50 protein-coding genes and 1 pseudogene are annotated in these 45,285 nt (G+C 65.3%); 32 read left to right on the top strand and 19 right to left on the bottom strand.

The window, feature by feature from the left end; translation table 11 throughout:
* Positions 1-10: 10 nt before the first annotated feature.
* Genes AAG821_RS18340 through AAG821_RS18320 form a run of 5 tightly spaced genes read right to left on the bottom strand, consistent with a single transcriptional unit; the run spans position 11 to position 5,676 of the window.
* On the bottom strand, positions 11-1,840 hold the full coding sequence (locus AAG821_RS18340) for an extracellular solute-binding protein (RefSeq protein ID WP_341909778.1): 1,830 nt from the start codon (positions 1,838-1,840) through the stop codon (positions 11-13).
* The gene (locus AAG821_RS18335) at positions 1,837-2,442 is read right to left on the bottom strand and encodes a GNAT family protein (RefSeq protein ID WP_341909776.1); all 606 of its coding nucleotides are present in this window, start codon (positions 2,440-2,442) and stop codon (positions 1,837-1,839) included. The genes AAG821_RS18340 and AAG821_RS18335 overlap by 4 nt, the downstream gene beginning before the upstream one ends.
* Before the next feature lie 8 nt (positions 2,443-2,450).
* On the bottom strand, positions 2,451-4,280 hold the full coding sequence (locus AAG821_RS18330) for an extracellular solute-binding protein (protein WP_341909774.1): 1,830 nt from the start codon (positions 4,278-4,280) through the stop codon (positions 2,451-2,453).
* A gap of 18 nt (positions 4,281-4,298) precedes the next feature.
* Complete coding sequence (gene hisN, locus AAG821_RS18325; protein WP_341909772.1) at positions 4,299-5,099, bottom strand: histidinol-phosphatase; 801 nt, start codon at positions 5,097-5,099, stop codon at positions 4,299-4,301.
* 34 nt (positions 5,100-5,133) lie between these two features.
* Entirely contained in the window at positions 5,134-5,676 is a 543-nt protein-coding gene (locus AAG821_RS18320) for a cytochrome c family protein (RefSeq protein ID WP_341909771.1), read from the bottom strand.
* Positions 5,677-5,902: 226 nt separating this feature from the next.
* Between AAG821_RS18320 and AAG821_RS18315 the strand changes: the two genes are divergently transcribed.
* The 5 genes from AAG821_RS18315 (at position 5,903) to AAG821_RS18295 (ending at position 10,740) form a co-directional block, all read left to right on the top strand.
* Positions 5,903-6,670: a 3-deoxy-manno-octulosonate cytidylyltransferase gene (locus tag AAG821_RS18315; RefSeq protein ID WP_341909769.1), complete on the top strand. Its 768-nt coding sequence runs from the start codon at positions 5,903-5,905 to the stop codon at positions 6,668-6,670.
* Between the two features lie 29 nt (positions 6,671-6,699).
* Positions 6,700-7,572, top strand: a complete 873-nt coding sequence (locus tag AAG821_RS18310) for a prephenate dehydratase (protein ID WP_341909767.1) — start codon at positions 6,700-6,702, stop codon at positions 7,570-7,572.
* Positions 7,573-7,626: 54 nt separating this feature from the next.
* Positions 7,627-8,232: a LysE family translocator gene (locus AAG821_RS18305; protein ID WP_341909765.1), complete on the top strand. Its 606-nt coding sequence runs from the start codon at positions 7,627-7,629 to the stop codon at positions 8,230-8,232.
* 85 nt (positions 8,233-8,317) lie between these two features.
* Positions 8,318-9,697, top strand: coding sequence for an NAD(P)/FAD-dependent oxidoreductase (locus AAG821_RS18300; RefSeq protein ID WP_341909764.1), 1,380 nt, complete (start codon positions 8,318-8,320; stop codon positions 9,695-9,697).
* 89 nt (positions 9,698-9,786) lie between these two features.
* Positions 9,787-10,740, top strand: a complete 954-nt coding sequence (locus AAG821_RS18295; protein WP_341909763.1) for an aldo/keto reductase — start codon at positions 9,787-9,789, stop codon at positions 10,738-10,740.
* Here AAG821_RS18295 and AAG821_RS18290 read toward each other — a convergent pair.
* From AAG821_RS18290 to AAG821_RS18270, 5 genes are all read right to left on the bottom strand, one after another.
* The gene (locus tag AAG821_RS18290) at positions 10,737-12,041 is read right to left on the bottom strand and encodes an NAD(P)-binding domain-containing protein (RefSeq protein ID WP_341909761.1); all 1,305 of its coding nucleotides are present in this window, start codon (positions 12,039-12,041) and stop codon (positions 10,737-10,739) included. The genes AAG821_RS18295 and AAG821_RS18290 overlap by 4 nt on opposite strands.
* Complete coding sequence (locus AAG821_RS18285; RefSeq protein ID WP_341909759.1) at positions 12,038-13,006, bottom strand: NAD-dependent epimerase/dehydratase family protein; 969 nt, start codon at positions 13,004-13,006, stop codon at positions 12,038-12,040. Before AAG821_RS18285 ends, AAG821_RS18290 begins: the two co-directional genes overlap by 4 nt.
* A 157-nt stretch (positions 13,007-13,163) precedes the next feature.
* The gene (locus AAG821_RS18280) at positions 13,164-14,123 is read right to left on the bottom strand and encodes a tripartite tricarboxylate transporter substrate binding protein (RefSeq protein ID WP_341909757.1); all 960 of its coding nucleotides are present in this window, start codon (positions 14,121-14,123) and stop codon (positions 13,164-13,166) included.
* A 14-nt stretch (positions 14,124-14,137) separates the two neighbouring features.
* Positions 14,138-14,488: a hypothetical protein gene (locus tag AAG821_RS18275; protein ID WP_341909755.1), complete on the bottom strand. Its 351-nt coding sequence runs from the start codon at positions 14,486-14,488 to the stop codon at positions 14,138-14,140.
* Positions 14,485-15,864: an acyclic terpene utilization AtuA family protein gene (locus AAG821_RS18270; protein WP_341909753.1), complete on the bottom strand. Its 1,380-nt coding sequence runs from the start codon at positions 15,862-15,864 to the stop codon at positions 14,485-14,487. Before AAG821_RS18270 ends, AAG821_RS18275 begins: the two co-directional genes overlap by 4 nt.
* Before the next feature lie 86 nt (positions 15,865-15,950).
* On the opposite strand from AAG821_RS18270, the gene AAG821_RS18265 reads away from it, so the two are divergent.
* Positions 15,951-16,868, top strand: coding sequence for a LysR family transcriptional regulator (locus AAG821_RS18265; RefSeq protein WP_341909751.1), 918 nt, complete (start codon positions 15,951-15,953; stop codon positions 16,866-16,868).
* Here AAG821_RS18265 and AAG821_RS18260 read toward each other — a convergent pair.
* Entirely contained in the window at positions 16,865-17,080 is a 216-nt protein-coding gene (locus tag AAG821_RS18260; RefSeq protein ID WP_297689660.1) for a DUF465 domain-containing protein, read from the bottom strand. The genes AAG821_RS18265 and AAG821_RS18260 overlap by 4 nt on opposite strands.
* A gap of 52 nt (positions 17,081-17,132) precedes the next feature.
* Here AAG821_RS18260 and AAG821_RS18255 point away from each other — a divergent pair, with 52 nt between their 5' ends.
* Positions 17,133-17,705: a TIGR02444 family protein gene (locus AAG821_RS18255; RefSeq protein WP_341909746.1), complete on the top strand. Its 573-nt coding sequence runs from the start codon at positions 17,133-17,135 to the stop codon at positions 17,703-17,705.
* A 6-nt stretch (positions 17,706-17,711) separates the two neighbouring features.
* Here AAG821_RS18255 and AAG821_RS18250 read toward each other — a convergent pair whose 3' ends face one another.
* Positions 17,712-18,302 carry a UbiX family flavin prenyltransferase gene (locus AAG821_RS18250; protein ID WP_341909744.1) on the bottom strand — a complete coding sequence of 197 codons (591 nt, stop codon included), beginning with the start codon at positions 18,300-18,302 and terminating at the stop codon, positions 17,712-17,714.
* Between the two features lie 288 nt (positions 18,303-18,590).
* Here AAG821_RS18250 and AAG821_RS18245 point away from each other — a divergent pair, with 288 nt between their 5' ends.
* Positions 18,591-18,752, top strand: coding sequence for a YdcH family protein (locus AAG821_RS18245; RefSeq protein ID WP_341909742.1), 162 nt, complete (start codon positions 18,591-18,593; stop codon positions 18,750-18,752).
* A 69-nt stretch (positions 18,753-18,821) separates the two neighbouring features.
* On the opposite strand, the gene AAG821_RS18240 is transcribed toward AAG821_RS18245, so the two are convergent.
* Both AAG821_RS18240 and AAG821_RS18235 read right to left on the bottom strand, forming a co-directional pair.
* Positions 18,822-20,462, bottom strand: a complete 1,641-nt coding sequence (locus tag AAG821_RS18240; protein WP_341909740.1) for an acyl-CoA synthetase — start codon at positions 20,460-20,462, stop codon at positions 18,822-18,824.
* A gap of 114 nt (positions 20,463-20,576) precedes the next feature.
* Positions 20,577-21,350, bottom strand: coding sequence for a sulfite exporter TauE/SafE family protein (locus AAG821_RS18235; protein ID WP_341909738.1), 774 nt, complete (start codon positions 21,348-21,350; stop codon positions 20,577-20,579).
* 118 nt (positions 21,351-21,468) lie between these two features.
* Between AAG821_RS18235 and AAG821_RS18230 the strand changes: the two genes are divergently transcribed.
* From AAG821_RS18230 to AAG821_RS18210, 5 genes are all read left to right on the top strand, one after another.
* Positions 21,469-22,071 (top strand): hypothetical protein, encoded by a 603-nt coding sequence (locus tag AAG821_RS18230; RefSeq protein WP_341909736.1) that lies wholly within the window; start codon positions 21,469-21,471, stop codon positions 22,069-22,071.
* A gap of 26 nt (positions 22,072-22,097) precedes the next feature.
* The gene (locus AAG821_RS18225) at positions 22,098-22,433 is read left to right on the top strand and encodes a cell division protein ZapA (RefSeq protein WP_341909734.1); all 336 of its coding nucleotides are present in this window, start codon (positions 22,098-22,100) and stop codon (positions 22,431-22,433) included.
* A 198-nt stretch (positions 22,434-22,631) separates the two neighbouring features.
* Positions 22,632-23,243: a 5-formyltetrahydrofolate cyclo-ligase gene (locus AAG821_RS18220; protein ID WP_341909732.1), complete on the top strand. Its 612-nt coding sequence runs from the start codon at positions 22,632-22,634 to the stop codon at positions 23,241-23,243.
* Between the two features lie 7 nt (positions 23,244-23,250).
* A complete protein-coding gene (locus AAG821_RS18215) occupies positions 23,251-24,060 on the top strand; it encodes a TIGR00282 family metallophosphoesterase (RefSeq protein ID WP_341909730.1) in 810 nt (269 codons plus the stop codon).
* A 1-nt stretch (position 24,061) separates the two neighbouring features.
* Complete coding sequence (locus AAG821_RS18210; protein ID WP_341909728.1) at positions 24,062-24,658, top strand: uracil-DNA glycosylase family protein; 597 nt, start codon at positions 24,062-24,064, stop codon at positions 24,656-24,658.
* Here AAG821_RS18210 and AAG821_RS18205 read toward each other — a convergent pair.
* The 3 genes from AAG821_RS18205 to AAG821_RS18195 all read right to left on the bottom strand — a co-directional run bounded on the left by AAG821_RS18205 (position 24,621) and on the right by AAG821_RS18195 (position 26,348).
* Positions 24,621-25,109: a PAS domain-containing protein gene (locus AAG821_RS18205; protein WP_341909727.1), complete on the bottom strand. Its 489-nt coding sequence runs from the start codon at positions 25,107-25,109 to the stop codon at positions 24,621-24,623. The genes AAG821_RS18210 and AAG821_RS18205 overlap by 38 nt on opposite strands.
* 103 nt (positions 25,110-25,212) lie before the next feature.
* Positions 25,213-25,701: a PAS domain-containing protein gene (locus AAG821_RS18200; protein ID WP_341910081.1), complete on the bottom strand. Its 489-nt coding sequence runs from the start codon at positions 25,699-25,701 to the stop codon at positions 25,213-25,215.
* Between the two features lie 101 nt (positions 25,702-25,802).
* A complete protein-coding gene (locus AAG821_RS18195; protein ID WP_341909725.1) occupies positions 25,803-26,348 on the bottom strand; it encodes a hypothetical protein in 546 nt (181 codons plus the stop codon).
* A 326-nt stretch (positions 26,349-26,674) separates the two neighbouring features.
* Between AAG821_RS18195 and AAG821_RS18190 the strand changes: the two genes are divergently transcribed.
* The 16 genes from AAG821_RS18190 to AAG821_RS18115 all read left to right on the top strand — a co-directional run bounded on the left by AAG821_RS18190 (position 26,675) and on the right by AAG821_RS18115 (position 41,143).
* Positions 26,675-27,424, top strand: coding sequence for a YebC/PmpR family DNA-binding transcriptional regulator (locus AAG821_RS18190; protein WP_341909723.1), 750 nt, complete (start codon positions 26,675-26,677; stop codon positions 27,422-27,424).
* Positions 27,425-27,459: 35 nt separating this feature from the next.
* Entirely contained in the window at positions 27,460-27,969 is a 510-nt protein-coding gene (gene ruvC / locus AAG821_RS18185; RefSeq protein WP_341909720.1) for a crossover junction endodeoxyribonuclease RuvC, read from the top strand.
* On the top strand, positions 27,966-28,586 hold the full coding sequence (ruvA, locus tag AAG821_RS18180) for a Holliday junction branch migration protein RuvA (RefSeq protein ID WP_341909719.1): 621 nt from the start codon (positions 27,966-27,968) through the stop codon (positions 28,584-28,586). Before ruvC ends, ruvA begins: the two co-directional genes overlap by 4 nt.
* Positions 28,583-29,644: a Holliday junction branch migration DNA helicase RuvB gene (gene ruvB / locus AAG821_RS18175; protein ID WP_341909717.1), complete on the top strand. Its 1,062-nt coding sequence runs from the start codon at positions 28,583-28,585 to the stop codon at positions 29,642-29,644. Before ruvA ends, ruvB begins: the two co-directional genes overlap by 4 nt.
* On the top strand, positions 29,637-30,074 hold the full coding sequence (locus AAG821_RS18170) for a YbgC/FadM family acyl-CoA thioesterase (RefSeq protein ID WP_341909715.1): 438 nt from the start codon (positions 29,637-29,639) through the stop codon (positions 30,072-30,074). The genes ruvB and AAG821_RS18170 overlap by 8 nt, the downstream gene beginning before the upstream one ends.
* Before the next feature lie 32 nt (positions 30,075-30,106).
* Complete coding sequence (tolQ, locus tag AAG821_RS18165; RefSeq protein ID WP_341897804.1) at positions 30,107-30,841, top strand: protein TolQ; 735 nt, start codon at positions 30,107-30,109, stop codon at positions 30,839-30,841.
* A gap of 1 nt (position 30,842) precedes the next feature.
* Positions 30,843-31,295, top strand: a complete 453-nt coding sequence (gene tolR, locus AAG821_RS18160; RefSeq protein ID WP_341909713.1) for a protein TolR — start codon at positions 30,843-30,845, stop codon at positions 31,293-31,295.
* 19 nt (positions 31,296-31,314) lie between these two features.
* Positions 31,315-32,268 carry a hypothetical protein gene (locus AAG821_RS18155; RefSeq protein ID WP_341909711.1) on the top strand — a complete coding sequence of 318 codons (954 nt, stop codon included), beginning with the start codon at positions 31,315-31,317 and terminating at the stop codon, positions 32,266-32,268.
* A gap of 51 nt (positions 32,269-32,319) precedes the next feature.
* On the top strand, positions 32,320-33,651 hold the full coding sequence (gene tolB, locus AAG821_RS18150; protein ID WP_341910079.1) for a Tol-Pal system beta propeller repeat protein TolB: 1,332 nt from the start codon (positions 32,320-32,322) through the stop codon (positions 33,649-33,651).
* Between the two features lie 387 nt (positions 33,652-34,038).
* Positions 34,039-34,548: a peptidoglycan-associated lipoprotein Pal gene (pal, locus tag AAG821_RS18145; RefSeq protein WP_341909710.1), complete on the top strand. Its 510-nt coding sequence runs from the start codon at positions 34,039-34,041 to the stop codon at positions 34,546-34,548.
* A 214-nt stretch (positions 34,549-34,762) separates the two neighbouring features.
* Positions 34,763-35,302: a peptidoglycan-associated lipoprotein Pal gene (pal, locus tag AAG821_RS18140; protein WP_341909709.1), complete on the top strand. Its 540-nt coding sequence runs from the start codon at positions 34,763-34,765 to the stop codon at positions 35,300-35,302.
* A 156-nt stretch (positions 35,303-35,458) separates the two neighbouring features.
* Complete coding sequence (ybgF, locus tag AAG821_RS18135; RefSeq protein ID WP_341909707.1) at positions 35,459-36,523, top strand: tol-pal system protein YbgF; 1,065 nt, start codon at positions 35,459-35,461, stop codon at positions 36,521-36,523.
* A gap of 4 nt (positions 36,524-36,527) precedes the next feature.
* Positions 36,528-37,844, top strand: a complete 1,317-nt coding sequence (gene tilS / locus AAG821_RS18130; protein WP_341909704.1) for a tRNA lysidine(34) synthetase TilS — start codon at positions 36,528-36,530, stop codon at positions 37,842-37,844.
* Between the two features lie 178 nt (positions 37,845-38,022).
* Positions 38,023-39,960, top strand: a complete 1,938-nt coding sequence (gene ftsH / locus AAG821_RS18125; RefSeq protein ID WP_341909702.1) for an ATP-dependent zinc metalloprotease FtsH — start codon at positions 38,023-38,025, stop codon at positions 39,958-39,960.
* Between the two features lie 91 nt (positions 39,961-40,051).
* Complete coding sequence (locus tag AAG821_RS18120; protein ID WP_341909700.1) at positions 40,052-40,843, top strand: hypothetical protein; 792 nt, start codon at positions 40,052-40,054, stop codon at positions 40,841-40,843.
* A gap of 12 nt (positions 40,844-40,855) precedes the next feature.
* On the top strand, positions 40,856-41,143 hold the full coding sequence (locus tag AAG821_RS18115) for a barstar family protein (protein ID WP_341909698.1): 288 nt from the start codon (positions 40,856-40,858) through the stop codon (positions 41,141-41,143).
* Positions 41,144-41,238: 95 nt separating this feature from the next.
* On the opposite strand, the gene AAG821_RS18110 is transcribed toward AAG821_RS18115, so the two are convergent.
* Positions 41,239-41,904 carry a type 1 glutamine amidotransferase gene (locus AAG821_RS18110; RefSeq protein WP_341909696.1) on the bottom strand — a complete coding sequence of 222 codons (666 nt, stop codon included), beginning with the start codon at positions 41,902-41,904 and terminating at the stop codon, positions 41,239-41,241.
* 72 nt (positions 41,905-41,976) lie between these two features.
* On the opposite strand from AAG821_RS18110, the gene AAG821_RS18105 reads away from it, so the two are divergent.
* Entirely contained in the window at positions 41,977-42,708 is a 732-nt protein-coding gene (locus AAG821_RS18105; protein ID WP_341909694.1) for a hypothetical protein, read from the top strand.
* 3 nt (positions 42,709-42,711) lie between these two features.
* On the opposite strand, the gene AAG821_RS18100 is transcribed toward AAG821_RS18105, so the two are convergent.
* Positions 42,712-43,326, bottom strand: coding sequence for a LysE family translocator (locus AAG821_RS18100; RefSeq protein ID WP_341909692.1), 615 nt, complete (start codon positions 43,324-43,326; stop codon positions 42,712-42,714).
* 240 nt (positions 43,327-43,566) lie between these two features.
* Between AAG821_RS18100 and folP the strand changes: the two genes are divergently transcribed.
* Together folP and AAG821_RS18090 are read left to right on the top strand one after the other, a co-directional pair.
* Complete coding sequence (folP, locus tag AAG821_RS18095; protein WP_341909690.1) at positions 43,567-44,451, top strand: dihydropteroate synthase; 885 nt, start codon at positions 43,567-43,569, stop codon at positions 44,449-44,451.
* Positions 44,452-44,542: 91 nt separating this feature from the next.
* Positions 44,543-45,285: pseudogene (locus AAG821_RS18090) on the top strand (phosphoglucosamine mutase); the annotation flags it as partial.

Here is a 45,285-nt window from a genome sequence, read left to right as displayed (position 1 = left end):
GCTGAAGCGCCTAGCGCTGCCGCTGCAGATTGAGCGCCTTGTCTTTCGTGGGATCGACCCACCAGGTATCGGTCAGCCCCACATCGTAGGCCGGCTTCTGCGCCGGGCGGCCAAAGCGGTCCCAGTAGCCCAGCTTGACGGTGCCGCTGTACCAGTGCGGCACCACATACCAGCCCCACATCAGCACGCGGTCCAGCGCTCGCGTGGCGGCGCGCAGCTCGTCGCGATTGCGGGCCTTGACGATATGCTCGATCAGGTCGTCCACCACCGGATCGTTGACGCCGGAGAAATTGAAGCTGCCCACAGTGGCGGCCGAGCGCGAGGCCCAGTAATTGCGCTGTTCGATACCGGGCGTCAGCGGCTGCACGAAGCGCCGTGACATCACATCGTAATCGAAGTTGCGCATGCGGTTCTCGAAACTGGCGAGGTCGACCACGCGGATCGAGATGGTGATCCCGATGCGCTCCAGGTTGCGCGCAAACGGATTGATGATGCGCTGGAAGCTCGGCTCGTAGAGCATGAACTCCAGTTCGAATGGTTTGCCCTTGGCATCCACCAGCTTGCCGTCCCGGATCACCCAGCCGGCTGCGAGCAGCAGTTGCTGGGCCTGTTTCAGGTTGGCGCGGTTGTTGCCCGAACCATCGGTGCGCGGCGGCTGGAATTCGGTGGTGAACACCTCTGGTGGTACGCGGTCGCGGAACGGTTCCAGCAGGTCGCGCTCGGCGGCACTCGGCAGGCCGGTGGCGGCGAGGTCGGAATTCTCGAACATCGAGCGCGTGCGCTTGTAAAGGCCATAGAACAGCGTCTTGTTGGCCCATTCATAGTCATAGGCCAGATTGATCGCCTGGCGCACGCGGGCATCATTCAGATGCGGCTTGCGGCTGTTCAGGAACCAGGCCTGCACGCCCGATGGCGTCTCGTCCTTCAGCACTTCGCGCTTGACCCGGCCATCGTTGAAAGCCGGCTTGTTGGTATAGCTGGCGGCCCAGTGGCGGGCGGTGACCTCCTCGCGGAAATCGTATTCGCCGGCGAAGAAGGCCTCGAAGGCGATCTCGCGGTCGCGATAGTAATCGTCGCGATACCAGTCGAAGTTATAGCGCCCCTTGTTGACGGGCAGGTCCCTGGCCCACCAGTCCTTCACCCGCTCGAAGACCAGGCTGCGGCCGGCATCGATCCGCGAAATGCGATAGGGGCCGGAGCCGAGCACCGGCTCCATCGTCGGGGTGGTGAAATCGCGGTTCCTGAACCAGGCCTTCGACAGGATCGGCAGCTGCGCCACGGTCAGCGGCATGTCGCGGCGGCTTTCGGTATCGGCAAAGCGGAACACCACGCGCAGGCGGCTTTCGGCGGTGACGCTTTCGACATCGCGCAGGATCAGCTGATACAGCGGGTGCCCATCTTTCTGGGTCGCCTCGATGGTGAAGACCACATCCTCCGCCGTCACCGGCGAACCATCGCTGAAACGGGCCTTCGGATTGATGGTGAAGGCCGCCCAGCTGCGATCCGGTGCCAGTTCGGCGCTCTCGGCCAGATCGGCATAGACTGCATCGGGCTCGCCCTTGCCGCGCGCCATCAGGCTCTGGAAAGTAAGGCTCAGATTCTGTGCTGACACGCCCTTGAGGATCAGCGGGTTGAGATTGTCGAAGGTCTCCAATTGCCAGCTGCGCAGCTCGCCGCCCTTGGGCGCATTCGGATTGACGTAATCGAAATGGCTGAAGCCCGGCGGATGCTTGAGGTCGCCGAAGGCGGAGAGGCCATGGCGCGGTTGCGCCCGGGCATCAACAGGGATGGCGCTGCCGGCCAGCAGCAGGGTGGCGGTCAGGAGGGCCGCAAGCTTCACGCTGCCTGGCCCTCAGCCAGATTGAGGCGATGGCGCAGATGGGTTTTCACTGTCGGCCATTCATCGGGCAGGATACTGAACACCACGGTATCGCGCAGCGTGCCATTGCCGGCGATCTGGTGGTTGCGCAGGATGCCGTCCTGCTTGGCGCCCAGCTTTGCAATCGCCTCGCGGCTCTGCTGGTTGAAGAAATGTGTGCGGAATTCGACGGCGATGCAGTCCAGCGTCTCGAAGGCGTAGGCCAGCAGCATCAGCTTGCAGCGCGTGTTCAGCGCGGTGCGCTGCATGCTCTTGCGATACCAGGTCGAGCCGATCTCCACACGCCGGTTGGCGGCATCCACATTCATATAGGTGGTCATGCCGACCGGCTTGTCCTGGGCCTTGTCGATCACGGTGAAGGGCAGCATCGAGCCCTTGTCCTGCAGTCCCAGGCGGCGGTCGATCTCGGCGGTCATTTTTTCTGGCGTCGGGATCAGCGTGTACCACAGCTTCCACAACTCGCCGTCCTGCACGGCTTCCGCCAGCGCATCATGGTGATCGTGACTCAGGGGTACCAGGGCAACGGCGCTGTCCTGCAGGGTGACGGGCTTCAACCAGGTCATGCTAGTCCTTACTGCGGTTTGGCGCCGGCGAGTTTCGCCGCCTTGGCCGGATCAATCCACCAGGCCATGAAGTCGACGCCATTCTTCGGATTCTTCTCCGGCCGGCCGAATTTGTCCCAATAGGCAACGCGGTCAGCCGGCAGATGCCAGCCCGGCACCAGGTAATAACCCCAGGTCAGCGCACGATCCAGCGCGCGTGTCGCCGTGATCAGGCTGTCGCGCTCGGGCGCATAGATTACCGCGTCGATCAGCGTATCGACCGCCGGGCTCTTCAGGCCGATCCAGTTGCGGCTCGCCGGATTGTCGGCGGCCTGCGAGGAAAAGAAGCTGCGCTGTTCGTTACCGGGGGAATTCGACTGGCCCCAGCCGCCGAAGATCATGTCGAAGTCGAAGGCGCGCAGGCGCGAGACATACTGTGCACTGTCCACCGTGCGCATGGTCAGGGTGATGCCAAGGCGCTGCAGATTCTGCGCCAGCGGTCCGACCAGACGTTCATAGCTCGGATCGCCGAGCAGGAATTCGATCTGGAAGGCCTCGCCCCTGGCGTCTGTCAGCTTGCCGTTTTTGACCTCCCAGCCAGCCGCCTTCAGCAGGGTCGCCGCCTCGCGCAGGTTCTTGCGGTCCTGCCCGCTGCCGTCGGAAACCGGCGCCGCGAAAGCCGGGCCGAAAACTTCCTTGGGCAGCGAGGCGCGCAGCGGTTCCAGCAGTTTCAGTTCACCCGCGGTTGGCTCGCCGCGCGCGGCGAAATCGGAATTCTGGAAATAGCTGCTGCTGCGGGTATAGCCGCCGTAGAAGAAGGTCTTGTTGGTCCATTCATAGTCGAAGGCCAGGCTGATGGCGCGGCGCACGCGGGCATCGGTGAATTTCGCCTTGCGGATATTGAACACGAAACCGCTCAGGCCGGCTGGCCGCTGGTGCGGCAGTTCGGCCTTCTGCACCAGACCCTGGTTGGCAGCCGGGAAGTCGTAAGCCGTGTGCCAGTTGCGCGCGATATTCTCGCTGCGGAAGTCATACTGGCCGGATTTGAAGGCCTCCAGCGTCACCGTGGTGTCGCGATAAAGGTCATAGCGGATGCGGTCGAAGTTATAACGGCCCTTGTTGAGCGGCAGATCCCTGGCCCACCAGTCGGCGCGGCGTTCGTAGGCGATGAAGCGGTTGGCCTCAAAGCTGGCGATCTTGTAGGGGCCTGAGCCGGCCCAGGCTTCCAGCGTCGGCTTGTCGAAGCCGCGTTTTTCCCACAATGCTTTCTGTACCACCGGCAACTGGCCCATGATCTGCGGCAGCTCGCGGTTCTTCGGGCCGGAGAAGCTGAACTTCACCTTGCGCGGGTTCAGCACCTCGGCCTTCTGCACATTGGCGTAATACAGCTGCATCATCGGCTCGCCGTGCTTCTGGATCTGTTCGAAGCTCCAGGCCACATCCTCAGCGGTGATCGGCTTGCCATCGGCCCATTTGGCCTCGGCGCGCAGGTTGAAAATCACGAAGCTGAGGTCGTCGGGTACTTCCACGGTTTCGGCGATCAGGCCGTATTCGCTGGTGTCGTCGTCCATCGGCGAGGCCATCAGCGTTTCATAGATCAGGCCAAGACCCGGCGCCTCGTCGCCTTTCGGGATGAAGGGATTGAGGCTGTCGAAGCCGCCGACCGCATGCAGCTTGGCCTCGCCGCCCTTGGGCGCGTTCACATTGACATAGTCGAGCTGGGTGAAACCGGCCGGATATTTCGGCGCGCCGAGCAGCGAGAGCGCATGACTGGTCTTGGTCTGGGCCCAGGACGGCTGGAACGTGGCGGGTGTTGCAAGGGCGAGGGCGAGGAGGGCAGGCAGCAGCACAGATCGCATCAAATCGCTCCCGTAAAATCAGGCTCCGGACAGATACTCCATGGCGGCCCGGTGCAGCGCCGGATTTGCTGCGGCCAGGACGCGGGACCGGCCGCGCATCTCCAGCGGCCCGCCTTCCCAGTCGGTCACCACACCGCCCGCTCCGGCGATCACCGGTGTCAGTGCGGCATAGTCGTAGGGCTGCATCCGGCCATCCAGTGCCAGATCGGCGAACCCCGAGGCCAGCATACCATAACAGATGCAGTCGCCCGACATGCGATTGATGCGGCAGGCCTTTCGCAATGTCGTGAACGCCGCCAGCTCGGTCTCGCTGAAGCTGTCGACATAGGTGGTCATCACCACCGCATCCTTCAGCACCCGATCCGCATTGGTGCGTGCCGGCTTGCCATTGAATTCGGTCGGCCGGCCCATGGCGCCGATCCAGCGGTCGGCCATGATCGGCTGGTCGATCACGCCCAGCACCGGCCGGTTCTCGAAGGTCAGCGCGATCAGGGTGCCGAAGATCGGCAGGCCGGAGACAAAGCTCTTGGTGCCGTCGATGGGATCGAGAATCCATTGCCAGGCGGCATCGGTGCGCACCGGGCCGTATTCCTCGCCGAAGATGCCATGCTCGGGATAGCGCGCCTCGATCGCCCTGCGCATCGCCGCTTCGGCATTGCGGTCGGCAATCGTCACCGGCGAGGCATCGGCCTTGCTGACAACATCGATGGGCTGGCGGAAATGCGGCCGGATCTCGGCGCGGGCCAGGTCGGCCAGCTGATGCGCGAAAGCGACCAGCGCATCGCTCTGGGCAGCAAAAAGGGCCGGGATGTCGGTCATGACAGATCCCGGCCCTGGAATGACAGATGTCCGATCAATTCGGCAGCGGCTTCGGGCTGTCCGACAGGCTGCGCAGATAGGCGATCAGGTCGGCGCGCTCCTTGGCGCTCTTCGAACCCGCATAGGCCATCTTGGTGCCCGGGGCATAGGCCTTCGGATTCTTCAGGAAGGCATAGAGGCTGTCATAGGTCCATTCGCCGCCGGTCTTCTTCAGGCCGTCGGAATAGGCGAAGCCGGCCATATGGCCCTTCGGCGCCTGCACGATGTCATAGAGATTCGGGCCGACCTTGGAGGGGCCGCCCTTGTCCACGCTGTGGCAGGCGGCGCATTTGCCGAACGCCTTCTTGCCGCCATCGACGCTGGCGGCAGCCAGCAGGCCGGCGACCGGCGGATCGGCTTCTTCGGCGGCCGGGGCAGCGCCACCGGCGGCCGGGGCATCCGGCACATCGATCTTGTAGGCGGCTTCCGCGAGCTTCTTGGGATGGACCAGCATGTTGCCGACCTGGTTCACACCCATGATGATCAGCAGGGCGAACAGCGCGGCGCCGACCATTTTATTAATTTCAAAACTATCCATCGGGGAAGCTCCTGGAGGCGACGGAGGACAGTCCCGGCCAAGTACCCGAAACCGCCTGAAAATCGCCGCGACATTAGCGGCTTCCCCGACCCGTTCGCAACCCGTATATATCCCCCCGGGAAGGGCGCCCGGCCGCTCCGGCTGCGGCGAAGTGCCGCATGCAGGCGGGGTCGCTGCCCGGTCCCGGTCCTGCCGCCGATCTCACTGTTTTTTCAAGGCCTAAAGAATGCCAGAAACTATCATTGGCGCGACTCCGAAAACACCCATCGTGCTGATCCCGTCGCGGCTGGCCTCGACCCGCCTGCCGGACAAGCCGCTGGCCGATATCCACGGCCTGCCAATGATCGTGCATTGCCTGCGCCGGGCCGAGGAAGCCGGCTTTGCCCGTGTCGCCGTCGCCTGCGGCGATGCGGCCATCGCCGATGCGGTGAGGGCCGCCGGCGGCGAGGCGGTGATGACCGATCCGAACCACCCCTCGGGCTCCGACCGCATTTTCGAAGCGCTGCAAAAGCTCGACCCCGACGGCAGGCACGATGCCATCGTGAATTTCCAGGGCGACCTGCCGGCCATCGACCCGAAGATGGTGGCCGCCGCGCTCATCCCGCTGGCCGATCCCGCCATCGATATCGCCACGCTCGCCACCCCCATCGTCGATAGCCATGAGATCGACGATCCCAATGTGGTGAAGGCAGTGCTCAGCCTGGCGCCCGGCCAGACGGTCGGCCGCGCGCTGTATTTCAGCCGCCGCCCGGTGCCGGGCGGCACCGGGCCGCTGTGGCACCATATCGGCATCTATGCCTATCGCCGCGCGGCGCTCGAGCGCTTCGTGGCGCTGCAGCCCTCGCCGCTGGAGCAGCGCGAAAAGCTGGAGCAGCTGCGCGCGCTGGAGAATGGCATGAGCATCGCGGCTGCTGTCGTTGACACCCTGCCGCTCGGGGTCGATACTCCGGCCGATCTCGCCCGCATCCGCCAAGTCATGGCTGCGAAACGATAATTTCCACTTCCGTCTGTCCGGATCCCATCATGCCGTCAGCCAGCATCGCCACCGCCGCCACCGATCCCGCAATGGTCGTGGCCTTCCAGGGGGCGCCCGGTGCCTATTCGCATCTGGCCTGCCGCGAGGCGCTGCCGGCCATGGTGGCGCTGCCCTGCCCGAGTTTCGAGGATGCTTTCGCCGCCGTGCGCGAGGGCAGGGCGTCCTGCGGCCTGATCCCGATCGAGAATTCCACCGCCGGCCGCGTCGCCGATATCCATCAGCTGCTGCCCGAGGGCGGCCTGTTCATCACCGCCGAGCATTTCCTGCGCGTGCGACACCAGCTGCTGGCGCCCAAGTCGGCCTCGCTGAAGACGGTGAAGCGCGTCTACAGCCATGTGCAGGGCCTGTCGCAATGCCGCAAGGTGATCAAGGAACTCGGCCTCGAGGCCATCGTCGCCAGCGACACCGCCGGTTCGGCCAAGGATGTGGCCGAGCGCAACACTGTCGAGGAAGCCGCGATTGCCTCGTCGATTGCCGGCGAGCTGTATGGCCTGCAGGTGCTGCGCCCCGATATCGAGGACAACCACACCAACACCACGCGTTTCATCAAGCTGGAGCGCCAGCGCCGCGATCCCGATGTGGCAGCGCCGAACAGCCTGACCGCCATCATGTTCCGCGTCCGCAGCGTGCCGGCGGCGCTGTACAAGGCGCTCGGCGGTTTCGCCACCAATGGCGTCAACGTGGTGAAGCTGGAAAGCTATCTGTCCGATGGTTTCCAGGTCGCTGAATTCTATGCCGAGATCGAGGGCCATCCGGCGCAGGCCAGCGTCGATCTCGCCCTGCAGGAGCTGGAATATTTCAGCTCCTCGCTCAAGGTGATCGGCGTCTTCACCGCGCACGCTTTCCGCCGCCAGTCCTAACGCCGCTGCACAAATCTTCCAGACGCCTGCCGCCGCCGGTGCTGATCTGGCGGCATGACGCCTGAGCAGAGTCTGGCCTTCTTCCTGTTTTCCGTGGTCGCGGCCATCACCCCGGGACCGAGCAATGTGCTGCTGGTTGCCACCGGCGCACAGGCCGGCTTCTGGCGCGGGCTGCCCTGCCTGTTCGGCATCTCGGCCGGCATGGGGTCGATGATGTTTCTGGCTGCTTATGGCCTGGGCAGCATGGTGCTGGCGCATCCGCAGGTCCTGCAGGGCCTACGCATCATGGGCGCTGCCTTTCTGCTCTGGCTGGCGTGGAAGATCGCCACGGCGCCTGCCGGCGAGTCTGCTGCCGTGTCACCACCACCGCAGCCGGTGGGCTTTCTCGGTGCGGCGGCATTGCAATGGGTCAATCCGAAGGCCTGGCTGGTCAGTGCCGGCGCGGTGGCGACCTATCTGCCCGGCGGTGGCGACGACGCGATCCTGCGCTCGGCCGTTTTTGCGCTGGTCTTCGTCGCCGCCGCGCTGCCCAGCGGCCTGCTCTGGCTGGTCTTCGGCGCGGCCGCCCAGCGCCTGCTGCGCGATCCCCGGCGGCAGCGCATCTTCAATATCGCAATGGGCCTGGCGCTGGCCGGATCGGTGGCGATGATCCTGCGTTGATTGGCCTGCTGCGCTGACAATTTTGTGTTGCAGGTGCGGCAAAAAATCATCCTGCCGGCCAAGCTTCGCGGCATAATGCGGCGTCATGACACCGGGAACAACACGACGACAGGCCATCACCATGGCGGCGGCGGCAGCGCTGCTGCCGGCATGGTCGCGCGCCTCGGTGCCGCCGGGTGAAACCGAAGTCGTGATCATCGGCGCCGGCCTCGCCGGACTGGCGGCGGCGCGTCTGCTGCAGGAGCGCGGCCGCAGTGTCGTGGTGCTGGAAGCGCGCGACCGTGTCGGCGGCCGTTGCTGGACCGATACCGCGCGGCTGGGCTTCGCCGTCGATCTCGGCGCCGCGATGCTGCGCTCGGCCGACATCAATCCGCTGGTCGCCGAACTGCGCCGCCGCGATGTGCGGCTGCAGTCGGATGACGGCGATTTCTGGCTGTTCGACCAGGACCGCAGCGGCGAGGCGGCCCGCGATGCCGAGATGCATGACTATGATGCGCTCGGCTTTGCCTATGACAAGCTCGACGATGCCCTGCTTGATGCCCGCACCTTGCGCAGCGATGTGCCGCTGGCCAGCCGCGTCAAGCTCGACTCTGCCGGTCCCGGCGGGCGCTGGATTGACCTGGCCAAGGCGCTGGCCGGTCCGCTGCATGTCGGCGTGGAATTCTCCGCCGTCTCGGCGCTGGATGTGCCGCGGCTGGCCGGCACCGGCAACGATGTCTGGCTGCCCGGCTGCTTTGGCAGCTGGGTGGCGCAATCGGCCACCGGCCTGCCGGTGTTTCTCAACAACGCGGTGGTGCGGATTGACTGGAACGGCAGCGGCGTCACGGTCGCCACCGCCGAAGGCCAGGTGAAGGCGGAAGCCTGCATCGTCACCCTGCCGCTCGGCCTGCTGGCGGCCAAAGACGGCATCCTGTTCCAGCCCGGCCTGCCCGAACCGCAGCGCGAGGCACTCGGCCGCATGAGCATGGGCCTGATCGACCGGATCGCGCTGCAATACGAGGCCGGCACCTTCGAGGCCCCGGCCAATACCCAGGCGCTGCTGCGCATACAGGGCACGCGGGCGATGAGCCTGCGGCTGAATGCGCAAGGCCTGCCGCTGGTGATCGCCCAGGTCGGCGGCGACTATGCGCGTGACCTCGAAGGCCGCGGCGATGTCGCCATGATCGCCGCCGCGCGCAGCCAGGTGCGCGCCATGCTGGGCGAGGCGGTGGATCGCCGCTTCGTCAAGGGCATCGTCACGCAATGGGGCCGTGATCCCTGGAGCCGTGGCTCGGTCGCCACTGCCAGGCCGGGCTTTGCCTCGGCGCGGCGCAATGCCGGCCGCGCGCTCACCTCATCGGCCGGCCGCGCCCGCGTGCTGTTCGCCGGCGAGGCCTTCGCGCCGATCGACTGGATCGGCTCGGCCACCGGCGCCTGGCTGTCGGGGCGGATCGCGGCCACCGAAGCGCTGCGCGTGCTGGGCTAAAATAACCGGACCAATTTGGTTCGGTCTTGTCGGATCGCATGCCGGAGTCCGATACTGCGCCGGCCTTTTCCTCAGCAGAGCGTCCTCCCATGAAATTCCGCAATCTCGGCACCTCCGGCCTTCTGGTTTCTGAAGTCGGCCTCGGCTGCAACAATTTCGAAATGCGCCTCGATCTCGAAGCCTCGCGCAAGGTGATCCACAAGGCGCTCGATCTCGGCATCACGCTGTTCGACACCGCCGACATCTATGGCAACAAGGGCGGTTCCGAGACCCAGATGGGCAAGATCCTCGGCGCCCGGCGCAAGGACATCGTGCTGGCGACCAAATTCGCCATGCCGATGGACGATAGCGGCAAGAAGGTTGGCGCCTCGCGCGCCTATATCATGAAGGCGGTGGAAGACAGCCTGACCCGGCTGCAGACCGACTGGATCGATCTCTACCAGCAGCACCAGCCCGATCCGCGCACGCCAATCGACGAGACCCTGCGCGCACTGGACGACCTGATCACCCAGGGCAAGGTGCGCTATATCGGCAATTCCAATTTCAGCTCCTGGCAGCTTGCCGATGCCGACTGGACAGCGAAGCAGCTCGGCACGCATCGTTTCGTGTCGGCACAGGACGAGCTCAGTCTGGTGTTCCGCAAGGCCGAGATGGAACAGCTGCCGGCCTGCAGCCGCTTCGGCCTCGGCTTCCTGCCCTTCTTCCCGCTGGCCAGTGGACTGCTCACCGGCAAGCACAGAGCGGGGGCTGCCGCCGAAGGCTCGCGGCTCGCCAACACCCAGCGACTGGCCGACCGCTACATGACGCCGGCCAATCTCGCCACGCTGGAGCGCCTGCGCGGCTGGTGCGACAAGCGCGGCATCGGCATGACCGAGCTGGCCTTTGCCTGGCTGCTGGCTAAGCCGCAGGTTTCCAGCGTGATCGCCGGCGCCACCAAGCCGGAACAGCTGGAGCAGAATGTGCAGGCGGGTGAAACGGTGCTGTCGACGGCCGATCTCGCCGAGGTCAACGCGCTGCTCGATCCATTGCCGTTTGCGGCCTAATACCCGGCCCTGCCGCTGGCCATGTCGGCGCGCAGGTCGGTGGCATAGTCGCGGTAATCGACTTCCAGGGTGTAGCGCGCGCTGTCCACGTAGCGCCGCTTGACGCCGCGCCAGTGCTCGCGCACTTCCGACTGCATGGCCTCCTGCGACGGCAGGGCGATCTCGCCGGCCAGCACGCGGGCCAGCCAGCGTGACTGGATTTCCACCAGCGGGATGGTGGCGCCGATCGGCTGCACCAGGCCGACGAAATACAGGCCGGGCTGGTTGAGTGCGCGCATGCGCCGATACAGCTGCGGCGCCTCGTTGTCCTTCACCTGGAACAGCGCCGGATCGAGGAAGGGGAAGCTGGTCCTGTAGCCGGTGGCATAGATGATGGCGTCGAAATCCTCGGCGCTGCCATCGGCGAAGTGGACACGCGCGCCGTCCAGCCGGGCCACATTCGGTTTCACCCTGATCCAGCCGTGGCCGATATAGGGCAGCAGTTCCTGGCTGATGGTGGCATGCTCGCGCCACATCGGATGTTTTGGTGTCGGCATGCCATAGCGCCGCTGGTCACCCACGGTCAGGTACATCAGTTTGTTGACGATCATGCGCGCCAGTACGGTCGGCAGCTTCAGCTTGCGCGACAGGAAGGCACCCCAGCGGTCGGTCGGGATGCCGAGGATGTATTTCGGCATGATCCAGGCACCGCGCCGGGTGGAGATATGCACGCTGCGCGCCCGGCGGCACAGGTCGACGGCGATATCGACGGCTGAATTGCCGATGCCGACCACCAGCACGCGCTTGTCCTCGAATGGCGCCGCCGTCTTGTAGGCATGGGAATGGATCCGCGTGCCGCTGAAGTGGCCGGGGAAATCCGGCAGCCGCGTATCCCACAGATGGCCATTGGCAACGATCACGGCGCGGTAGGTCAGCGTCTCGCCGCTGTCCAGCGTCACGGTCCATTGTCCATCGGCTGCCGGTTCGACTTTTGTCACGCTGGTGCGGAAGCGGATATGCGGCCGGATGCCGAAATGGGTGGCGTAATCCTCCAGGTATTGCATCACCTGCCAGTGCGAGGGGAAATCCGGCAGGTCGTCGGGCGTCGGGAAATCGGGGTATTGCAGGTTCTTGCGGCTGGTATCGATATGCAGGCTGCGATAGGCCGCCGACACGCCGTTGTCGTTGTTGTAGCGCCAGTTGCCGCCGATATCCGAGCCTTTCTCGAAACAGTCGAAGTCCAGGCCCTTCTGCTTCAGCGCCTTGGCGGCGGCGATGCCCGACGATCCGGCGCCGATGATGCAGATCTTTCCCTCGGTCATGCCGCGTCCTTCAGATAGGCGTCGATGATCTCTGTCAGGCTGGCATCGGGCAGGATGCCGAGCTGCCGCGCACGGGCGGAGTCGAACTGTGCCGGCCAGCCATCGACAATGGCCTGCATGGCGGCATCGGGTTTCCAGCGCACCTTGCCCAGCTTGCGGTGGCTATAAGCCTGCAGGCTGTCCACCATCGCGGCGACGCTGACGCTCAGGGCCGGCAGGTTGAAGGCGCGGAACGGGCCCAGGCTGTTGCCTGGCAGGTCATGCAGGGTCAGCAGGCTGCGCACCACGGCCTGCACCGAAACCAGCGGCAGGCGGGTTTCCGGCCTGAACGGGCAATCGACATCCCGGCCGTTCAGCGGTTCACGCAGGATGGCGGCGACACGGTCGGAAACCGATGGTGCGGCGGGCGGGCGGATCACCACGATGGGCAGCCGCAGGCAGCGGCCATCCACTACGCCATGACGGCTGTGGTCGCTGATCAGCTGCTCGGCGATCACCTTATGGGCGCCGTAGGAGGTCTGTGGTGTTTGTGCCGTGCTGTCATCCACCACCGCCGGCAATGCACCGCCGAAGGTGGCAATCGAGCTGGCAAACACCAGGCGCGGCGCCACCGGTTGTGCGCGGCACAGCGCCAGCAGGCCGAGCAGGCTCAGCACATTGGTCTCGATGCCCAGCGCGATGTCGCGCTCGGCTTCGGTGGTCAGCGATGCGGCCAGATGGAACAGGCTGTCGGCGCCGCCGGCAAACAGTGTCTGCCGGAAATCCGCATCGCGCAGGTCGCCGGTCACGCAGCGGACACGGATGGCCCCGGCCGGCGGTGGATCGAAGGCGACCTGATCGGCCAGCACCAGCTCGGTAATCGCCATGGAGGAGTGCTGCGGTCCGGCCAGCCTGCCTTGCCCGATCAGGGCGGCGGTGAGGCGCTGGCCGATAAAGCCGGCCGCACCGGTGACAACAACGCGCATGCATCCTCCGTTTCTGGGCGGCCATTTAATCCGCCCCGGGAGCAGCGATGCAATTGCTTCCGCTTTCCGCGCGCGGCATGCCGTAACGGCAATCGCAAATGCAAAACGGGCAGGCCGATCAGGGCCTGCCCGTTCTGTCTTGCCTGTATGGCGCGGCTTATTCCGGCTCGATGCCGGCGGCCTTCACCGCCTTGGCCCATTTCTCGGTTTCCGAGACGACGAAATCGGCCAGCTGCTTGCGGCTGCTCGATTGCGGTTCGACGCCGGCGGCCAGCAGCCTGGCCTGCACGTCCTTGTCGGCCACGGCCGCGGCCATCGATTTCTGCAATGTGTCGGCAATCGCCGTATCGGTCTTGGCCGGCAGCCAGGCGGCGAACCAGGCGGTGATCTCATAGCCCGGCACGCCCTGGCTCGCGATGGTGGGCAGGCCCGGCGCCACCGGCGACGGCCCCTTGGTGGAGACACCCAGCGCCTTCACCTTGCCGGCGGCGACCTGCGGCAGGGTGGTGGAGACATCGGCGATCATCAGCGACAGCTGGCCGCCGATCAGGTCGGTCACCGCCTGCGGGTTGCTCTTGTAGGGCACGTGCAGGATGTCGGTGCCGGTCATGGTCTTGAACATCTCGACGCTGATGCGCGAGGAACTCGAGCCGGCGCCGAAGCTCAGCTTGTTCGGGTTGGCCTTGGCATAGGCGATCAGCTCGGCCACGCTGTTGACCGGGATCGACGGGTTGACCACCAGCGCCATCGGAATGGTGCCCAGCATGCTGACGGTCTCGAAATCCTTCACCGCGTCATAGGGCAGCTTTTTCAGCATGCTCTGGTTGGCCGCATGGGTGGTGTTGGTCGAGATCAGCAGCGTGTAGCCATCGGGGGCGGCCTGCGCCACCTTCTGTGCCGCGATCACGCCGTTGCCGCCGGCGGCATTTTCCACCACCACATTCTGCTTGAGGTCTTTGCCGACATAGTCGCCAACCACGCGGGCCACCGTATCGGTGGCGCTGCCGGCGGCAAACGGCACGATGAACTTGATCGGTTTGTTCGGATAACTTTGCCCCAAAGCGGGCAGGGCGATGGCCGTGGCGGCCAGCAGGACAAGTGATGACAGGATGCGCATGGTTTCCTCCGTTTTTATGCAGGCTGTTGAACAAGGGACAAAATAGCGGGCGGTAGTGCGACCGTCAGGGTCAGCAGCCGGAAGGACAGGGTCTTGCCATGGCCGTCGAGACCGAGGCTGGCATTGACGCCACCATCCAGCGCGTGATCGAGCGCGAAGTTGAAGGCCCAGAGCTTTGGCAGGTCGTAGCGCTGCACGGCGCCGACATCGCGGCCGGCAAACAGTTGGGCGACGCGGTCTGGCGTCACCTGCGCGGCGACGGTGTCGAAGAATTCCGGCCGGTAGCAGATCAGCGCGATGTTGAGCCGGTTGCCCTTGTCGCCCGAGCGGGCATGGGCGAGCTGATGGAGCAGGACTGCGCTCATGCCAGCAGCTCCATGCCGGGCTGCACCAGCTCGCGTTCGATCAGGCAGGACGCGCTGGCCAGCTGCGGCACCAGATGCCTGCGCACGCCGCCGCCGCCGGCCGGGCCGGCGACATACAGGGCCTCGACTTCCGCCAGCAGCTGCTGCACCGGCGCGGCATCCGCATGGCGGGCGGCAAAGCGTACGCGCACATCCTCGCTCTCCGCCGTGGCGGCGGCGAGATCGTGGCCGGCGCTGTCGCCAAAGCTGCTCACCACGCCGATGATATCGGCGCGGAGTGCGAGAGCGGGCTGCAGCCGTGCCATGCGCGCGCGGATGATATCGATGGCGAGCCGGGCGCGTGCGGTGGCATTCGGCCCGGCATAGGAAATCTCGGCCTCGCCGAACAGGCCGGCAGGGAAGCAGACCGTGGCCTTCAGCGTGGCGGGCCGGGCGCGGCCGCGCGCCCCGCGCAGGGCCACGCGATCCGGGCCGGCCTGCTCCACCTCCACCTGGGTGATGTCCAGCACCACATCGGGCGTCAGATAGGCGGCCGGATCGTGGATCTCGTAAAGCATCTGCTCCTTCACCGTGCGCAGATCCACCACGCCGCCGGTGCCGGCGGGCTTGGTGATGATGGCGCTGCCATCGGCACGCACCTCGGCGATGGGATAGCCGATCTCGACAAAGTCGCCTGCATGTCCGGAGGGCGCGTCCTTGAAGCCGGGATCGGCGAAATAGCCGCCGCTGACCTGCGGTCCGCATTCCAGCAGATGGCCGACCAGCGTGCCGGCGGCGAGCCGGTCCCAGTCGTCCCAGCGCCAGCCGAAGGCATGCACCAGCGGGCCCAGCACCAGGGCGGGATCGGCAACGCGCCCGGTCACCACGATATCGGCGCCGGCATCCAGCGCCTCGGCAATCGGCTGCGCGCCGAGATAGGCATTGGCGGCCACGATGCTGCCGCGACCCTGCAACAGTCTGCCATCGGTTTCGCGGGCCGCCAGATCGGCGGTGCTGAATCGCGCACTCAGGTCATCGCCGCTCACCACCGCGATCTTCGCCTGTGGAAAGCCCATGTCGGCGGCCATGGCGCGGATGCGGCGTGCGGCCGCCTGCGGATGGGCGGCGCCGAAATTGCTGACGATGCGGATCTTGTGGTGCAGGCAGAGCGCCAGCACCGGCTGCAGCAGGGCGACCAGGCTGGGGCTGTAGCCCGCCTGCGGATCGCGCTGCCGCTCCAGCTGTGCCAGCGCCAGCGTGCGCTCGGCCAGGGTCTCAAAGATCAGGAAGGAGGGCGCACCGGATGCCGCCAGTGCCTGCACCACCGGCAATGCTGCGCCCGCGCGGTCGCCGGCAAAGCCGGCCCCGGCGCCGATATGAACTGTTGTGACTGGCATTGCGCCCGACTCTGGTTTCCTCGGGCGACAGGCTGCCGGTTTCGATCTATAACTTCCAATATATAATACATATGGACTTATAATTCATGCCTATCAATCTCACCCTGCGCCAGCTCGAGATTTTCGCCACCACCTTGCGCGCACCCAGCTTCACCGAGGCTGCCGAAAAGCTGCGCATCTCGCAGCCGGCGCTCAGCGTGGCGATCCGCAAGATCGAGGCCGAGCTGGGGCTGATGCTGTTCGACCGCACCACGCGCAAGGTGACGCCCACGGCGGACGGCCGCCATCTCGGCGCCGTGGCAGACGACCTGCTGCGCGATTTCAAGGTGGCGATGCAGGGCGTGGCCTCGCGCAGCGACGGGCTGCATGGCCGGCTTACCATCGCGGTGCTGCCCTCGATTGCCGCCTCAATCCTGCCGCGCGCGCTGAAGGTGATGCAGGAAAAGTATCCGGGCATCGACGTGGCGATCCGCGACGTGATGCATGAGCGCGCGGTGGCGATGGTGGCCGATGGCCTGGCCGATTTCGCCGTCACCACGCGCATCGCGGAGACCGCGGCATTGTCCTATGACGAGATCGGCGCCGACCGCATCCACCTGGTCTGCCGCAACGATCATGTTCTGGCCAAGGGAAAGGGCGCGCTGCCGTGGAGCGCGCTGGAAGGCCATCCTTACGTGGCGATGGCGGGCTCCACCTCGGTGCGGCGGCTCGCCGATGCGGTGCTGCTACAGGCCGATTTTGCGCTGCAGCCGCGGTTTGAGGTCGAGCAGATCGCCTCCGCCATCGCACTGGTCTCGGCGGGGCTGGGCGTCACGGCGCTGCCGGCGCTGACCTTCTCTATGTTCTCCAGCGATCGCCTGACCATGCGGCCGCTGACCGGGCCCAGCCTCAGCCGCCAGATCGGCTTCCTGCAGCTGAAAGGCCGCCAGCTGTCGGCCCCGGCACAGGCACTGGTGGGTGAAATCCGCACGGCCTATGCCGGGATGCGGCCGAGCAAGGCCTAGGCGATGATATCGGGGATCAGCAGGTTCTCGATCCGGGTGATCTGATCCTTCAGCGCCAGCTTGCGCTTTTTCATGCGCTGGATCTGGATCAGGTTCAGGCTCGGCTGTTCGGCCAGGGCGGCAATCGCATCATCCAGATCGCGATGCTCGGCGCGCAGGTCGACCAGCTTGCGCTGCAATTCCTCGGTATCGATCGGACCGGGAAAATTCATGCTCTCACTCAAGCCTACCCTGGACGCCAAAAAGCCCGTTACCATAGCATGGATGACCGAGTCTGACAGTGGGCCGAAAACGGCCAATTCCGACAAAATTCCTGCCCGGCCGGACGAACCACCGGCGGCCGGCTTCTGGGCCTTTTCCTTAAGCCTGTACGATCGCCCGGGGGCGGCAGAAGCCTGTCTTGCCCTGCAGGACGGCTTCGGCGCCGATGTGAACCTGCTGCTGCTGGGGTTCTGGCGGGCGCGGCGCGGCTATCTGGGCTGGGCCGAGAGCGAACTCGACCGGGTCGAGGCTGCGGTGGCGCCGGTCAATGCCGTGCTGCAGCCGCTGCGCGCGGCCCGCCGGGCACTCAAGGCGCTGCGCGACGCCGAGCCGACGGCGGATGCTCTCTATGAAGACATCAAGGCGCTGGAGCTGAGGCTCGAGCAGGTCGCCCAGGTCTGGCTCTCGGCCGCCAGCCGCATCGGGCCGGGCCAACGCGGGCCGGCGCCGCCGCAGCGCGACGACGAGATCGATGCCGCCGCCGCGCATCTCGGCGCCTATCTGGAGCGGCTGGCCCCGGGCGACCAGCAGGCGCTGCAGCTGGGCGCGGACCTGTTGCGGATTGCGTTTACCTGAGGGCTTTCACGCTTTGGCGGGCTTGCCGGTCCAGCGCTTGACCAGGCCGGCATCGAGGCCAAAGAGGTCGAGCACGCGTCCCACCGTATGGCCGATCAGATCGTCCAGCGTCTGCGGCATCGCATAGAAGCCCGGCATCGGCGGCGCCACGATGGCGCCCATCTCGGTCACCGCCGTCATGTTGCGCAGATGACCCAGATGCAGCGGCGTTTCGCGTGGCACCAGCACCAGCCGGCGGCGTTCCTTCAGCGTCACATCGGCGGCGCGGCTGAGCAACGTGGTGGTGACGCCGGTGGCGATCTCGGCCAGCGTCTTCATCGAGCAGGGCACGATGGCCATGCCCAGTGTCTGGAACGAGCCCGACGACACCGCGGCGCCGATATCGGCCACCGCGTATGTGGTATGCGCCAGCGCCTTCACATCCTTGATGCTGTATTGCGTTTCATAGGCAATCGTCATTTCGGCGGCGCGGCTGAGCACCAGATGCGACTCGATACCGCTTTGCTGCAGTGCTTCCAATAAACGGATGCCGTAAATCACCCCCGAAGCGCCGGTGATGCCGACCACCAGGCGACGCTGGGCCGGTGGACGGATCATTGCAGGTGCCAATTTCCCCGCCGGTTTCGCAGCTTGGCTGCGTTTCCTGATGCGTCCTGCAGGCAGCACTGCTTTTGCAGCCACCCGTTTAGGTGCGGTTTTTCCGGCAGATTTCTGTATGCGGCGCATACGGCGACTCGCTTATTTGAAAAAAAGGTTGTTTGGGGCTGACAAAGGCGAAGGGCAGTGCTTAACTTCTATCAGGCGCGCACCGGTGCGGTCGCGCCATGTCAGGGCGACCGCAGTCGAACTGGTTGACGCGCTCCAAACCGGAAGGAGGAGCATGCGATGAATCATACGGCGCATCTCGACACTCTCATCGAAAAACATCATGCCCTGCAAGCGGCGATCGATGACGAGATCCACCGCCCGATGCCCGACACCACCCGTGTCACCCAGCTCAAGCGTGAAAAGCTGAAGCTGAAAGAAGAAATCTCCCGACAGTCCTAGCAGTTCGCCTGCGCCGGCCAGGGTTCGGGCCTTGATCAGCCCGGGACTATAATCAGCCCAGAGCCTTGATCAGCCCAGAGCCTTGGCCCGTTCGCGCAGCTCAAACTTCTGAATCTTGCCCGTCGAGGTTTTCGGCAGCTCGCTGAACACCACGGTCTTCGGCACCTTGAATCGCGCCAGCCGCTCCTTGCAGAAGGCGATGATCTCGTCGCTGCCTTTCTGGTCGGGCGTGACGGTGGCGCCATTGCGCAGGGTGACGAAGGCGCAGGGCGTCTCGCCCCAATGGCTGTCCGGCCGCGCCACCACGGCGGCCTCGACGATGTCGGGGTGCATGTAGAGCACGCCCTCCACCTCGATGGTCGAGATATTCTCACCGCCGGAAATGATGATGTCTTTCGAGCGGTCCTTGATCTGCATGTAGCCGCCGGGATGCAGCACGCCCAGATCGCCGGAATGGAACCAGCCGCCGGCAAAGGCTTCTTCCGTCGCCTTTGGATTCTTCAGATAGCCCTTCATCACGATATTGCCGCGGAACATGATCTCGCCCATGGTCTCGCCGTCTTCCGGCACGCGCTCCATGGTTTCGGGATTCAGCACGGTGACGTCTTCTTCCACGTGATAGCGCACGCCCTGGCGTGCCTTCACCGCAGCTTTCTCAGGCAGCGGCAGCGCATCCCATTCCGCATGCCAGTCGCAGACCACGGCCGGGCCGTAGACCTCGGTCAGGCCATAGACATGCGTCACGTCGAAGCCCATTTTTTCCATGGCGGCCAGCACCGCGGCCGGCGGCGCGGCGCCCGCAGTCATGCATTTCACGCCCGGCTGAAGTTTCGCCCGCACATCGTCGGGTGCGTTGATCAGCATGGTCAGCACGGTGGGCGCGCCGCAGAAATGCGTCACACCATGATTGAGGAAGCTGTCGAACACCAAAGCCGGGTCTACCTTGCGCAGGCAGACATGCACGCCGGCCAGCATGGTGATGGTCCAGGGGAAGCACCAGCCGTCGCAATGGAACATCGGCAGCGTCCACAGATAGCGCGGATGCTTGGGCAGGTTCCAGGTGACCGCGTTGCCCACGGCATTCAGATAGGCGCCGCGATGATGCGTCACCACGCCCTTGGGATTGCCCGTCGTCCCGGAGGTATAACCGAGTGAAATGGCATCCCATTCATCGGCCACGCCGCGCCAGGCCCAGTCGGGATCGCCGGTTTTCAGGAAATCCTCGTATTCCATGGCGCCGAACAGTTCGCCGGTGCTGCACAGATGATCGTCGATATCGATCACCAGCGGCTTGTTGCCGGAGATATGCACAGCCTGCTTCACCACCGCGCTGTATTCGCGGTCGGTGAACAGGATCTTGGCCTCGCCATGTTCCAGGATAAAGGCGATGGCGGCGGCATCCAGCCGGGTGTTGATCGCATTGATCACCGCGCCGGTGGCGGGAATGCCGAAATGCGCCTCCAGATGGGCCGGCGTGTTGGGGGCGATGATCGCCACGGTGTCGCCACGCTTGATGCCGCGCTTTTCCAGCGCCGAGGCCAGCCGGCGGCAGCGCTCATATAGTGCGCCATAGCTGTAGCGCAGCTTGCCATGGATCACCGCCAGATGGTCGGGAAACACGTCGGCGGTGCGGCGCAGGAAACTCAAGGGCGACAGGGCCTCGTAATTGGCCCGGTTCTTGTCGAGATCGCGGTCGTAAATCGTGCTCATCTGGCGTTTTCCCCTGCAGGCGCGCCAAGCTAGAGCATATTGCGCCCATTCAGCAACAGGGTGGCGGCAACCGCCGGAAATCGCCGGGCATCCTGCGATTTGGAATTGTTCGCCTTAAAACAGGGTCAGGCCGAAACCGTCGTAGAGCAGCTTGAGGCCGCACAGGAAGACGAAGATGTAAACGATACGGTAGAACAGCGCATCGCTCAGCTTGTGATGCAGGTACATGCCGAGATAGACGCCGCCGACCGCCACCGGCACCAGCACCGCGCCGGTGGCCAGGTTGCCGGGCGTGAACTGCCCGAGCCACCAGTAGGGAATCAGTTTCACATAATTGACCGAGGCGAAGAACACCACGGTGGTGGCGACGAAGGTGGTCTTGTCGAGCCGTTGCGGCAGCAGGTAGACCTGCAGCGGCGGCCCGCCGGCATGGGCGATGAAGCTGGTGAAGCCGGAACAGGCGCTCCAGAACACGCCCTTCAGCGTGTTGGGCTGGGTCGGTTCGGCGGTGCCGGGCTTCAGCCATTTCTGCAGGGCGAAGATCACCGCCACGGCGCCGACGATGATCTCGACGCCGCGATTGCTGACATAGCCGGCGGTCAGCGTGCCGATGACGATGCCGATCATCGCGCCCGGAATGATGATTTTCATGTTGCGGCGGTCCCATTTGCCGCGGAAACCCCATAGGCCGGCCAGATCCATGGCGCAAAGCACCGGCAGCATGATGGCGGCGGCCTGCAGCGGCGGCAGCACCAGGGCCAGCAGGGGCAGGGCGATCAGGCTGGTGCCGGGGCCGAAACCGCCCTTGCTGAGCCCGATGATCAGCACGGCGGGAAAGGCCGCGGCGTAGAACCACGGATCGGCGATCATCGGAAACGAGTCGGGCATGGCGGCTCTGCCTGGGAATCGGGCGGTTCGGTTGCGTGGGGCCGGCGTGGCGCTTATCTTCCATATCAAGTTCGCCAGCCAACCCCAATCGCCAGAAGGCATCATTCTGACAGGCCCCATGCAGACCGGAATTGCCGCAGCCGTTGCCGCCATGGACCAGGCGATCCGTCGCCTGGATGCCGCGCTGGCCCAGCGCGCCGGGGCGTTTCGCCGCCTGGCCGAGCAGCACGGGCTGCTGTCCGCCGAGGTGAAGACCCTGCGCGACGAGTTGCAGGCCGCGCGCGAGGAGGCCGGGCCCCTGCGCGAGCGGGCCGCGCTGGTCGATGCCCTGCGGGCCGAGTTGGCGCAGATGCAGCAGGATGATGCCGCCCGCCCGCCAGTCAGCGGCGACGCAGTCAACCACGATGCCGCCGGCAACGAGGCGCTCGCCCTCCGCGACAGCGAGATTGCCGCCCTGAAAGACGAATGCGACATGCTGCGGGGCCAGCTGGCCGCGGCGCTGGATGCGCAGGAGGCGCTGAAGCGTATGGCCGTGGCGCCGCCCGCGCCGGTGGTGGTTGCGGCTGATAACAGCGGCGACATGGCGGCCCTGAAGGCCGAACTGGCGGCGGCGCGTGCGGCGCAGACCGAGATGCAGGCCTTCCAGTCGGGCATCGCGGCAAAGCTTGAGGCCACCATGGCGCGACTGCGCCAGGCGCTCGACAGCCAGGCCCAGGTTTGAAGGTTGAACCAGAGACGGAGGCTGCAATGGCTATGGTAAAGGTCACCGTCAACAACCGGCTCTATGAGATCGGCTGCGATGATGGCGAGGAAGACCAGGTCCGCCGCCTGTCGCAGATGCTGGATGGCCGGGTACGCGAGCTGGCGGCGCTGGTCGGGCAGGTCGGCGAAGCGCGGCTGATGCTGATGACGGCATTGACCCTGGCCGACGACCTGGAGCAGGCCCAGCGCGATATTGCTGCTATGCGTCAGGAGGTTACGGCCTTCCAGCAGGAGCAGAAAACCACCGCGGACGGCACCGAAGCGCTGGTCGGACTGGCAAAACGCCTCGAAGACATTGCCGCGAAGCTGGAGAGCACCTAAATAGAGCGGCGGACGGGTGCTGCCCGGTGCGTGGGTTTACGTAACCCTGGGGCCAATGCTCATCTCTACGGGAGCTGTCACTGCCGGGACCCTGGTCTCGATCATATGGCGCCCACCTGGTACGCCAGGCCACAGAGGTTAGTTCATACTTACGGCCATGGTGGGCCCGTCCACTTCTTCCGCCAGAGCCAGACCATCTTGACCCCAGATCCCGATCTCGAGGCCCGCAAGGCCGCGCTGCGCAGCCGCCTAAAGGCGCGCCGTGCCGAAGCCTCTGCCGCCAATGGTAGTGCCATCGCATCGCTGGCGGCCGAGCGGTTTCTCGCCGCCATTGTGCTGCAGCCCGGCCAGGTGGTCGCCGGCTACTGGCCGATGGGCGATGAACTCGATCCGCTGCCGCTGCTGCTGGCACTGCAGCGGCAGGGCCTGCAGATCGCGCTGCCGGTGGTGCGCAAGGGTGCGCGATTGCTGGAATTCCGGCGCTGCGACGATCTGGCCAATCCGCCGCCGGGCGGGGCCTATGGCATTCCCGCGCCGCAGGAGGACGCCCCGGTGCTGCAGCCCGATCTGGTGCTGGTGCCGCTGGTCGGGTTTGACAGCGCCGGCCATCGGCTCGGCATGGGCGGCGGCTATTATGATGCCACGCTCAAGGCCCTGAGAGTGTCTGGGCCGGCGGATGGGAATAAGAAGCCTCTGGCCGTGGGCTATGCCTTCGCGGTACAGCAGGTGGCAGAGCTGCCCCATGCGGCGCATGATGAAACGCTGGATTGGGCAGTAACCGAGCGCGGCGCGCTCAAGTTCGAAAGATAAAACGGCGATGAAGCTTCTGTATTGCGGCGATGTGGTGGGGCGGTCTGGCCGCGATGCGGTGGTGTCGCGTATCCCGGAGCTGCGTGCTTCGCTCGGCCTCGATTTCGTGCTGGTCAATGGCGAGAATGCTGCCGCCGGCTTCGGCATCACCGGAAAAATCTGCGAGGAATTCTATGGCGCCGGCATCGATGTCATCGTGCTGGGCAACCATGCCTGGGACCAGCGCGAGACGCTGGGCTATATCAACTCCGACCCGCGCCTGCTGCGCCCGCTGAACTACCCCAAGGGCACGCCGGGCAAGGGCGCGGCGGTCTACACGCTGCAGAGCGGCAAGAAGGTGCTGGTGATTCAGGTGATGGGCCGCGTCTTCATGGACCCGCTGGACGATCCCTTCGCCGCCGTCGATGGCGAGCTGGCGAAATACCGCCTCGGCGGCGGTGTCGATGCGATCATCGTCGATATCCATGGCGAGGCGACCTCGGAAAAGATGGCGATGGGCCATTTCTGTGATGGCCGCGCTTCGCTGGTCTGCGGCACGCATAGTCATATCCCCACGGCCGATGCGCAGATCCTGCCCAAGGGTACGGCCTATCAGACCGATGCCGGCATGTGCGGCGACTACAATTCGGTGATCGGCATGGACAAGGCCGAGCCGCTCAACCGCTTCACCAAGAAAATCCCCGGCGGCCGTTTCGAGCCCGCCAATGGCGACGGCACGCTGTGTGCGGTGTATGTCGAAACCGATGATCGCACCGGACTCGCCACCCGCATCAGTCCGATCCGGCTTGGCGGCCGGCTCCAGTCCGCCACGGTATAATATGGCCGGGCGTTTCGACGCCCTGCTGACCGAGGTGCGCGGCTGTATGCTCTGCGCGCCGCATCTGCCGCTCGGCCCGCGCCCGGTCGTGCGCATGCAGCGCAGCGCCCGCCTGCTTATCATTGGCCAGGCGCCGGGCACCAAGGTGCATGAGACCGGCATCCCGTGGAACGACCGCAGCGGCGACGTGCTGCGCGGCTGGCTCGATATGACGCGCGAGACGTTCTACGACGACAGCCGCATCGCCATCATGCCGATGGGCCTGTGCTATCCCGGCCGCGATGCCAAGGGTGGCGACAAGCCGCCGCGGCCGGAATGCGCGCCGCACTGGCATCCCCGCCTGCTGGCGCAACTGCCCGATATCCGCCTCACCCTGCTGGTTGGCCAGTATGCGCAGGCGCATTATCTCGGCACACACCGGCAGAAGACGATGACCGAAACGGTGCGGCAGTTCCGCAGCTATCTGGCGGATGGCTTCCTGCCGTTGCCGCATCCCAGCTGGCGCAATATCGGCTGGCAGAAGCGCCAGCCCTGGTTTGCCGCCGAGGTGGTGCCGGCGCTCAGGGTTGCCGTGAATGCAGCGGTTCGCGCGGGATGAACTCGACAACGCAGAACAGCATGTCCACCTGCCGGCCGTCGCCCGACAGTGGCATCACCATATCCACCACGGTGATGAAATCCTTGTGCTGGCCCACATAGGGCACGCGGTTGATCTGCGGCCGGCCCTGCTCGGTCACTGTTTGCAGGCTGCCCCAGATCCGGCTGCCGGGCTGCTGGTGCGGCATCTCGCTCATGCGCAGGCCGGTATAGCGCCCGTTCATCATCGCATCGACGCGGGTGCCGATCAGGCGATAGCGGAAATCCAGCGGCCAGCCCGGCTTGGTGTCGCGCAGCACGTCCATCAGGATCACATTGGGCAGCAGCGGCGTGATCTCGGCCGGATCGAGATCGGCGCGTGCCGGCATTGGCCGGTCGCCGCATTTGGCCAGCCAGTAGTCGTAGGCCTGCCGCAACAGCGGTGTCGCCGAATTTAAATCCAATGCGGTCATGCGCCGCCGGGAGTCCTGATCACGTGTATGAGGGGGAGGGGTAACGGCATCAGCGTGACATGAAAGCGGTGTCAGTGCACGGCCTAATTGTGCCCCTGCGGCCTCACCGGCCGGGCGGGTTGATCTCGCGCGGGATGAAATCGACGATCGACAGCAGCATGTCGACCTGTTCGCCATTGCCCGACAGCGGCATCACCAGGTCGATCACCGAGAGGAAATCCTTGTGCGGGCCGACATAGGGCACGCGGTGAAACTGCGGCTGCCGGTCCTGTGCCACTTCGGAAAAATTCCGCCAGATCTGGCTGTCGGGCTGCTGGTGCGGCAGGTCGCTCATGAACAGGCCGGTGAACCGCCGCGACATATGCAGGTCGATGGCCGATCCCATCAGCCGGTAGCGGAAATCCAGCGGCCAGCCCGGCTTGTGGTCGTGCAGCACATCCATCAGCACCACATGCGGCAGGAAGGCCTTCATCTCGATCGGGTCGAGGTCCGGGCGCGCCGGCATCGGCCGGGTCCCGCGCTTGCGATCCCAGTATTCGTAGCCCTGCAGCAAAACTGTTGTCGCCTGCCGCCGCAGCAGCAGGTCGCGCATCGTCGACACACCGTCTCTCCAATGACTGGCGGGCAGTGTTTCAGGGATTTTGCTGCCGCAAAAGCGGTTTTGCGCGAAACCGGCCGGCCGGGCCGGGTGTTTCAGCCCAGCTGGGTGAACGGATGGGTGCCGTCCTGCAGGCGCACCACCTGGGCCAGGTCGACGCAGACCAGCAGGTGGTCGACGGTTTCGCCGTCTTCGGCCAGCGGCAGCACGATATGCAGGATGCTGGCGATATCGCGGCTGCGCCCGACATAGGGCAGCACGCCGCGCACCGGAGCCCGGGCATCCACAGCCGCGGCCAGGTGGTCCCAGACCAGGCTGGGCGGCCGCTGGTGCGGCACCTCGCTGAGCAGCTTGCCGGTGTAATCGTCGTTGCTCAGTGTCATCATGCGGCTGCCGATTTCCACATAGCGGAAATCAAAGGGCGTGTGCTCGAGCGCGAAGACCAGGGTCTGCGGACGCATCGGTTCAAGCTGGGCAGAGGCGGCGATGTGGCTGAGCGCCGGCATCTCGGTCGCGCCACGGGCGGCGAGCCAGAGCTGGTGCCCGCGGGTCAGCAGATCGGATTGCGGATAGCCCGGCAAGCCGGTCCGCGCCGCGGTGGCCATGCCTGCCACCGTCGTCAATTGCATGAGATCCATCATGCGAGTCTGCCGGCCCCCGTGTGTAACTCTCTAGAGTTAAACGGATTTTCTGGATGACGTGCGGCGCCGGGGCGCCGGTCGGAACGGCGGGGATAGTATCGCCGCCGGCCGGACGGCGCAATCATACCAACGGCGACGGGCCGGCTTCCCTGCGGCAACGGCGGAGTCGCAGGCGGCAAGGGGCTGCGGGCGGCTTGCTTTTGGCCGGTCCGGGCATTATCCGGGCGCCTGCCAGCCCGGTGGCCCCAGTGGTCTGCCGGGGGAAGCCGAAATATGCTAAACATGCCCGATTCGCTCGCTTTTTCACGCATTACCCCAGGTTCGTCATGGCCGGCCATTCCCAGTTTAAAAACATCATGCACCGCAAGGGCGCGCAGGATGCCAAGCGCGCCAAGATATTCACCAAGCTGATCCGCGAACTGACCACCGCGGCCCGCAGCGGCCAGCCCGATCCGGCGGCCAATCCGCGCCTGCGCGCCGCCATCCAGGCCGCCCGCGTTGCCAATATGTCGAAGGACACGCTGGAGCGCGCCATCAAGCGCGGCGCCGGCAATGATGCGGCCGACAATTACGAAGAGGTGCGCTACGAGGGCTACGGCCCCGGCGGTGTCGCCGTGATCGTTGAGGCGCTGACCGACAACCGCAACCGCACGGCCGGCGAAGTGCGCGCCGCCTTCTCCAAGAATGGCGGGGCGCTGGGCGAGACCAATTCGGTCGCCTTCATGTTCGACCGCGTCGGCGAGATCGTCTTCCCGGCCTCTGCGGCTACGGCCGAGGCGCTGTTCGAAGGCGCGCTGGACGCCGGCGCCGAGGATGTGCAGTCCGATGACGAGGGCCATAGCGTCACCTGCGCCCAGGATGATTTCGCCGCCGTGCGCGAGGCGCTGGAAAAGAAATTCGGCGAACCGAAATCGGCCAAGCTGGTGTGGAAGCCCAAGACCACCACGCCGGTCGAGGGCGAGAAGGCCGAGACGCTGTTCAGGATGATCGAGGTTCTCGAGGATTCCGACGACGTGCAGACCGTCTATGCCAATTTCGATATTTCCGAAGACGAACTGAGCAAGCTCGCCGGCTGACCGCCGCGGCTTGAGGAGTGGAATTGGGCTTATCCATGCGCATCATCGGACTCGATCCGGGCCTGCGTGCCACCGGCTGGGGCATCATCCTCGCCGAGGGCAACCGGTTGAGCCATGTGGCGCATGGCACCATCCGCACCAATCCGGATGACGAACTGGCCTATCGCCTGCGCACCGTGCATGACGCGCTGACCGAGCTGCTGGCGGAATGGCAGCCCAAGGCGGCGGCGGTGGAAGAAACCTTCGTCAACAAGAATCCCTCCTCGACGCTGAAGCTGGGCCAGGTGCGCGGCGTCGTGCTGCTGGCGCCGGCACAGCTCGGCCTGCCGGTGGCGGAATACGCCCCCACCGTGATCAAGAAGGCCGTGGTCGGCACCGGCGCCGCCGACAAGGACCAGGTGCATGCCATGGTCAAGCGGCTGTTGCCGGGTTGTAATGTGACTGGCCCAGACGCCGCCGATGCGCTGGCCGTCGCCATCTGTCATGCCCATAACGCCGCCACCGCGCGGGTGATCCGCAGCGCAGACCTGAGAGTGGCACGATGATCGCCAAGCTCAGCGGCCTGCTGGATTCCGTCTCCGACACCGCATGCATCCTCGATGTCGGCGGCGTCGGTTACCAGGTCTTCTGCTCGGCGCGCACGCTGCGCAACCTGCCCAGGCCGGGCGAGGCCGTGCGGCTCTATATCGAAACCCATGTGCGCGAAGATCACATTCATTTGTTCGGCTTCGTCTCCGAAGCCGAACGGGGCTGCTTCACCCTGCTGCAGACCGTGCAGGGCGTCGGCGCCAAGGTGGCGCTCGGGATTCTGTCTTCGCTGGCGCCCGATGAACTCTTCCGCGCCATCGCCTCGGCCGACAAGGCCACGCTCAACCGCTGCGATGGCGTCGGGCCCAAGCTGGCGGTGCGCCTGATCACCGAGCTGAAGGACAAGGTCGGCGGCATCGCCCTGGGTACGGCGGCGCAGGCGGCCGGCGGGGACGCGGGCGCGGTGGCGGTGGCCGAGACCGGCGCGGTGGCCGATGCGCTCTCGGCGCTGGTCAACCTGGGCTACAAGCGCGCCGATGCCTTTGGCGCCGTGACCACGGCGGCCCGCACGCTGGGCGACAAGCCCAATGTGCAGGAGTTGATCCGCGCCGGCCTTAAGGAGCTGGCCCGATGAACTCCACCCCGCGCAATGACGAGGGTCGACTGGTATCGTCCGGCAGGGCCGAGGGCGACGAGCTGGAGCGCCATCTGCGGCCGCAGGTGCTCAGCGATTTCGTCGGCCAGGCCCGGGCGCGCGAGAATCTCAACATCTTCATCCAGGCCGCCAAGGCGCGCGGCGAGGCGCTGGATCATGTGCTGTTCCACGGCCCGCCGGGCCTGGGCAAAACCACGCTGGCGCAGATCGTGTCGCGTGAACTCGGCGTCAATTTCAAGGCCACCTCCGGGCCTGTCATCGCCAAGGCCGGCGATCTCGCCGCGCTGCTGACCAATCTGGAAGCGCGCGACGTGCTGTTCATCGACGAGATCCATCGCCTCAATCCGGCGGTGGAGGAAATCCTCTATCCGGCGATGGAGGATTTCCAGCTCGACCTCATCATCGGCGAGGGGCCATCGGCGCGCAGCGTGCGCATCGACCTGCCGCCGTTCACCCTGGTCGGCGCCACCACGCGCTCCGGGCTTTTGACCACGCCCTTGCGCGAACGCTTCGGCATTCCGCTGCGGCTGAATTTCTACGAGGTCGAGGAACTTGAACTGATCGTGCGGCGCGGCGCCCGCATTCTTGATCTGGAACTGGATGCATCCGGGGCGCGTGAAATCGCTCGCCGGGCGCGGGGCACGCCGCGCGTTGCCGGCCGCCTGCTGCGCCGGGTGCGCGATTTCGCCGTCTATGCCAAGGCGAAAGTCGTCGATGCCGCCACCGCCGATGCCGCCCTGCTGCGGCTGGAGGTGGATGCCCGCGGCCTCGATGCCATGGACCGCCGCTACCTCACCACGATTGCGCGCGATTTCTCCGGCGGCCCGGTCGGCGTCGAGACCATCGCCGCCTCGCTGTCGGAACCGCGCGATGCGCTGGAAGACATCATCGAGCCCTATCTGATCCAGCAGGGCTTCCTGCAGCGCACCCCGCGCGGCCGCCTGCTGACACCGGCCGCCTTTGCCCATATCGGCCTGACGCCCCCCGCCGGCCTTGGCGCCAACCAGCTCGACCTGCTGGGAGACGACGATGCCTGAGGCCCGGGACGCCCGGCTGCACAGCTACCCCGTGCGGGTGCAATGGGAAGACACCGATGCCGCCGGCATCGTCTATTACGCCAATTACCTGCGCTTCATCGAGCGCGGCCGGTCCGACCTGCTGCTCGGCCATGGCATCGACCAGCGCGGCCTGATCGACAGCGATACCGGCGTCGCCTTCGCGGTCCGGACCTGCAATGTCGAATATCTCAAACCCGCCCGCCTGCACGAAGAATTAACCGTTACCACCGCAATAACCGAGCTGCGCGGCGCCAGCCTGACCGCCCGCCAGGATGTCTGGCGGGGTGGGGACTTGCTGGTCCGGGCCGAGGTCAAGCTGGCCTGTATCGACGCCAAAGGCCGGGCCCGCCGGGTGCCTCCGTCGATTGCGGCGCTGTTCGCCACACTTTCACCAAATTTATCGCATTGATCTGTTAACTCTTAACCAAAGGATTCGAACGTATGGACAGGACCGTCAGCGCCGCGCAGCTCGGGGGCTCATCTGCTGCCGCCGATCTTTCGCTCTGGGCGCTCTTCCTTCAGGCCGACTGGATCGTCAAGGCCGTCATGCTGATGCTCATCCTGGCCTCGTTCTGGTCATGGGCGATCATCTTCGACAAGCTGATCAAGATCCGCCGCACCGTCATCGACACCGACAAGTTCGAGAACGACTTCTGGTCGGGCGGCTCGCTCGATGCGCTGTACGATCGTCTGTCGATGGCCGGGCCCCAGCATCCGATGGCGGTGCTGTTCGTTGCCGCCATGCGCGAATGGCGCCGCTCCACCGAGCGCGGCCTGGTGCGCGGCAAGCAGGGGCTGGGCTCGCTGCAGGTTCGCATCAACCAGGTCATGCGCGTGTCGATCGACCGCGAGATGGAGCGCCTGGAACGCTATCTCGGCTTCCTCGCCTCGGTCGGCTCGGTGTCACCCTTCGTTGGCCTGTTCGGCACCGTCTGGGGCATCATGAACTCCTTCCACGCCATCGCGTCGTCGAAGAACACCTCGCTGGCCGTGGTGGCGCCGGGCATCGCGGAAGCGCTGTTCGCCACCGCTTTGGGCCTGCTCGCCGCGATTCCGGCGGTGATGGCCTATAACAAGTTCTCCAACGATCTTGGCCGGCTCAATGTGCGTCTCGAAGGCTTTGCCGGCGAGTTCTCCGCGCTGATGTCGCGCCAGCTCGACGAAGAGGCGGCCTGATATGGGTATGTCAGCGGGAGGCGGCGGCTCCACCCGCGGCGGCCGGCGGCGCCGGGCACCGATGTCGGAAATCAACGTGACGCCGCTGGTCGACGTCATGCTGGTGCTGCTGATCGTGTTCATGGTGGCGGCGCCGCTGCTGACGGTCGGCGTGCAGGTCGATCTGCCCAAGACCCAGGCCGCCGCGATCCAGGGCCAGGATGAACCCTTGAGCGTCACCATCGATGCCAAGGGCGGCATTTACCTGCAGGAAAGCCTGGTCGAGATAGACCAGCTGGTACCGCGTCTGCAGGCGATTGCCGGCAATGCTCCGGACCGCCGCATCTTCGTGCGCGGCGACCAGGCGATCAATTACGGCAAGGTGCTGGAAGTGATGGGCCTGATCAACACCGGTGGTTTCAACAAGGTGGCGCTGGTCGGCAATCCCCCCGCTCCGGCGGCGCCGCGGCGTTAAGCGAAGGATTCAGGGCAGGGTGCAGCGTACATCGTACATATTCTCGGCAAGCCTGCATGGCGGCATCGTCGCGCTCGCCCTGTTCGGCCTGCCCTATTGGGAGCCGAAGCGCGAGCCCGAGCCGATGGTCGTGCTCGCCGAATTCGCGCCGATCGCCGAGAAGACCAACGTGCCCAAGCCGCAGCCCAAGGTGGTTGAGACCAAGGCCGAGCCGAAGGAAGAGCCGGTACCGGAATCCAAGCCGGAACCGAAGCCCGAGCCGCCCAAGCAGCAGGCGGTGACCCCGCCGCCACCGCCGCCGCCGCCGGCGCCTGAGCCGCCGAAGCAGGCCGAGGCACCCAAGCCACAGCCGATGCCCGAGCCGGTGCCGTCGCCCAAGCCGCTGCCCAAGCCCAAGGAAGTGGTGGAGACGCCCGAGCCGCCGAAGGTGGTCGAGAAGCCGAAGCCGGAAGCCAAGCCGGTGCCGCCCAAGCCGACCCAGCAGCGCCAAGAGGAAAAGAGCAAGACGCCGAATTTCTCCGACGTCGCCGCCCTGGTGAACAAGATGAAGGCGCCGCCGGCCGCCCAGCCGCAGCAGGCGCCGCAGACCGCGTCGCGCACGCCGCCGGCTGCCGCACCGCGCGCCGAAGGGCCGTCGAATCCCAATCTGCCGGTCTCGATGAGCGAGAAGGATTTCATCCGCAAGCAGGTCGAGGACAAGTGGCAGTTCGACATCGGCGCCAAGGATGCCAAGGATCTGGTCGTGCGCATCAAGTTCAGCCTCAATGCCGATGGCAGCCTGCGCAACCAGCCCGAGATCGTCGATACCGCCCGCATGTATCTGCCGGGTAACGAGAGCTATCGCGCAGCCGCGGAATCGGCGCGCCGTGCCGTGCTCAAGGCGGCTCCCTTCCAGTTGCCGCCCGGCGACAAGGACAAGTGGAGCCAGGAAATCATATTGAATTTCGACCCGCGCATGATGCTGGGCGGGTAAAGCGATAGGGAGACAGGGATGAATCGGATGTCGATTTTACCAGGGGCTGGCATGATGAAAGCCGGCATTCTGGCGCTGATGATGGCACTGCTGTCTGCGCCGATGGCGCAGGCCGCCGTCGAAATCGATATCACGCGCGGCAATTTCAAGCCGGTGCCGATCGCCATTTCCGATCTCGATGGCGACAATCCGCAGGCGCTGAAAGTCGGCGCCGATGTCGCCCGCGTCATCCGTGCCGATCTGGAGCGCTCCGGTCTGTTCAAGCCGGTCGATCCGCGCGCCCATACCCAGACGCCGCAGGCAATGCGCGTGCAGCCGCGCTTCCAGGACTGGCGCGTCATCAATGTCGATGCGCTGGTCAACGGCCGTATCGAAATGCAGTCCGATGGTCGCCTGCGTGGCGAGTTCCGCCTCTGGGATGTGGCCGCCGAAAACCAGATGACCGGCCTGGCGCTGTTCACCACGCCCGACAACTGGCGCCGCCTGGCGCATCTGATCGCCGATGCGATCTACAAGCGCGTCACCGGCGAAGACGGCTATTTCGACACCCGCATCGTCTATGTCGCCGAAAGCGGCCCGCCGGATCGCCGCGTGAAACGGCTGGCGATCATGGACCAGGATGGCGAGAATCATCGCTTTCTCACCGATGGTCGCTTCCTGGTGCTGACCCCGCGCTTCAGCCCGGGCCAGCAGGAAATCACCTATCTCAGCTATTTCAACGACAAGCCGCGGGTCTACCTGTTCAACATCGATACCGGGCAGCAGGAGCTGGTCGGCGATTTCCCCGGCATGACCTTTGCGCCGCGTTTCTCGCCCGATGGCAACCGCGTGATCATGTCGCTGGCCTCTGATGGCAATTCCGATGTCTACATGATGGATCTGCGCACGCGTCAGCGGCAGCGTCTGACCAATGATCCCGCCATCGACACGTCGCCGTCCTTTGCGCCCGATGGTCGTCGCATCACCTTCAACTCGGATCGTGGCGGCACCAAGCAGATCTACACGATGAACGCCGATGGCTCGGACCAGAAGCGCATCAGCTTCAACCAAGGCCGCTATTCCACGCCGGTCTGGTCGCCGCGCGGCGACCTGATCGCCTTCACCAAGGAGTATCAGGGCCAGTTCTCGATCGGCGTGATGCGGCCCGATGGCAGTGGCGAGCGCATTCTCTCGACCAACAGCGTCGTGCAGGAAGCGCCGACCTGGGCGCCCAATGGCCGCGTGCTGATGTTCTATCGCGAGACGCCGTCGAATGCGCAGGGCCGTGGCCAGCGCGTGCGGCTGATCTCGATCGATCTCACCGGCTATAACGAGCGTGAAATCCCCACCCCGATCGATGCCTCCGATCCGGCCTGGTCGCCGCTGTCGCCGCTGATCCGCTGAGCGGTCGACCCGCCGGGCCAGCGGGGCTTGGCGGTGGCTCCGGCGGGTCCGGGCCTGTGGGTATCTTTGGTGAAATGCACCCCTGTTGCAGAAATGCCGCAGGGGTGCGTTTAGTGTTTACAAGCCCTTACGCCTATTGATTCGGGAAAAACCGGTGGATATAGTCCACTCTGACGTAATGGCTTGAACCTTGGGTTCCGGCAACGTTTGCCCTTGGCTGCGAGTTTTAGGACTCCGTGCCGGGCCGAGCGTCTGATCGGTAAAGCTTAGGGTTTTGTCAGTCGGTTCGTGCCCGGACCGAGAATCTCGTACCGGGTATGGAACGCAAGTTGCGCTTCGCTGTTCGGTACCTGACTCACTCTCGAAACCCTTGGAGGGATAATAAAAATGCGCCTCAACACCTTCGGCTCCAAGTACCTGGCCGTGGCTGCCGTGGGCTTGCTTCTCGCCGCTTGCTCGTCCGATCCCGCGCCGACCGCTGCCACCAGCGGCGCTGGCGGCGCCACCACTGCGGCCGCTCCGGCCGCCAGCATCGCGCCGGGCACCGTGCAGGACTTCCAGGTCAATGTCGGCGACCGCGTCTTCTTCGACTATGACAAGTTCGAAGTGAAGCCGGCCGGCAAGGCCACGCTCGACAAGCAGGCTGCCTGGCTGAAGCGCTATGGCCAGTGGAAGGTCGTGATCGAGGGTCATGCCGACGAACGCGGCACCCGCGAGTACAACCTGGCGCTCGGCGAGCGTCGCGCCAATGCCGTCAAGACCTACCTGGCCAACCAGGGCATCCCGGCGAACCGCATCACCACGATCTCCTACGGTAAGGAGCGTCCGGTGGCGCTGGGTTCGAACGAGGCCGCCTGGGCCCAGAACCGTCGCGGTGTGACGGTCCTGTCGAACTAATAATTCATGCCGGGTGGCTTTGCTGCCCGCCTGAATGGACTTAAAGAACACCCGTCTGCCTCACGGCAGGCGGGTGTTTCTTTTTGCGTGGCACTTTTGCGCCGCCGGGGCGTTATGTCTCTGCCGCAGTTCCGCCGCAAATCACGCCTTATTCCGCCGCAAATCTGCGGCCTTCTAGATGCTCGGGCAGAGCAAACCTTTGGGGAGTACACTCATGCAGATGCGTAATTGGGCCATCCGGTCGGCCATGGCCGCCACCCTGGCCCTGGCCCTGGTGGCCTGTGAAACCGCGCCGCAGCCGGCCGGTTCGGTGTCGGGCAGTGGTCGTCCGGGCAGTGCGGCGACCGGTGGCACCGGCAGCGCCGCCGGCGTCAGCGGCATGCCGCTGACCCGCGAGGATGCGCAGCGCCAGTTCGCCGCCGATGTGGGCGATCGTGTGCTGTTCGCCACCGATTCCTACGCGCTGGATGCCGCCAGCACCGCCATTCTCGAGCGCCAGGTGGCCTGGCTGAAGCGCAATGCCCAGTGGCGCCTGGTCATCGAGGGCCATGCCGACGAACGCGGCACCCGCGAATACAATCTGGCGCTCGGCGACCGCCGCGCCACCTCGATTCGCAACTACCTGGTCAACCAGGGCATCCCGACCCAGCGCATCTCGACGCTGTCCTACGGCAAGGAACGTCCGTCCACGGTCGGCTCCAACGAGGCCGCCTGGGCGCAGAACCGCCGTGGCGTCACCGTCCTGGCGAATTGAGCGTCTGACCACCTGATCGGCCGGGCTGCAGCGGCGGAATTTCCGCGGTTTCGCCGTTGCAGCCCGCCATGCTTTTGACGTAAACCCCGGTAAAATCGATAAACTCGGTTTTCCGTCCGATTCGGCTTCCCGTGTCGGCCACCATGGGGTTTTGCCATGCCTGCGTCTTTCGCCGCCCGTTTCCTGCCTGTCCTGCTGCTGCTCGGCAGCATCGCGCTGCCAGCCATGGCCCAGGACGCCCAGACGCTCGACCGCATCAACCGCCTGGAACGTGACCTGCAGACCCTGCAGCGCCAGGTCTATCGCGGCGGCACCCCGCCAGCCTCATCGTCGTCTGCGGGCAGCGGCAGCCTGACCGACAGCGGCGACGGCAGCTCGGCTGCCAACCGGCTCAATGCCCGCATCGATGAGCTGGAAAACCAGATTCGCACCATGACCGGCCGCTTCGAGGAGGTTGAATTCGCCTCCAGCCAGGCCAACCGCCGCATCGACAAGCTGGTGGAGGACGTCGATTTCCGCCTCAACCAGCTGGAACGCGGCGCCGCCCCGGCCGCGGGTCAGCCGCAGACCGGCAGCGTCGAGCAGGTTAAGCCGACCGCCGCCCAGCAGGGCATTCCCGCTCCGGGCACACCGGTGCAGCAGCCCAATGTCGCGCGCGGGTCGACCTCGTCGACGCCGGGCCAGGCGCCGACGAAAGAGGGCGTGCTCGGCTCGATGCCGGTGGATGCCCAGGGCCGCCCGATCGCCGGCGGCACGGCCGCACCCGCCCAGCAGCAGACCGCGCGCGCGCCGACGCCGCCGGCCGCCGCCTCGGGCAAGGGCAAGCTGCCCGCTGGCACGCCGCAGGAGCGCTACAACTACGCCTACAAGCTGCTGGTGCAGAGCGACTATGCCGATGCCGAGGCCGCCTTCCGCGAATTCCTCGGCGCCCATGCGCAGGACCCGCTGGCCGGCAATGCGCAATACTGGCTCGGCGAGACCTATTACGTGCGCCAGCAATATGAACCCGCCGCCCAGGCCTTCCTGCAGGGCTATCAGGGCTATCCGAAAAGCGCCAAGGCGCCCGACAGCCTGCTCAAGCTCGGCATGTCGCTCTCGGCGATGAAAAAGAATCCCGAAGCCTGTGCGGCGCTGGGCCAGCTCGGCAAGGAATTCGCCTCCGCCCCGCCGCATGTGAAGGATGCCGCGACCCGCGAGCGCACCAAGATCGGCTGCAAGTAAGCCGATGACAGCCGCGGCGGTCACGGCGGCTGAGTTCGGTCGCCGGCTGCTGCCGCTGCTGGAGGGCGACAACCCTGACGCCATCGCGGTGGCTGTCTCCGGCGGCGCCGACAGCCTGGCGCTGGCGCTGCTGGCCGCCGACTGGGCGGCACGGCGCAAGATCACGGTTGTTCCGCTGATCGTCGATCACCGCCTGCGGCCGGAGTCTTCCATCGAGGCAAAGCGCGTGGCCGGCTGGCTGCGCGCCGCCGGGCTGAAGCCGCAGGTCCTGGTCTGGGACGCGGCAGACAAACCCGCCGCCAACCGTCAGTCTGCCGCCCGCGATGCCCGCTACGCGCTGCTGCTGCAGGCCTGCGGCAAACACAACATCCGCCACCTGCTGCTGGCGCATCACCGCGACGACCAGGCCGAGACGCTGCTGCTGCGCGCCCTGCGCGGGTCGGGCGTCGATGGTCTCGCCGCCATGGCGCCGCGCCGCGAGATGCAGGGCATCGCGCTGCTGCGGCCCTTGCTCGATCTGCCCAAGGCGCAGCTGGTCGCCACGCTGCAAAAGCGCAAGCAGCCCTGGATCGAAGACCCCAGCAATGCCAGCCCGGCGTTCTTGCGCGTGCGGGTGCGCGCAGCCCTCGACCTGCTCAGCGCCAACGATGCCGATGCGCGCGCCGAACTGGTGGCGCATCTGGCGCAGACCGCGCGCAATTTCGGCCGCGTGCGGGCCCAGCTCGATGAGTCTGCCTATGACCTGCTGCAGGGCAGTGTGCAGCTCAGCGCCGCCGGCATCGCCTGGCTCGATGCCGCCGTACTCACTGCCGCCGGTGACGAGATCGCGCTGCGGGCGCTGAGCCGTCTGCTCGGTGCCATCGGCGGCCTGGCCCTGCCGCCACGGCTGGACGGGCTGGAGCGCGCGCTGGCCGAGCTGCGCGCCGGCCTGACCAAACCGCTCACCCTGCATCGCTGCCTGCTGGCGCCGCAAAAGAACGGCCGCCTGCTGATCTGTCGCGAGGCGCGGCATCTGCCGGCCGCACTGGCGCTGAAGGCCGGCGCGGCGCTGCTGTGGGATGGGCGCTTCCGCCTTGCCGTTGCGGCCAAGGCGCGGCTGCCCGGCATTACGCTCGGCCCGCTCGGCCGCGACCGCCCGCCGGCCGACGAAATTCCGCCCGGTGCCGCCCTGGAGATTCCGCGTGCCGCCTGGCCGGGCCTGCCGGCGCTGCGCGGCCGGACCGGCCGCCTGCTGGCGGTGCCCGGCCTGGGCTGGGGCCAGTTGCCGGCGGCTGTCACACTGGGCTTTCACCCGGTGCTCGCAGCTGCACCCGTCGCCTGACTGGGCCGGATTCCGGGTTTCGCGGCAAAATCGCTAGAAGAATCCGCCCCGTTACCGCTTGTTTAGCCTTCCTGACCGCATATCTATGGTCTGTGCCGGGAAAAATCGGCTAAAATTTTCCGTGCCCTGAAGGACGATCCCGCGGGGCAGGGTGTGGCGTAGAAAGGACTGGGCTTCCGTGAACATGTTTGGCCGTAATCTGGCGCTCTGGGTGATCATCGGCCTCTTGGTGGTCGCACTGTTCAACCTGTTTCAAGGCCCCTCGATCCGTGGCGGCAGCCAGTCGCTCGCCTATTCCGATTTCCTGAACGACGTCACCAATGGCCAGATCACCGACGTCGCCATCCAGAACAGCTCCAACACCGTCACCGGTCATTTCCGCGACGGTCGCGGCTTCACCACCTATATCCCGAACGACCCGACGCTGGTGAGCAAGCTGACCGAGCGCGGCGTGCGCGTCACCGCCGTGCCGCCGGAAGAGAACAACACGCTGGTGCAGATCCTGATCTCCTGGTTCCCCATGCTGCTGCTGATCGGCGTGTGGATCTTCTTCATGCGCCAGATGCAGTCCGGCGGCGGCAAGGCGATGGGCTTCGGCAAGTCCAAGGCCCGGCTGCTGACCGAGCGCCATGGCCGCGTCACCTTTGAAGACGTCGCCGGCATCGAGGAAGCGAAAAGCGAACTCGAAGAGATCGTCGACTTCCTGCGCGATCCGCAGAAATTCCAGCGCCTGGGCGGCAAGATCCCCAAGGGCTGCCTGCTCGTCGGCCCGCCCGGCACCGGTAAGACCCTGCTGGCGCGCGCCATTGCGGGTGAAGCCAACGTGCCCTTCTTCACCATTTCGGGTTCCGACTTCGTCGAGATGTTCGTCGGCGTCGGCGCCAGCCGCGTGCGCGACATGTTCGAGCAGGCGAAGAAGAACGCGCCCTGCATCATCTTCATCGACGAAATCGACGCGGTCGGTCGCCATCGCGGCGCCGGCCTCGGCGGTGGCAACGACGAGCGCGAGCAGACGCTGAACCAGCTGCTGGTCGAGATGGATGGTTTCGAGGCCACCGAGGGCGTCATCCTGATCGCCGCCACCAACCGCCCTGACGTGCTCGATCCGGCGCTGCTGCGTCCGGGCCGTTTCGACCGCCAGATCGTGGTGCCCAATCCCGACATCATCGGCCGCGAGCACATCCTGCGTGTGCATATGCGCAAGGTGCCGCTGGGTCCGGATGTCGAGCCCAAGATCATTGCCCGTGGCACGCCCGGCTTCTCGGGTGCCGATCTGGCGAATCTCGTGAACGAGGCCGCGCTGCTGGCGGCCCGCCGCAACAAGCGCGTCGTCACCATGGCCGATTTCGAGCATGCCAAGGACAAGGTGATGATGGGCGCCGAGCGCCGCTCGATGGTGATGGGCGAAGAGGAAAAGCGCCTCACCGCCTATCACGAGGCGGGCCATGCGCTGGTCGGCATGTTCATGCCGAAATCCGATCCGCTGCACAAGGTGACCATCATTCCGCGCGGTCGCGCGCTGGGTGTCACCATGTCGCTGCCCGAAAAAGACCGCCTCTCCATGTCGACCACGGAACTGACGTCGAAGCTGGCGATGATGTTCGGCGGCCGCATGGCCGAGGAACTGGTCTTCGGCAAGGAAAACATCACCACCGGGGCGTCCAACGACATCCAACAGGCCACCGGCCTGGCGCGCCGCATGGTCACCGAATGGGGCATGAGCGACAAGCTCGGCCGCCTGCGCTATTCCGATAACGAGGAAGAGGTCTTCCTCGGCCATTCGGTGACGCAGCGCAAGAATGTCTCGGATGCCACCGCCCGCCTGATCGACGAGGAAATCCGCCGCATCATCGACGAGGCCGAGGGCGATGCCCGCCGCATCCTGACCGAGCACCGCGCCGACCTCGACACCATCAGCCTGGCGCTGCTGGAATTCGAGACGCTCTCGGGCGAGGAAGTGAAGGCCCTGCTGCGTGGCGAGAAGATCGTGCGCACCGATGATCGCACGCCGACCCCGGGCGACAGCGGCCCGCGCTCTGCGGTGCCGACGTCCAGCCGTGGTGGCGGCAAGCCCGCCGGCGGCGGCTTCGAGCCGGAGCCCATGCCGGGGGCGTAAGCGCCTCTGCATCCAGCGAATACGAAAACGCCCGGTGGAAACACCGGGCGTTTTTTTATAGGTTGGCGGCATAAGAATTGCCGGAATTGACATGCCTGAGCTTCTCCAAACGATAAGCAGACAAATCAAATCCTCTGCTTCCTCAGTGAGCTTTGAGACCACTGGCACTAAGGCATGGCCAGTCTGGGATCGATATCTCACGATTGAAGGCAAACGGGCTTACAATATAGGCAACATATGTGGCACTTGCGCCTTCCTGTTCGAACGGCTTGAGGGTGCGAATGTCACAGTCAATGTGGGCGATCTGACGCGGGAGTTGGCCGACGGCGTGAAGACGCTGGATGGTGTAGTCGATCCGCTGAGTCTGTTGTTGCCGGTTTCGGATTACCGGGTAGCGTTGCTGCGTTTCATCCCGCGCATCGTCAAGCTCGGCGGTGGGGGGGACTACTTCGCGGCAGAGCAGGTCGAGAATTATAATGGCGTCGATCCCTTCTGGGGTTTGCCGCACCATCCGAAGGTTCCGTATTACCGGCCCGCGAGTCGGGAGACGATCGACCTGGGGGCAACGACCGGAAAACTCTTCAATTTCATCATTCCGATGTTTCCTGAAAGCTGGCTGGACGCGGCGCGCACTCAGGACTATGTCGCCCGGATGAAAGAGGGTATCGAGCCTACGGCCGTTGCCGTCAGTATTCTGGATGTCAAGGCTCCCGCAACATCAGGCGAGGCGCATTGGTGCATGGCGCATTACCTGCTCGATGGCCATCACAAGCTGGCAGCGGCGGCGCGCAGTGCAAAACCGATGACGCTGATTGCCTTTGTGGCGGTGGATCGCGGGATTTCAAATGCTGAGCAGGTCGCACGAGCCCTGCAGGGTCTCTGAGGCAGGCGGATAGTGAAAACAATCTATCTTGATTGCCGTGGCGTGAAGTCTATTGATGACTTCTGGCGGCTGTATGTGGATGTAATGCGGGTTCAAACCGCATCAGGTTTCGGTCGTAATCTCGACGCTTTCTGGGATGCGGTGGAAGGTGGTGGGCCGGGTTCGCCGGGCGAAGCAAAGTTGGTGTTTGAAAACTCAGCATCACTTGTGCCATTGCAGTTGGCCAATGGCACTTCATTTCTGGCTGCACTGCAGCTGTTTGCCACGCAAACGACACATGTTGAAATGGTGTTTGCATGATTTTCGTATGATCGTCCAATAATAGCGCCCGGTAGAAACACCGGGCGTTTTTCTCTGCGACAGTACCGACTGCTCCGGCTTTCGGGCTGATGCGTCTACCGGCCAGACAGGAAGTCGCCGATCCAGCGCATGCCTTTATCGTCCAGCGCGGGCTGCGGCGGCAGTCCCGGCGCCGCCGCCTGCTGCGACAGGCAGGTGATCAGGTCGGTGAGATACGGCAGGCTGAATTCGGGATGAAACTGCACCGACAGGATCGGCGCCGCGGTGTAGCGCAGAGCGGCAAAGGGGCAGGCCGCGGTGTTGGCCACCACCTCGGTATCGGGCGGCTGCACCACGATCTGGTCCTGGTGGAAGGCCGGCATCATGACGGACTGCGTGTCGCCATTAAGGCTGGTGGTGTACTGCTCCAGGCCGACGCGCCAGCCGGCTGCGGCTTTCTCCACCCGGCCACCCAGCGCCTCGGCAATGATCTGGTGGCCGAAACACACGCCCACCATCGGGCGCTGCAGCCGTGCCGCAGCGCGGATGAAGTCTTTCAGCGGCGCGATCCACGGCAGGTCGTCATAGACGCCGTGGCGCGAGCCGGTCAGCAGATAGGCGTCACGCGCGGCCACGTCGCCCAGCGCAGCGACGGCAATCGTTTCGAATGTGGCTGCGGGCAGCAGGGGCTGCAGCTGCGCGCGGAACATCGCGGGATAGCTGTCATACCGCTCGCGTAGCGGCGCGGGCACCGGCCCGCATTCGATAATGCCAATTTTCATTGTTGCTTTGCCTGGTCACACACTTTTTGCCGCCAAGCCGCTCTTCTATAGTGAGGGTGATTGAGGCGGGGAATGGAATCTGAACAATCCTTAGGACAGCATAAGGTATTTCACGGTTGGACCAAAGCCGGCTGGGTCATCCTGGCCAAAGCCGCTGGCTGGTATGCCCTGTCGTTTGTCGGCGCTTTTGTCGCATCAATGCTGGTGATGTTCTTTTTCCTGAAGCCGTCGCGGCCAGCACAAATGGATGTCGCTATGGTGTTCGGCATCTTCGTTATGGCGCCCATGACAATGCTGCAAATCTGGTTTTCCGTGCGAAACGCCAGGAAGATGGCTGGCGGGGATCACAACGCAGGCTTGCGGAACGTTGCGCACGACAAACAAGGAGCGGCCTGGCTGATCGCCAGCCTGATGGCGATCAAGGCGGTTGTCTGGGTTTCGCTGCAAGGAGACCCATCTGACCAGGTGCCGCAGTTCAGGGATGTCGATCCAGTGATCTATGTGGCCTCTACACTTTGCATGGGAGTGGCAATGTCCGCCGCGACAGCACTCTTTCTATACGGCTGGCTCTGGACAGCCCTGGAGCCTCACTGGGGTGTTTTTAAGGTTGGTGCCACGATCACGCTTTTTTCGTTCATGCTTAATTCGGCGCTAAGCCCCAATGCCATGTTGCAGGCCGCTCTTTTTGTTGCTGGTCTGGCTTATGTGCGATATGTCAGCCAATCAGTGCGGCCGGTCGTGCTCGTTTCTGTTGTTCATTCCATTGCTGGATCACTAGCCACAATATTGTTCTTTGTGGATTGACGCTCACCGTTCCGTCAGCGCCAGCTTGGCGCCGAGCGCGACAAACGCCGCCGCAAAGGTGCGCCGCAGCCACTGCATCACCACCGGCCGCGCCAGCACATGATCGCGCACCGCCGCCGCGAACAGGCCATAGAGCACGAACACCGCCAGCGTCATCGCCATGAACACGCCGCTCATTTCCAGCATGCGCGCCAGCACGGCGGGTTCGTCATGGCTGATGAACTGCGGCAGGAAGGCGAAGAAAAAGATCGAGAGTTTCGGATTCAGCAGGTTGATGACGATGGCCTCGATGGTCACCTGCATGAAGCTCTGACGCTGCGGCCCCTTGCCGGTCAGGCTTAAGGAGCCCCGGTCATGCCAGGTCTGCCAGGCCATCCACAGCAGATAGGCGACGCCGGCATATTTCACCGCGTCGAACAGCAGCGCAGATGTGTGCAGCAGCGCCGCCAGCCCGGTGATCGCCGCCAGCATATGCGGCACGATGCCGAGCGTGCAGCCGAATGCCGCCACCGCGCTGGCCCTGGCCCCGCGCGTCAGGCCGGCGGCCACGGTGTAGATCATGCCGGTGCCCGGCGTGGCGACCACGATCAGCGCGATCAGCAGGAAGTCGAGGGTCATGGTGTCTCCGGCGCGGCAGGACAGGGTAGGATAGGGCAGGGCGCCAGCCTGCCCCGGAAAGCCTTGCTTTTTCCATGAGAACATGATAGGAACATTGACGGTGGACTCCGTGGTCTGTCCAGGCGCATACGGGGGTATTGGTTAACGCGAACCTCAACGAACTCCAGCGAAGCGTAGCGAACCTCAACGAACCCAGACGAACTCCAGCAAACTCCAGCGAAGCGTAGCGAACTCCAGCGAATGTCAGCGAATCCCGGCGAAATCCTGCGCAATATTGCCAAGCCGGCCGATGCCTCGCCGCTCGCCGCCCTGCTGGCACTGCCGCGTCCGCTGGTGATGGGCATCGTCAATGTCACCGATGACAGTTTCTCCGGCGACGGCTTGAAAGGCGATGCCACCGCCGCCATCGCCCAGGCCCGCGCCCAGATCGCCGCCGGTGCCGACCTGATCGATCTGGGGGCGGAATCCACCCGGCCCGGCGCCGCGCCGGTCTCCTGGCGGCAGGAGATCGAGCGCCTGCTGCCGGTGATCGAGGCGCTGCGCCGCGAAAAAACCGTGATTTCCATCGATACGCGGCATGCCGCCACCATGCGCGCCGTCGCGGTGTCCGGCGCCCATCTGCTCAACGACATCTCGGCACTGGAAGGCGAGGGCAGCCTGGAGGCGGCGGCGAAAAGCGGCCTGCCAGTGGTGTTGATGCATATGCAGGGCGAGCCCGGCAGCATGCAGCATTCACCGCAGTATGACGATGTGGTGCGCGAGGTGCGCGACTATCTGGCCCGGCGCATCGCCGCCTGCCGCGCCGCCGGCATCGCGCGCGACAAGATAGTGCTCGATCCCGGCATCGGTTTCGGCAAGACGGTGGCGCATAACCTCAGCCTGCTGCGCCGCCTCGATGTGCTGCGCGCGCTGGGCTATCCGCTGCTGGTCGGTGTCTCGCGTAAAAGCTTCATCGGCGCCCTGGCGCGCGAGCCGGAAGCGGCGCGGCGGGTGCCGGGTTCGCTCGCCGCCGCGCTGTGGGCGGCGCAGCAGGGGGCGAAGATCCTGCGCGTGCATGATGTGGCCGAAACCGTGCAGGCGCTGAGTGTCTGGCGCGGAATCACCAGTGAATCCGCGCAAATGTAACAACTCGTAACAGCATGATCGTGCACAGGGACTCTGCCGCTCTGGCGCTTTCTGTGGCATAGTCCCGCGCCAAGTGATGTTAACGGGACCGATTCGCATGACCCGCAAATTTTTCGGCACGGACGGCATTCGCGGTCTGGCCAACACCGAGCCGATGACGGCAGCCACCGCGCTGCGTGTCGGCATGGCGGCCGGCGCCTACTTCACGCGCGGCGATCATCGTCATCGCGTGCTGATCGGCAAGGATACGCGGCTCTCGGGCTACATGCTCGAGCCGGCGCTGGTGGCGGGCTTCACCGCGGTGGGCATGGATGTGTTCCAGGTCGGCCCGATGCCGACGCCGGCGGTGGCGATGCTGACGCGCGCGCTGCGCTGCGATCTCGGCGTGATGATCTCGGCGTCGCACAATCCCTTCCACGACAATGGCATCAAGCTGTTCGGCCCCGATGGCTACAAGCTGTCCGATGCGGCCGAGGCCGAGATCGAGGCGATGATCCTCGGCGAGGCCGAACCCGCGCTGGCTGCTGCCGACAAGCTCGGCCGCGCCCGCCGGCTCGATGACGCCGATGGCCGCTATGTCGAATTCGCCAAGGCCACCCTGCCGAAGGGCCGCACCCTCGCCGGCCTGAAGGTGGTGATCGATTGCGCCAACGGTGCCGGCTACAAGGTGGCGCCCGCCGTGCTGTGGGAACTCGAGGCCGATGTGATCCCGATCGGCGTCAAACCCGATGGCTTCAACATCAACCGCGACTGCGGCTCAACGCATCCGCGCGCCCTGCAGGAAGCCGTGGTCGCCCATGGCGCCCATCTCGGCATCGCGCTGGATGGCGATGC

The sequence above is a fragment of the Ferrovibrio terrae genome (assembly GCF_943372915.1).
GTDB lineage: Bacteria > Pseudomonadota > Alphaproteobacteria > Ferrovibrionales > Ferrovibrionaceae > Ferrovibrio > Ferrovibrio terrae_A.
This window is presented reverse-complemented; position numbering and strand designations above follow the sequence as displayed.

Coding starts and splice junctions, on each gene's coding strand:
- AAG821_RS18335 (WP_341909776.1), bottom strand. CDS start 2,442: ATGACCTGGTTGAAGCCCGTCACCCTGCAGGACAGCGCCGTTGCCCTG.
- AAG821_RS18330 (WP_341909774.1), bottom strand. CDS start 4,280: ATGCGATCTGTGCTGCTGCCTGCCCTCCTCGCCCTCGCCCTTGCAACA.
- hisN (WP_341909772.1), bottom strand. CDS start 5,099: ATGACCGACATCCCGGCCCTTTTTGCTGCCCAGAGCGATGCGCTGGTC.
- AAG821_RS18320 (WP_341909771.1), bottom strand. CDS start 5,676: ATGGATAGTTTTGAAATTAATAAAATGGTCGGCGCCGCGCTGTTCGCC.
- AAG821_RS18315 (WP_341909769.1), top strand. CDS start 5,903: ATGCCAGAAACTATCATTGGCGCGACTCCGAAAACACCCATCGTGCTG.
- AAG821_RS18310 (WP_341909767.1), top strand. CDS start 6,700: ATGCCGTCAGCCAGCATCGCCACCGCCGCCACCGATCCCGCAATGGTC.
- AAG821_RS18305 (WP_341909765.1), top strand. CDS start 7,627: ATGACGCCTGAGCAGAGTCTGGCCTTCTTCCTGTTTTCCGTGGTCGCG.
- AAG821_RS18300 (WP_341909764.1), top strand. CDS start 8,318: ATGACACCGGGAACAACACGACGACAGGCCATCACCATGGCGGCGGCG.
- AAG821_RS18295 (WP_341909763.1), top strand. CDS start 9,787: ATGAAATTCCGCAATCTCGGCACCTCCGGCCTTCTGGTTTCTGAAGTC.
- AAG821_RS18290 (WP_341909761.1), bottom strand. CDS start 12,041: ATGACCGAGGGAAAGATCTGCATCATCGGCGCCGGATCGTCGGGCATC.
- AAG821_RS18285 (WP_341909759.1), bottom strand. CDS start 13,006: ATGCGCGTTGTTGTCACCGGTGCGGCCGGCTTTATCGGCCAGCGCCTC.
- AAG821_RS18280 (WP_341909757.1), bottom strand. CDS start 14,123: ATGCGCATCCTGTCATCACTTGTCCTGCTGGCCGCCACGGCCATCGCC.
- AAG821_RS18275 (WP_341909755.1), bottom strand. CDS start 14,488: ATGAGCGCAGTCCTGCTCCATCAGCTCGCCCATGCCCGCTCGGGCGAC.
- AAG821_RS18270 (WP_341909753.1), bottom strand. CDS start 15,864: ATGCCAGTCACAACAGTTCATATCGGCGCCGGGGCCGGCTTTGCCGGC.
- AAG821_RS18265 (WP_341909751.1), top strand. CDS start 15,951: ATGCCTATCAATCTCACCCTGCGCCAGCTCGAGATTTTCGCCACCACC.
- AAG821_RS18260 (WP_297689660.1), bottom strand. CDS start 17,080: ATGAATTTTCCCGGTCCGATCGATACCGAGGAATTGCAGCGCAAGCTG.
- AAG821_RS18255 (WP_341909746.1), top strand. CDS start 17,133: ATGACCGAGTCTGACAGTGGGCCGAAAACGGCCAATTCCGACAAAATT.
- AAG821_RS18250 (WP_341909744.1), bottom strand. CDS start 18,302: ATGATCCGTCCACCGGCCCAGCGTCGCCTGGTGGTCGGCATCACCGGC.
- AAG821_RS18245 (WP_341909742.1), top strand. CDS start 18,591: ATGAATCATACGGCGCATCTCGACACTCTCATCGAAAAACATCATGCC.
- AAG821_RS18240 (WP_341909740.1), bottom strand. CDS start 20,462: ATGAGCACGATTTACGACCGCGATCTCGACAAGAACCGGGCCAATTAC.
- AAG821_RS18235 (WP_341909738.1), bottom strand. CDS start 21,350: ATGCCCGACTCGTTTCCGATGATCGCCGATCCGTGGTTCTACGCCGCG.
- AAG821_RS18230 (WP_341909736.1), top strand. CDS start 21,469: ATGCAGACCGGAATTGCCGCAGCCGTTGCCGCCATGGACCAGGCGATC.
- AAG821_RS18225 (WP_341909734.1), top strand. CDS start 22,098: ATGGCTATGGTAAAGGTCACCGTCAACAACCGGCTCTATGAGATCGGC.
- AAG821_RS18215 (WP_341909730.1), top strand. CDS start 23,251: ATGAAGCTTCTGTATTGCGGCGATGTGGTGGGGCGGTCTGGCCGCGAT.
- AAG821_RS18210 (WP_341909728.1), top strand. CDS start 24,062: ATGGCCGGGCGTTTCGACGCCCTGCTGACCGAGGTGCGCGGCTGTATG.
- AAG821_RS18205 (WP_341909727.1), bottom strand. CDS start 25,109: ATGACCGCATTGGATTTAAATTCGGCGACACCGCTGTTGCGGCAGGCC.
- AAG821_RS18200 (WP_341910081.1), bottom strand. CDS start 25,701: ATGCGCGACCTGCTGCTGCGGCGGCAGGCGACAACAGTTTTGCTGCAG.
- AAG821_RS18195 (WP_341909725.1), bottom strand. CDS start 26,348: ATGATGGATCTCATGCAATTGACGACGGTGGCAGGCATGGCCACCGCG.
- AAG821_RS18190 (WP_341909723.1), top strand. CDS start 26,675: ATGGCCGGCCATTCCCAGTTTAAAAACATCATGCACCGCAAGGGCGCG.
- ruvC (WP_341909720.1), top strand. CDS start 27,460: ATGCGCATCATCGGACTCGATCCGGGCCTGCGTGCCACCGGCTGGGGC.
- ruvA (WP_341909719.1), top strand. CDS start 27,966: ATGATCGCCAAGCTCAGCGGCCTGCTGGATTCCGTCTCCGACACCGCA.
- ruvB (WP_341909717.1), top strand. CDS start 28,583: ATGAACTCCACCCCGCGCAATGACGAGGGTCGACTGGTATCGTCCGGC.
- AAG821_RS18170 (WP_341909715.1), top strand. CDS start 29,637: ATGCCTGAGGCCCGGGACGCCCGGCTGCACAGCTACCCCGTGCGGGTG.
- tolQ (WP_341897804.1), top strand. CDS start 30,107: ATGGACAGGACCGTCAGCGCCGCGCAGCTCGGGGGCTCATCTGCTGCC.
- tolR (WP_341909713.1), top strand. CDS start 30,843: ATGGGTATGTCAGCGGGAGGCGGCGGCTCCACCCGCGGCGGCCGGCGG.
- tolB (WP_341910079.1), top strand. CDS start 32,320: ATGATGAAAGCCGGCATTCTGGCGCTGATGATGGCACTGCTGTCTGCG.
- pal (WP_341909710.1), top strand. CDS start 34,039: ATGCGCCTCAACACCTTCGGCTCCAAGTACCTGGCCGTGGCTGCCGTG.
- pal (WP_341909709.1), top strand. CDS start 34,763: ATGCAGATGCGTAATTGGGCCATCCGGTCGGCCATGGCCGCCACCCTG.
- ybgF (WP_341909707.1), top strand. CDS start 35,459: ATGCCTGCGTCTTTCGCCGCCCGTTTCCTGCCTGTCCTGCTGCTGCTC.
- tilS (WP_341909704.1), top strand. CDS start 36,528: ATGACAGCCGCGGCGGTCACGGCGGCTGAGTTCGGTCGCCGGCTGCTG.
- AAG821_RS18120 (WP_341909700.1), top strand. CDS start 40,052: ATGCCTGAGCTTCTCCAAACGATAAGCAGACAAATCAAATCCTCTGCT.
- AAG821_RS18110 (WP_341909696.1), bottom strand. CDS start 41,904: ATGAAAATTGGCATTATCGAATGCGGGCCGGTGCCCGCGCCGCTACGC.
- AAG821_RS18105 (WP_341909694.1), top strand. CDS start 41,977: ATGGAATCTGAACAATCCTTAGGACAGCATAAGGTATTTCACGGTTGG.
- AAG821_RS18100 (WP_341909692.1), bottom strand. CDS start 43,326: ATGACCCTCGACTTCCTGCTGATCGCGCTGATCGTGGTCGCCACGCCG.
- folP (WP_341909690.1), top strand. CDS start 43,567: ATGTCAGCGAATCCCGGCGAAATCCTGCGCAATATTGCCAAGCCGGCC.